This is a genomic window from Aeromonas sp. R7-1 (genome assembly GCF_040908115.1).
GTDB classification, from domain to species: Bacteria; Pseudomonadota; Gammaproteobacteria; order Enterobacterales; family Aeromonadaceae; genus Aeromonas; species Aeromonas caviae.
Genome location: NZ_JBFODD010000049.1, coordinates 55,980 through 113,162, shown reverse-complemented (window position 1 = coordinate 113,162; position 57,183 = coordinate 55,980). Strand labels below are relative to the sequence as shown.

Sequence of the window (57,183 nt, the reverse complement as noted above, 5' to 3'; positions counted from 1 at the left end):
AGATTCTTGGACCCGGTGCTGATCACCACCCGCTTGCCGGATTCCAGCGCAGGCACCAGATAGGCATAGGTTTTGCCAGTGCCCGTTCCAGCCTCCACCAGCAAGCGGCCACCTTGCTTGATGGCGCGCGACACCGCCTCGGCCATCTCCAGTTGCGGGGCACGGGCCTTGAAGCCGTCGATATGGCGGGCCAGGGGGCCGTCTGGCTTGAACAGGGTCTGGATGATGGTCAAAGGCATGTCCCGCTGCAAAAGCGGGCATTATGCCAAAAGCGCGGAAAAAGCGGGACTGATAATGCGTTCAGACGAAGAGATCAATCCGGTGGTCCGGATCCGGTTTGTGATCATCATCCTGCACCGCTGGTTGATCAGGCTTTGGCGGCTGCTCTCTCTGCTGGTGATGCTGGCCACCGCCGCCATTGTCGGTGCCTATCTTGCGCAGCTGATGTTTCTGGCTGATCTGGGTCACCTCCCGCTTGATGTCATCCGGGCTCGGTGTCGAGGGTGCGCGGGGCAGGATGGGAAATAACAGGTCCTGGCTGGGCATGATGTCGCCTCCTTTGGCATCTCATTGTCTAGTTATCGACCAGAAAACCGTTTTCTCAACTTTAATCGTCCTGATCACATTTTTCGGTTGCATTTTCTGTCAAGGCAGGTAGTTTAAATCGGGCGTCAACAACGGCATCTGATTTGTAAAGGATTGATTACATCATGAAGTTCACCACCCTGAAGACTCATCATCACCATCATCATCCCGAATAGTCTTTCAGGAGGTTGACTGCTGGAAGACACTTAACTGGTGACTTCCAAAAGGACCGCAAGATTCATGAACCCTCGGAAGCACATACTTCCGAGGGTTTTTTCGTTTTTGACTAGAAGGAAATCGAGCAATGGAAACACAACGTCTGCGCATCGCCATGCAAAAATCCGGTCGTCTGAGCCAGGATTCCCAGGCCCTCTTCAAGAGCTGCGGCCTCAAGATCAACCTGCGGGAACAGCGCCTCATCGCCCATGTCGAGAACATGCCCATCGACATTCTGCGAGTGCGTGATGACGACATCCCGGGTCTGGTGATGGAAGGGGTGGTCGATCTTGGCATCATCGGCGAGAACGTTCTCGAAGAGGTGCAGCTCATCCGCGCAGCCCAGGGGCAGCCCTTTGCGGTGAAGACCCTCAAGCAGCTCGACTTCGGCGGCTGCCGCCTCTCTCTGGCGGTGCCGGACGATGTCAACTACACAGGACCCGAGAGCCTGGCCGGCAAACGCATCGCCACCTCCTATCCCGGTCTGCTCAAGCGCTTCTTCGACGAGAAGGGCCTGGGCTTCAAGAGCGTGATGCTGGGCGGCTCGGTGGAAGTGGCCCCCCGCGCGGGTCTGGCCGATGCCATCTGCGATCTGGTCTCCACCGGCGCAACCCTGGAAGCCAACGGCCTGAAAGAGGTCGAGGTGATCTACCGCTCCAAGGCCGTCCTGGTGCAGGCCCCCAACCCCCTGAACGATGCCAAGCAGAAACTCATCGACAAGCTGCTGCCCCGCATCCAGGGGATGCAGCAGGCGCGCGAAAGCAAATACATCATGCTGCACGCCCCCAAAGACAAGCTCGATGCCATCACCGATCTGCTGCCGGGGGCGGAGCGTCCCACCATCATGCAGCTCGCCGGTGACACCAACCAGGTGGCCCTGCACGTCGTCTCCAGCGAAACCCTGTTCTGGGAGACCATGGAACAGCTCAAGGCCCTGGGTGCCAGCTCCATCCTGGTGCTGCCCATTGAAAAGATGATGGAATAAGCCGAGATGATGGAATAAGGAAGACACATCATGCAGACCCTGATCTGGAAGACCCTCTCCCCCGCCCGGCAAGCCGAGGTCCTGACCCGACCCGCCCTTGGCGACGAAGCCGACATCGGTACCGTGGTGCGAGACATCATTGCCGCGGTACGCAGCCGGGGCGATGAGGCCCTGCGCGAGCTGAGCCAGCGTTTCGAACGCACGCCCCGCGAACAGCTTCGGGTGAGCGACGCGGAAGTGGATGCCGCCTGCGCTCGACTCGGTGATGACATCAAGGGTGCCATCGAGGCCGCCATCGCCAATATCCGTACCTTCCACGCCGCCCAGGTGCAGCCCGTCGTGCGCGTCGAGACCCAGCCCGGGGTACTGTGCGAGCTGCGCACCCAACCCATCAGCCGGGTCGGTCTTTATGTCCCGGGAGGCAGCGCGCCGCTCCCCTCCACCGTGATGATGCTGGCCATTCCGGCCGCCATAGCCGGTTGTCGTGAAGTGGTGCTCTGCACCCCGTCTCCGGCGAGCGACGAGATCCTGTTTGCCGCCCGCGCCTGTGGCGTTCGCCAGGTGTTCGCCATCGGCGGCGCTCAGGCCATCGCGGCCATGGCCTATGGCACGCAGACCATCCCCAAGGTGGACAAGATCTTCGGCCCGGGCAACGCCTATGTGACCGAAGCCAAGGGCCAGGTTTCCCGTGACTGGCGGGGCGCCGCCATCGACATGCCCGCCGGCCCCTCCGAGGTGCTGGTGATCGCAGACGAGAGCGCCAACCCGGCCTTCGTGGCATCGGATCTGCTCTCCCAGGCCGAGCACGGCCCCGACAGCCAGGTGGTGCTGGTCACCACCTCTGCTCCCCTGGCCGATGCCATCGGCAGCGAGCTCCAGGCGCAACTCGCCGAGCTCAGCCGCCGCGACATCGCCGAGCAAGCCCTGAAGGCAAGCCTGGTGATCCTCTGCGACAACCTGGAGGAGGCCTGCGCCATCTCCAACGCCTATGCACCGGAACACCTCATCGTGCAGACCCGGGCCCCCCGGGATCTGCTGGACAAGCTCGAGAACGCGGGCTCCATCTTCCTCGGGGCATGGACACCGGAGTCAGTCGGTGATTACGCCAGCGGCACCAACCACACCCTGCCCACCTACGGCTATGCCCGCACTTGCTCGAGCCTGGGGCTTGCCGACTATCAGCGCCGCTACACGGTTCAGGAGCTCACTGCAGACGGCATTCGCGGCCTTGGCCCCATCGTCCAGCGCATCGCCCAGGCCGAGGGACTCGATGCCCACAAGCATGCCGTCACCCTCAGGTTGAACGCCCTGGCCGCCGAGCCCCAACAAACAGCACAGCAGAAGGATTTGTCATGAGCATCGTCAATCTGGCCCGTCGCGTTGTACGGGCTCTCACTCCCTACCAGTCCGCGCGCCGCATCGGCGGCCAGGGCCACGTCTGGCTCAATGCCAATGAGGCCCCCCTGGCCTATCCCTTCACCGTCGAGGGGAGTCGCCTCAACCGCTATCCCGAGTGCCAGCCGGCCGAGGTGGTAAACGGCTATGCCGCCTACGCCGGGATCAATCCGGATCAGGTGCTGGTGAGCCGCGGTGCCGACGAGGCCATAGAGCTCTTGATCCGCACCTTCTGCGAGGCAGGGGAAGATCAGATCCTCATCTGCCCCCCCACCTACGGCATGTACGCCATCAGCGCCGAGACCTGTGGCGTGGGGATTGTCGAGCAGCCCTTGACCGCCAGCCGTCAGCCGGACTGGCCCGCCATCGCCGATCGCCTCTCTGACGTGAAGCTGGTGTTCCTCTGCTCCCCCAACAATCCCACCGGGGATCTGGTGGGCCGCAAGGGACTCGTCGCCCTGCTGGAGAAGGCCCGGGACCGCGCCATCATCATCGTGGACGAGGCCTACATCGAGTTCTGCCCGGAGGCCTCCGTGGTGGACCTGCTCGCCCAATACCCGAACCTGGTGGTGACCCGCACCCTCTCCAAGGCCTTCGCCCTGGCAGGGATCCGCTGCGGCTTTACTTTGGGGGATCCCGAGGTGATTGCCATGCTGGCCAAGGTGATCGCGCCCTACCCCATTCCCGACCCCATCGCCCAGATTGCCGCCCAGGCGCTATCTCCCATGGGGCTGGAACTGATGCAGGAGCGGGTGCTAGAACTCAACAAGCAAAAGGCGCTCATCAAGGCGGAGCTGCTTCGTCTGTCCTGCGTCAAGGAAGTGTTCGAGGACAAGGGCAACTTCGTGCTGGTGCGCTTCAAAGATGGCGCCGCCGTGTTCGCCGCCATGAAGGCCGCCGGCATCATCTTGCGTGATTTCTCCAGCAAGCCAGGCCTTGACAACAGCATCCGCATCACCATCGGCTATCAGGGCGAAATGGACGCCGTGCTGGCGGTATTGCGTGACCTGCCCCCACCCTCTCTGTAAGACAAGCAAGGATGTAGCGATGAAAACCCCGTTTTTGTTTATCGACCGTGACGGCACCCTGATCGAGGAGCCGGTCACCGACAAGCAGGTGGACAGCCTTGCGAAGCTGCGCTTCGAGCCCATGGTGATACCTGTGCTGCGTGAGCTCCAGGCCGCCGGCTACGTGCTGGTGATGGTGACCAACCAGGATGGGCTCGGCACCGCCAGCCTGCCCCTTGAACACTTCCAGCCGCCTCACGACCTGATGATGCACCTCTTCGAATCCCAGGGCGTCACCTGGGAGCAAGTGCTGATCTGTCCCCACTTCCCCACCGACGGTTGCAGCTGCCGCAAGCCTCACCTTGGGCTGGTGAAGGAGTATCTCGCCTCGGGCCGCATCGACTTTGCCAACTCCTTCGTGATTGGCGACAGACAGACCGACATCCAGCTTGCCGAGAACATGGGCATCCGCGGCATACGCTACCACCCGCAAGATCACGGCTGGACTGCCATTCGTGATCAGCTGCTCTCCAAGGGGCGCGTGGCCGAGGTGGAGCGCTACACCAAGGAGACCCGCATCCAGGTGGCGGTGGATCTCGACAAGAGCGGTGGCAACCAGATCGCCACCGGCATCGGCTTCTTCGATCACATGCTGGATCAGATAGCGACCCACGCGGGCTTTCGCCTCAAGCTCAAAGTGAGCGGCGATCTGCACATCGACGATCACCACACGGTGGAAGATGTGGGATTGGCGCTGGGTCAAGCCCTGCGCCAGGCCCTTGGCAACAAGCGCGGCATCGGCCGCTTCGGCTTCGTGCTGGCGATGGACGAGGTGCAGGCGGTGATCGACGGGCGTCCCCGCCAGGAGGCTGACAACACCTCGCTGACCGAGCTGGACGTGGCCACGGCGCTGGATCTGAGCGGCCGTCCCTACTTCGTGTTCGACTGCCCGAGCGGCTTTGGTCGCGACAGCGTGGGAGAGATGGCCACCGAGATGGTGCCCCACTTCTTCCGCTCCCTCTCTGACGCCATGGCCATCACCTTGCAGATGAAGGTGGGCAGCGGCAACACCCACCACCAGGTGGAGGCGCTGTTCAAAGGCTTTGGCCGCGCCCTGCGCCAGGCCATTCGCGTGGAAGGGAGCGAGCTTCCCTCCAGCAAGGGGGTGCTGTGATGGGGAAACAGAACCTGGTCATCATCGACACCGGCTGCGCGAACCTCGCCTCGGTGCGCATGGCGTTCGAGCGCCTCGGCGTGCAGCCCAGGGTGAGCTGCAAGGCCGCCGACATCGAGCAGGCGGACAAGCTGATCCTGCCCGGCGTCGGCACCGCCATCGCCGCCATGAAGAACCTCAATGAGCGGGAACTGGTGCCCCTCATTCGCGCCGCCAAGCAGCCGCTGCTCGGTTTTTGCCTCGGCATGCAGATGCTGGCACAGGCCTCGGAAGAGAACATGAGCGCCGATGGCAGCGAAGGAGCGCTCATCGACTGCCTCGGCATCGTGCCTGGCAGGATCCGCCTGATGGAGGTGGGCAACCTGCGCCTGCCCCACATGGGCTGGAACCAGATTGAACACGACGAGACCCACCCGCTACTCAAAGGCATCCCCAGCGGCAGCTACTTCTACTTTGTCCACTCCTATGCGCTGGAGGTGACCGACGCGACCCTGGCGACCTGCGACTACGGCCTGCCCTTTACCGCCATCGTCGGGCGGGACAACTTCTTTGGCGCCCAATTCCACCCGGAGCGATCCGGACCGGCCGGTGCCCGCCTACTGCAAAACTTTCTGGAGCTATGACAGGCATGATTATTCCCGCAATCGACCTCATCAACGGTCAGGTCGTGCGCCTCTACCAGGGCGACTACGGCCAGAAAACCGCCTACAGCGACAACCCGCAGGCCCGCTTCGATGACTATGTCAGCCAGGGGGCGGCGCAGCTGCACCTGGTTGATCTGGACGGCGCCAAGGATGCCAAGGCCCGCCAGTTAGCCCTCATCGCCCAGTTGCTGTCCGCCACCGAGGCACCGGTGCAGGTCGGCGGCGGCGTGCGCAGCGAACAGGACGTGGCCGACTTGCTGGCGGCCGGCGCCAGCCGGGTGGTGATCGGTTCCACCGCCGTCAAATCCCCGGATCTGGTGGCCAGCTGGATGGAGAAATATGGCCCCGAGCGCATCGTGCTGGCCCTGGATGTCAACATCGATGAACAGGGCAATCGCCACATCGCGGTGGCTGGCTGGCAGGAGAACAGCGGCATCTCCATCGAGGCGCTGATCGAGCGCTTCCTCCCCGCCGGGCTCAGACACGTGCTCTGCACCGACATCAGCCGGGACGGTACCCTGGCGGGCACCAACGTCGAACTCTACCGGGATCTCTGTGCCCGCTACCCGAGTGTCGGCTTCCAGGCCTCCGGCGGTATCGGCGGTCTGGCGGATATCGAGGCGCTCAAGGGAACCGGCGTCAAGGGGATCATCCTCGGCCGTGCCCTGCTGGAGGGCAAGTTTGACGTGGCAGAAGCCATTCGCTGCTGGGGTGACGGCCGCGCTGCGTGACGCGCCCCTTTCCGGCATCAGACAGCCTGCCCATCCGGGCAGGCCTCTTTCTCCCCGATGGGGGCGAACCTTATGATTTGGCAGCAATTGGCTCTATACTCGACCTCACAGGGATAGCGTCATGGAAGACATATGTTGACACCTCACAACGCCACCATCCTGATCGTCGACGACTCACCCGAAAATCTGATGGTACTGACCGAATTGCTTTCGCCTCATTACCGCGTGCTGGCTGCACAGAGCGGGGAAAAATGCCTGCGCATCGTCAGCGCGGATCCAAAGCCTGACCTCATCCTGCTGGATGTGATGATGCCCGGCATGGATGGCTATGAAGTGCTCAAGCAGTTGCGTCAGTCCCCGATCAGCAACCGTATTCCCGTCGTTCTGCTCACCGCCCTCGCCGACCCCCAGAGCGAGGAGTTCGGCCTCTCCCTCGGCGCCGCCGATTACATCACCAAGCCCATCAAGCCGGTGGTCGTTCAGGCCCGGGTACGTACCCAGCTGGAGGCCAAGCAGGCCCGTGACGGCCTGCAAAACCAGAATGCGGCGCTGGAAGCCGAGGTCGCGCGGCGAATGGCGGAAAACGACCTGATCCAGCAGGTCTCCATCCGCGCCCTCGCCCATCTGGCGGAGATCCGCGACCCCGAAACCGGCAACCATATCCTGCGCACCCAGGGCTATGTGCGTCTGCTGGCGAGCGCCCTGGCTGATCACCCCCGTTTCGCCGATACCCTGACCCCGGGTTACATCGACCTGCTGAGCCGCTCCGCACCGCTTCATGATATCGGCAAGGTGGGCATTCCCGACCACATCCTGCTCAAACCGGGCAAGCTGACCCCGGAGGAGTGGCAGATCATGCGCACCCACGCCAAGCTCGGCAGCGATGCCATCGAGGAGGCCGAACAGGACATGGAGCAGCCCCTGGCCTTCCTCACCCTGGCCAAGGAGATCGCCCACTGGCACCACGAGAAGTGGGATGGCAGCGGCTACCCGGACGGCTTGCAAGGGGACGCCATCCCCCTCTCGGCTCGCCTGATGGCGCTGGCAGACGTGTTTGACGCCCTCATCTGCGCCAGGGTCTACAAGCCGGCCATGAGCTACGACGAGGCGCGCGCCCTCATCCTCTCCGGCAGCGGCCACCATTTCGATCCCGATGTCGTGACCGCCTTCGATCGCCATTTCGACGCGTTCGTCACCATTGCCGAACGCTACCAGGATGGCAGCGAGGCCGTGGATGGCTGAGGCTCCTCTGACCCGGGCACATGTGCTCAACGTCGTGCTCACCTATGCCGCCGTGGCAAGCCTGTGGATCCTGCTCTCCGACAAGGCGGTGGAGTGGCTGTTCAGCACCCCTGCCCAGTTCGCCATGGCTAGCACCATCAAGGGCTGGATCTTCATCCTCATCACGGCCCTCATGCTCTATGCCATGCTGCGTCGTCGCATTGACACCACCGGCAGCACACCTGTCTTTACGCGGCGTCAATGGATCCCCTTCCTGTTGCTCAACGGGCTCATTTTGGCCCTGACCGCCATGGCCATCGCCCGCAACATCGAACTGGCACGCAACAAGGAGGTGGCTCGTCTCGAAGCCATCGCCGATCTCAAGAGCCAGCGCGTCACCGAGTGGCTCGGTACCCACGAGGAGGATATTCACCAGCTCATAAAGGGTCTGGGCAGTACTGATTTCTATCGTCCCGGACAAGCACCATCCTCACCCGAAGCGATCACGCCACCACTGGCAAGGCTGCTCGAATTCATCTCGGTACGCGGATTTCACGGTGCGGCCGTGTTCAATCCTGCCGGGCAACCCCTGTGGCATACCCCGGGTGGCGACACCATGAATGCCACGTTGCGTGACGCCCTGCCACGGCTCGAGCAGGGCAACGTCATGCGTCTTGGTCCCTATCTCGATGATCGCGGTCACGCCAGGCTGGATTTTCTGGTCAATCTGGAGGTCGCTGCAGGACCTGCCCCCGTGCTGGTGATGCAGATAAGCGCAAATCGCTGGCTCGATCAGATCCTGGGGGCCTGGCCCGTCCCAGACAGCAGCGGAGAAGCCATTCTGTTTCGCCAGCAGGGGGATCAGGTCCACTATCTGAGTAGCCTGCGCTATCGCCCGGAACCGGCTCTCACCCTGCACTATCCCGTCACCCACCCCACCCTGCTGGCAGCCCAGTATTTGCGGCTCACCGAACGCGGTACGCCCCAGGTACTCTATGGCCGGGACTATCGGGACAGCGAGGTCTTCGGGGTTGTCTATCCGGTCATGAACACGGATTGGTACCTGCTGGCCAAGATCGACAAGGCGGAACTCTATCAGGCCACCTTCAAGGAGAGCGTCTGGATCGGTCTCATCGGCCTGCTGGTGCTCTTTGTCACCAACGCCGGCATCATCCTGCTGCGCCAGCACACCCGGCTGCAGATGGCCGAGCAGCTCCAGCACTCCCAGTCCCAGCGGCTGGAGGCGTTGCAACTGCTCTCCGCCATTGCCGACAGCTCGGAAGACGCCATCTTCGCCAAGAACAAGGAGGGCAGATACATCCTCTTCAACCGGGCCGCCAGCCAGTTTGTCGGCAAGCCGGTTGACGAGGTGCTGGGCCAGGATGATCTGACGCTCTTCCCGCCGCAGCAGGCGCAGATGCTGATGGCATCCGGGCGCCAGGTCATAGAGCGCAACCGGGTGCAGACCGAGGAGGAGTACCTGACCCTGCCCGATGGCGAGCATGTGTTTCTCGCAACCAAAGGACCCTTGCAAGACAGCGAGGGGCAGGTGATCGGGATCTTCGGCATCTCTCGGGACATCACGGACTTCAAACGTGCCGAGGCCGACTTGCGAGAGCGGGAGGGGCTGTTCCGTGCCCTGGTGGAGCAATCCCTTGCCGGGATCTACATCATCCAGCAGGGTCGGCTCTGCTACATCAACCCCTGTTTTGCCCGACTGTTTGGCTATGACACCCCGGGGGCGCTGATCGCCGTTGGCCAGTTGCACGCCCTTGCCGCTCCCAAGGACAGCACCAGGGTCGCCGAGCTGGTGCGCGCGTGCGAGCAGGACGCGCGCGATATCCACACCCGCTTCAGTGCCCTGCATCAGCACGGGGAGTCCCTAGAGGTCGAGCTGTACGGGCGGCGCGTCGATTACCTCGGCCAGCCCGCCATCATCGGCATTCTGCTCGATGTCACCGAACGGGAGCAGGTTGAACAGGCCCTGACCCGCCAGGCCAGCGAGCTGCGCCAGCAGAACCATGAGCTGGAGCGGTTCAACAAGGTGATGGTGGACAGGGAGCTCGCCATGCTGGCCCTCAAGCACCAGATCAACGGGCTCTCCCGTCAGCTCGGAGTGCCGCCCCCCTATCCCCAGGCCCCCATGCCACCGGAGGATCTCCCATGATGAGCTGGTCACCCCTGTGGCATGTGCGCCCCTCTACCCAGCGCTGGGGGATCTCCCTGCTGGCCGTGCTGCTGCCCGTTCTGATGTTGCAAATCCGGGTCCAGCTGCCCATTGCCTTTGGCGAGCGACCGCTGCTGGTTCTCTTCATGTTGCCCATCATCGTTTGCGCCCTGTTGGGGGGCTTGTTGCCAGGTCTGCTCTGCACCCTGATCACCGCCCTGGTCACCAGCTATTTCATGCTCCCCCCCATTTATTCACTGAGTGTCGAGGCAGGCCAAGATCTGGTGCAATGGTGCCTGCTCATCGCCAACGGTCTGCTCATCAGCGTGCTCAGTGCCGCCTTTCATCGCGCCCGGGCCAGAGAGGTCCTGCGCTGGCAGGAGCTGATGAACACCCAGAACCAGTTGCAGCAGAGCGAGAACCGCTTCCAGGTCACCTTCGAACAGGCGGCGGTCGGCATCGCCCTGGTCTCACCCGATGGACACTGGCTGCGTGTCAATCAGCGGCTGTGCCACATCCTGGGCTACCGGGCCGACGAACTCACCGGGATGACGTTCCAGCAGTTGACCCACCCGGACGATCTCTACCTCGATGAGGCCCATGTGGCCCGGGTGCTGGCGGGGACCATCCCCCACTACACCCTGGAGAAGCGCTACCTGCACAAGGGGGGAGAGATCATCTGGACCACTCTGACGGTGGCCCTGGTGCGCGACGCCGAAGGCAATCCCGACTACTTCATCTCCATCATCGAGGACAACCGGCAGAACAAGGAGACCGAGGAGGCGCTGCGCCGCAACGAAGCCATACTGCGCGAGTCCCAGCGTCTCGCCAAGATAGGGAACTGGCGCTGGCGCGTGGCCGATGATAGCCACTTCTGGTCACCGGAGATCTATCGCATCTATGGCCGGGATCCCGCCCTCCCCCCCGCCGTCTATCCCGAGGTCAGAAAATACTTCACCCAGGAGGGGTGGCACACGGTGGCCCAGGCCGTCGAGCGCTGCAGGCTGGACGGGCAGCCCTACGAGTGCGATGCCGAAGTGATCACGGAGCAGGGGGAGACTGCCTGGGTCATTGCCCGCGGGGCGGCGCTCAGGGACAGGGATGGCACCATACTCGAGCTCTACGGCACCGTGCAGGACATCACGGAGCGCAAGCTCGCGGAGCAGCGCCTGCAACACAATCAGCAGATGGCGCTCGATACCCAGCGCCGTGCTCGCCTCGCAGCCCTGAACCTGATGGACGACGCCATCAGTGCACGGGTGCGCGCCGAAACCGTCAGCAGCGCCCTGCGCGAGAGCGAACAGCGCCTGCTGATGGCCCAGGAAGGGGCCCATGTCGGCATCTGGGAATGGGACATGGTCAGCAACCGCCTCTTCTTCTCGCCGGAATGCGCCCGCCTCTATGGCCGCAGTGCCGAGGCGCTCGGCGAGCTGGCCGCCTGGCAAGCCTGCCTGCATCCGGATGACAGGCCCCGCATCGAGCAGTTGCTGGCAGAGCGGGCGGTCAGCGGCGCCCCCGTCGAGCTGGAGTTCAGGATCCTGCTGCCAGATGGCGGCATCCGCTGGCTGGTGAGCAAAGGGAGCGTCTATCGGGACGCCCAGCAGCAGCCCGTGCGCCTCCTTGGCATCCATCTGGACATCACCCAGAGCAAGCTGGCCGAGCAGCAGTTGCGCCAGTTGTCCCTGGCCCTCGAACAGAGCCCTGACGGCGTCTTCATCACCGACACCCGGGCGCGCATCGAGTACGTCAACCCCGCTTTCCTCGCCGCCAGCGGTTACCAGCAGCACGAAGTGATAGGCCGGACCCCGTCCCTGCTGCGCTCTGGCCTCACCCCGGATGCCAGCTATGTCGCCCTGTGGGATGCCATCAACCACGGCCAGCGCTGGCATGGCGAATTCATCAACCAGCGCAAGGATGGCTCCCACTACCAGGTGCTGGCCACGGTGTCGCCGATCCGCCAGGAGAGCGGTGAAATCACCCACTACGTCACGGTCCAGGCCGACATCACCGAGAAGAAGCAGCTCGGCGAGGAGCTGGACCAGTATCGCTACCACCTGGAGGAGATGGTCAACGAGCGCACCCGGCAGCTGGCTCAGGCCCACCAGCGGGCCGAAAGCGCCAACCACGCCAAGAGCGCCTTCCTTGCCAACATGAGCCACGAGATCCGCACCCCCATGAACGCCATCCTGGGGCTCACCTATCTGCTCAAGCGCGACACCCGGGATCCCACCGACCTCGAACGGCTGACCAAGATAGACACTGCCGCCCAGCACCTGCTCAGCATCCTCAACGACATCCTGGATCTCTCCAAGATCGATGCGGGCAAGATGACGCTGGATCTGACCGATTTCTCCCTCACCGCCATGCTGGACAACGTCCGCACCCTGATGAGCGACCAGGCCAGGGCCAAGGGGCTCACCATAGTGACGGACATCGGCGATACACCCGCCTGGGTGCACGGTGACATCACCCGCCTGCGCCAGGCCCTGCTCAACTATGCGACCAACGCCATCAAGTTCACCGAGCAGGGAACCGTCACCCTGCGCGTCAGGCTGGCCCGCCCCCTCACCACCGGCTACCTGCTGCGCTTCGAGGTGGAAGACACCGGCATCGGCATCACCCCTGCGCAGCGCGAGAAGCTGTTCCAGGCGTTCGAACAGGCGGATGTCTCCACCACTCGCAGATATGGCGGCACTGGCCTTGGCCTTGCAATCACCAGCCGGATCGCCGCCCTGATGGGGGGTGAGGTCGGAGTCACCAGCGAGCCAGGCCAGGGAAGCTGCTTCTGGTTTACCGCCAGGCTGTTCAAGGCAAAGGAGGACGCCCCTTCCCGGACCCCGTCCGAGCAGGGGAACCAACAGGCCTTCAGCTTCCCTCGCCACGCCCGAGTCCTGCTGGTGGAAGACAACGCCATCAACCGGGAAGTGGTGCTCGAGCTCCTGTGCCACAGCGGCCTCGTCATCGAGACGGCCGTCAACGGCCAGGAGGCCCTGACCCGCGTCAGCCAGCACCCCTTCGACCTCATCCTGATGGACATACAGATGCCGGTGATGGATGGCTACAGCGCCACCCGCGCCATCCGGGCCCTGCCCGGCATGGACAGGCTGCCCATCCTGGCGCTCACCGCCAGCGCCTTCGAGGAGGACAGAAAGGCGAGCGCATCGGCCGGCATGAACGATTTCATTGCCAAGCCCGTCACCCCCGCCAAGCTGTTTGACGCCCTGCAGCGCTGGTTGCCCCAGAGCAAGGTCCCCGAGCTTGCCCCTGACGACAGCACTCGCCATCCCGTGACTGGCCCCCTTGCCCGCTTGCAGGCACACCCGGGTCTGGATCTCGACCAGGGGCTGGCGGCCCTCAACGGCAATCAGGAGAAATACCTGGCCCTGCTTCGCTACTTCATCCATGAGCATGGCCAGGACATGGCCCGACTGCACCGCCACTTGCAGGCCGGGGAGCACAACGGTGCAACCCGCATGGTCCACAGCCTGCGCGGCGTGGCGAGCACCCTGGGGGCACATGAGCTGTCGCGCCACTGCCTGGCCCTGGAGCAGGCCATCGCGGACGGCAACACTGAGCCCACCGGACTCATGTCATCCATCGATGAAGAGATCGCCGCCCTTTGCGCTCTACTCGGGGACGATCTCGCCGCCCCGACCACCGATCTGGTGCCTCTGGGGGATCAGTGGCGCCAGCAACTGCTGGGCCAGATGGAAGCTCTGCTGGTGCAAAGCGACACCGCCGTGATCCCCCTCTACGAGCAGTATGCCGGTCCCCTTCGCCTCATGCTGGGGTCTCGCAGCGACACCCTGACCAGGCAACTGAAGGCGTTTGATTTTGATGCCGCCCTGCTCACCCTGCGCCAGCATATGGCAACGGACGAGACCCACCCGGACGATCGGGCTCCCCTCCCCGAGGCGCCAGCCTGCCATCCGGGGCAGGTGAAGGGCGACAAAGGGTTGAATCACTGAATAAAGTCATGCATATAGTGGGGTGCCCAGAGGCGACGAGACGGCCTGCCGGGCCTGTCGTTTCTCCCTTCATGGGCCCCCGTTCAAGGCATGCCAACCGTGTTCACGTCCGCCGCCCGGGCCAACGCCGGCGGCAGAACGACGTTTCTTTAACCGTGCTTTACATGGAGCAATGAGCATGTTGTCAAAGCGTATTATCCCCTGCCTCGACGTCAAAGATGGCGTGGTGGTCAAGGGCGTGCAGTTTCGCAACCACGAGGTGATGGGCGGCATTGTCGACCTCGCCCGCCGCTACGCCGCCGAGGGCGCCGATGAGCTGGTCTTCTATGACATCACCGCCTCGAGCGACGAACGGGTAGTGGACAAGAGCTGGGTAAGCCGGGTAGCGGAAGTCATCGACATCCCCTTCTGCGTCGCCGGTGGCATCAAGAGCGTGGAGGATGCCCGCCAGATCCTGGAATTCGGGGCCGACAAGGTCTCCATCAACTCCCCCGCCCTGGCCGATCCCACCCTGATCACCCGGCTCGCCGAGCGCTTCGGCGTGCAGTGCGTGGTGGTGGGTATCGACTCCTACTTCGATGCCGCCTTAGGTCAATATCAGGTCAAACAGTTTACCGGCGACGAGAGCCGCACCCGCACCACCACCTGGACCACCCTGGAGTGGGTACAGGAAGTGCAGCGCCGGGGCGCGGGGGAGATAGTGCTCAACGTGATGAACCAGGACGGCATGCGTCAGGGGTACGACCTTGAGCAGCTCAAGCTGGTGCGCGCCGTGTGCAAGGTGCCCCTCATCGCCTCCGGCGGCGCCGGAGCCATGGCGCACTTTCGCGATGCCTTTACCCTGGCCGACGTGGACGGGGCGCTGGCCGCCTCCGTGTTCCACAAGGGCCTCATTCCCATTCCCGAATTGAAACGCTGGCTGAAAAACGAAGGAGTCGCCATCCGTGAATAATCAAGCAGTAGACAATGCATTGCCGCTGGCCGAGCGCCTGGACTGGGCCAAGTGTGAGGGCATGATCCCCGCCATCGTCCAGCATTCCCTCAGCGGCGAAGTGCTGATGCAGGGCTTTATGACCAAGGAAGCTCTGGAGAAGACCCAGACCACCGGCCAGGTCACCTTCTTCAGCCGCAGCAAGCAGCGCCTGTGGACCAAGGGCGAGAGCTCGGGCCATGTGCTCAAGCTCGTCGCCATCACCACCGACTGTGATCAGGACTCCCTGCTCATTGCCGCCGACCCGGTCGGCCCCACCTGCCATCTGGGCAACCCCTCCTGCTTCGACGGCCACCCCGTGCCGCCGCTCGGCTTCCTGGCCGAGCTCGAGCAGATCCTGGCATCACGCAAAGGGGCAGATCCCGCCACCAGCTACACCGCCAGCCTCTATGGCAAAGGCACCAAGCGCATCGCCCAGAAGGTGGGTGAAGAGGGGGTGGAAGTGGCCCTGGCCGCCATGGCGAAAGACAGGGAAGAGCTCATCAACGAATCCGCTGACCTGCTCTACCACCTGACCGTCTTGCTGCAAAACGAAGGCTTGGGTTTGAAGGATGTGGTGCAGCGCCTGCATGAGCGCCACACCAAGTAATTATTGAATTCTGTTCAACAAAACGGGCCCTGTGGGCCCGTTTCATTTCATGATTGCCCCCTCGCCGGGGGATGGCAGGCCCCGCGCCGCCCTCAGCCGATACGGGTCCAGAAGCTCATGTTGACCGAGTCATGGTCAAGCAGGGTCAGGTACTCCCCTGCCACGTCGTTGTGCAGCCACTGCTGGCAATAGGCTTCCACCAGCGACTGGCTGGGGGCCATCACCACGTCCGCATAGAGGCCCTCGGCGCCGCGCAGCAGGCAGTGCATGATGAGCCCGGATTGCTGGACAAGAAACTCGGACTCGACCCGCCGTGACAGGGCGAGCAAATCCGCCTCCGTCACCCCTTCCCTGAGCCTGAAGGTGGCAAATTCGACGCCCCCTGCCTCTTGCATGTCACCCTTGATGATCATCTCGTTTTCTCCGTTGTGGATGGTCTGGAGAACCCAGCATAACGAAGGGCTACTGACAGCCTTGTGTCAGTCCTGAATGACTTTTTCGGCGCCACTGCCCCCAGGGAGGAACGCATCCGACTGGCGCAGGGCAAGGTAATCGGCCAGGGTCGCGCCAGGGGGCGCCCCTTCCCCCTGACGGCACGGCGCCAGGGTGTCGATGCGATCCACCCTGAAATCCCGGTAGGCCCGGCGCAGCGCACACCAGGCGCCGAGCGTCCAGCATCCGCCCCAGTAAAAGAGCCCGAGGGGAAAGAGCTGACGTTCCGTCCTGCTGGCGCTGGCATCCCGGTAGCCAATGTGCAGCCAGTGACCGGCCGTGATGGCGTCGTGCAACCTGTCCCAGCGAGCGTATGCAGGCTGCGCCGTGGAATAGTCAGGCACCCGCACCACGGGGACGCGAGGTGCCCGAGCCTCCTTGGCGGGCAGGGCCGCCTCAATCTTGGCGAGCAGGGCGCGGGCCGGATCGGCCATCCCCTTGCCCGTCAGCACCGCCACCAGGTTCACCCCGGTGATGAGGGCCTCCAGCTCGGCCGCACTCAGTTGCAACGGGGCCATTTCGAATCCCTCGCTCAGCCGATAGCCCAGCCCGGCTTCCCCGTAAACCGGAATGCCCGCCAAAGAGAGATCGTCGATATAGCGGTAGATGGTGCGCTCCGACACGCACAGGCGCGTCGCCAGCTCCCGGGCGGTCAGGGGTTGATGCGCCCGCAGCAGGTTGGTCAGTTGAAACAGTCGGTCCGATTTTCTCACAGGCATCCTCAAGCTGGCGGGACATGGCGGCCATGGTAAGCCGGGACGGGCTCAAAAGGCACGTCTTGTTGGCTGGCGACCGCTACCGGCGAGGCCCTGCTTCTTTGCATCGCGCAACACAAAACGGACCCGCAGGCCCGTTGATGGCGCGGCGCCTTTGTCGTCACGCCAACTGCTTGCGTAGCATGAATTTCTGCACCTTGCCGGTGGAGGTCTTGGGCAGCGGGGTGAAGATGATGCGCTTGGGGGCCTTGAAGTGGGCCATCTGCTCGCGGCAGAACCCGATGAGCTCGGCCTGGGTGAGCTCGCGCCCCTCCTTGAGCTTGACGAAGGCGCAGGGCACCTCCCCCCAGGTCTCGTCCGGCATGGCGATCACCGCGGCTTCTTCCACATCGGGGTGACGATAGAGCACGTCTTCCACCTCCAGGCTGGAGATGTTCTCCCCGCCGGAGATGATGATGTCCTTGGATCTGTCCTTGATCTCCACATAGCCGTCCGGGTGCCAGACCGCGAGATCCCCGCTTCGAAACCATCCCTGTGCCATCGCCTCCTCGCTCGCCGCCGGGTTCTTGAGGTAGCCCTTCATGACGATGTTGCCCCGCAGCACTATCTCTCCCAGGGTCTTGCCATCCATGGGGACCGGCTCGCCGCTGACGGGGTTGATGACCCGCATCTCTCCTTGCAGGGGGGAGGCCACCCCCTGGCGCGCCTTGAGACGGGAGAGGGTGGTGGCATCCTGCCCCTGCCAGTGTCTTTGCGGCTCGCACACCACGCAGGGGCCATAGGTTTCGGTGAGGCCATAGACATGGGTCACGGCGATCCCCATGGCCTCCATGCCGGCGATCACGGTGGCGGGCGGCGCAGCCCCCGCCGTCATCGCCTTGACGGGGTGGTCGAGTCCCTGCTTGAGGGCCGGATCGGCATTGTTGAGCATATTGAGCACGATGGGGGCGGCGCAGAAATGGCTCACCTTGTGTTCGCGCAGCGCCCCGTAGATGGCCGCCGCCTGCACGTGGCGCAGACAGACGCTCACCCCGGCGGTGGCCGCCAGGGTCCAGGGGAAGCACCAGCCGTTGCAGTGGAACATCGGCAGGGTCCAGAGGTAGACGGGGTGCTTGGGCAGCTCCCAGGAGAGGGCATTGTTGACCGCATTGAGGTGGGCGCCGCGATGGTGATAGACCACCCCCTTGGGGTTCCCCGTGGTGCCGGAGGTGTAGTTGAGGGAAATGGCCTGCCACTCGTCCGCCGGCAGCCAGCCGGGTTCGTCCCCGTCCCCCAGGGCGATGAACCCCTCGTAGTCGAGCTCGCCCACCAGCTCCCCTTCCCGGTAGAGGGGATCGTCGATGGCGATCACCAGGGGCTGGCTGTCAATGAGAGAGAGCGCCTTTCGCACCACGGCGCCGAACTCCCGGTCCACCAGCACCACCTTGATCTGGGCGTGCTGGAAGATGAAGCCCATGGCGTCCGCATCGAGCCGGGTGTTGATGGTGTTGAGCACAGCGCCGCTCATGGGTACCCCGAAGTGCGCCTCGAACATGGCCGGCACATTGGGGGCGACGATGGAAACGGTGTCCCCCTCGCCAATGCCGCGACGGCGCAGGGCCGAGGCGAGCTGGCGGCAGCGCCGCTCGGTCTGGGCCCAGCTCTGGCGCAGGGGCCCGTGGATCAGCGCCGGATAGTCGGGATAGACCCGGGCGGCCCGCCCCAGAAAGCTCAAGGGGGTCAGCGCCTCGAAATTGGCGGGCGTCTTGCCAAGGCCGGCGTCGTACATGTTCTGCTCTGTCATCGGATCCTTCCTCACAGGGACACAAAACGGGGTGGCTCTCGCGGTTCACCACGACCGGCATTGCGCCCTGATGCGGGGCCAGGATGCCGGCTGGAACCGGATGAAAGGGTATCAAGGGGGGCAGATCACAGGTATTAGCGAAACGTCTTAGGGCCCTCGGCCCTGCTCTCCCTGTCGCCAATCGCCGACGCTATTTTTGCGCGGTCACTTTTTGCGCAGTCAGCCCCTGTCGCGATACCGTGGCCCTTGCCTTGAGCCTGCGGCGCAAAATGCGAAGAATGATCCCAAGCCCTCAACGGGTATGCGTACGAGGAGAAGAGTGATGAACAAATCCATGTTGGCAGGTGTCGGGATCGGTGTGGCCTCTGCGCTGGCATTGTCGGCGGTCGCCAGCGGATCCCTGTTTTCATCAGAGCCCCAGTTTGCCGAGGTGCTGGCCAGCAAGCCGGTGACCGAGACCATCAAGACGCCGCGTCAGGAGTGCCGCAACGTCACCCTGACCCACCGCAAGCCGGTGCAGGACGAGCACAAGATCCTGGGTACCGTGGTTGGCGCAGCCCTGGGCGGCGTGGTCGGCCACCAGTTTGGCGGTGGCAGCGGCAAGAAGGTGGCCACCGCCGCCGGTGCCGTGGCAGGGGGTTATGCCGGGAATCAGGTGCAGGGAAACATGCAGGCGGGTGATACCTACACCACCACGGAGCAGCGCTGCAAGACGGTGCAGGAGAGCAGCACCCGCACCATCGGCTATGACGTCACCTACCGCCTCGCCGGCCAGGAAGGGGTGGTACGCATGGAGAAGCAACCCGGCCCCACCATTCCAGTCAAGGATGGCAAGCTGGTACTGAGCAACGCGCAGGGTTGATACTCCGTTAGGAGCGCCCTGCCATGAAAAAGGCCCACCATGACGGTGGGCCTTTTTCATCTTCGCAACCCAACCTGTCTGCAACAGGTCTTCCCAACAAACGTCTTCCCAACTAAGAAAGGGGCCCGCAGGCCCCTTTTTATATTTAGACGTCATCCTCAGTGGCGACCGAAGGGCCACCAGGACTTGTCGTTGTCCAGAATGTCGACCCGGGTCTGCTGCAAGGCGCCGGGCTGGCCCCCTTCCACCCGATCGAGGCCCACCCTGAACTGCTCGGTGGGCTCCACAAACCAGTCATCGATGATCAGCACCTTGACCGACTTGCTGCCCCCCTCGCCCGCGGCCCAGCTCACGGTCTGGCTGAACCAGGGCAGGAAATCCAGCCCCCAGCGCGCCGTGACCCCGTCAAGGGCCACCCGGGCCCGGGCCGGCTTGCTGAGATCGCCGCTTCGCACCAGGGGGATCTCGGCAAACCACTGCCCCTCGTTCACCGTGATACTGGCCTGAGCCAGCGAGATGGTGGACGGCGCCAGCTTGTCCTTGATGGTCACCAGGGTCTGGTGCTGAGCCCCCAGGGTCGCGCCACTCGGGTCAAACAGCTCCAGGGTAAAGGTCTCGTCCCCCTCGTGCAGGGTGTCGCTTTTCACCGGGATGCTGATGGTCTGGGGCTCGCTCTGGCCAGCTGCCCAGTGCAGGGTACCGGTGAGGGGTGCCACGTCGCTTGCGTCCGCGCTGCCATGGACGATGCGATAACTCACGCTCGCCTCCCCGTGGCTGCCATCGCTGCGACTGACACTCAGGGACAAGGTATTCCCCTCCTCCACGTTCGCAGCGGCGCTCTCGAGGCTCAATACCCCGGCGGGCGGCAGCGGATACTGGATGGCTACCAGCACGGGATCGTGATCCGAGGCGCTGAAGGGCCCTTCGGATTTCGCCAACTGGCCGCTGTACTTGCTGCCGTACTCGAAGAAGTTGCTCTCCGCGGAGTTGATGTGCCAATCCTCGATGCCGATCACCTTGGCCGCGAGGCTCGGGTTTGCCAGGGCGTGATCCAGGTTGCCAAGCTCCCCTTCGTAGCTGTAGGAGTAGGTGTCGGTGCCATGGAAGCGGGTGTTGAGGTTCACAAACCCATACCCCTTGCCAAGGGCGCTGCCGCTCTCCTCGAAGGGTTGGCCCGCCAGGGTGGTGAAGGAGGCGCTCATGATCTGGCGCGATTGGGCGGCCGGGTCATAGTCAGTCAGCACCCGGATGGGATCTTCCATGCCATAGGCGTTCATGTCACCGATAAGCAGCAGATCCCCGGCCAGATCCTTGAGGTGCTCCCCCAGCACCTTGGCGGCGGAGACCCGCAGCGCGTTGCAGTGGCCCTGGCCATCCAGCGGATCGGCAGTGGCGTAGTCGGGGTAATCCTCGAAACAGGCGGAGCCCTTGGACTTGAGGTGGTTGACCACCAGGGTCAGCGGCGCATCCCCCTTGGGCGAGCTGAAACGCTGCACCAGCGACTCGCGCATCCCCTGGTTGATGGCTACCGGCTTGCCGCTGGCGTCCACCGCCTCGGCCTGCTGCACCGGCAGCGCGATAAGGCTGGCGGCCCCTTGCGGGCTCACGCTGGCGGGTCGGTAGATGAGCCCCACCGTGATGGCGTCGGTGCCAATGGGCTTGCCATCCGGCGAGGCAATCCAGCGGTAGTGATCCGCCTCGTCCGGCAGGGCCGCGTTCAAGGCCGCCACCAGGTTGGCGATGGCGGAGTTGTCGCCGTAGCCGTTGTTCTCGATCTCCATCAGCCCCACCACGTCGGCATTGAGGCGGGTGATGGCGCTGACGATCTTGGTGCGCTGCAGCTCGAACTCCGCCACCGTCAAGGCGCCCCGGTTGCTGCCGGTGGGGTTGGCATCCCCGCCCACCACAGTGGTGAAGAAGTTGAGCACGTTGAAGCTCGCGACCCGCAGATCCCCCGCCTCGGCAAGTTCGGGGGTTTCCACCCGATCCCAGCCGCTGTGATCAATCTGGCTCGCGTCGATGCGATTGCTGGCCACCAGCCTGAACAGGTTGTAGGAGTAACCAAGGGCCCCCTCCAGCCCGTTGAGCTTGTCGCCGATGCGCAGGTAACCGTCCTCGGCGTTGAAGCCGGGGAACCAGGGCAGCACGCCATCCGGCGCCTTGGCGTCGGTCTCCACCACCAGCTGGTTCTGCTGGTTGCGAAGGGCCCAGTCGCTCGCCTCCTGGCTCATGGCGGCAAATTTCTGGGTCGACTTGATGAGCGGCGCGCCATAAGAGAGCACCAGGTTGTTGCGCTTGCCGTCGTAATCGAAGCTGAAGTTGCGGGTCACCACCAGGCTGGAGCCGGGCACCAGCCGTACCTGCATCCCCTCGTGACGCTCCAGCAGCTGGCTCAGGCTCTCGCCCGCCACCGGCAGCAGATCCACTGCCGCCGGCACTGCCCCAGCGGGCCGAGTCACCACCAGATCGTCTGCGTTGATCTGGGTCTGGTTGAAATACTCCTTCACCTTGCCCGAGACGCACACCTCGGCCCCCGGCACGACGGCAGCGTTGGCCTTGGTGCTGTAGACGAAGAGGCCGTCGGAGGTGGCCGGGTCCCCGTCCCCCTGCTCGTCCTGAATGAAGAAGCCCTTGTAGAGGCCGCTCACTACCTGAGTTACCACACCGCGAGTGGCATAGGCCTGTTCCGATTCAAACTTGCCGGCCGGCACCAGGGGGCTGCTGGTACCGGGGCCCTGAATGGCGGGCACCGGCACCAGGTTGTCCACCGGGCAGACGAAGGCGGGCGGCTGGGTACCATCGCAGGGACCATCGCCGCTGCAACCCAGGCCGCTGGCGTCATCTTTCGGGGCCGCCACGTATTCCTGCGCCGGATCAAAAGGCGACGTCGCATCAGTGCGGCCGATGCTGACGGTGGCCTTGCGGCGCAGGGTCATGTCCAGGGTCGAGACATTGCCCGACACCCAGGCCGTGCCCGGATCCACCCCTACCTGGCCGAAGCTGTCGATTATCTCGCTGCCGCGATAGAGCACCAGGGCGTCGTCACCGTTGAACACCAGGTTGCCGCTGGTCTGGGTCGTCTTGGCCAGGATCTCGGCATTGGCAGAGGGGTTGGCCAGCACCAGGGTGGCGCCCGGGGCGAGGGTGCCTTGCAGCGCCAGGCTGTTGGTGGGGGCATCGGTGATGGGTTTGCCGTTGGCGTAGAGGGCCAGCCGGTATTGGGAGAGATCGACGGCGTCGCTGCCGAGGTTGCTCAGCTCCACCGCCTTGTTGTTGCCCGAGCCTTCCAGGTATTCGGTGATGAGCAGTTGCGCCTGTGCCTGTCCAGCGAGGGCCAGCCCGACGGCCAGCGCCACCAGAGAGTGTCTTCCTGACATGGTCAGTTTCCTTTTTTATTTGCAGATCATGTTATTGGCGCCCCGCACAAGGCGGGCCGCAGCACCTTGGATGCAGCCATCAACGGGAGGCATGTCAGCCCCCGGCCGAAACTGCGCGCCCACTCTGCCCCGTCGGCGCCGGGGCTGCTGCGAGCTGGCTAACAATGCCAACAAAATGTTGCGCCAAGGTGACGGGCAATACCCGAATGGGCAGTGTCTGCCATCGCTGCGCAAGAAGTTGTCGCCCCCCAGCCCCTGCTGGCTGCCTCCGTCAGGATCGACATCGGCTCCGGGGCAGACGGGTGAGCATTACGCAGGCCTCTGCCCGGTACCATTTCGTGAACAGCGCCACTCACAGACTCCGAATCATGGGCAAATCCATGGGCGCCATACCGGGCGCCCCCCCTTCGTGGCCCGAGAAGGCAGAAAACCGGGGGATGGGACTCTCTCCTGGTGCTCTTGTGGAACCGGTTCCAGTAATGACAGAAATAACAAGAGAGGGGATGACACAAACGTTTGTTGCTTTTGCGCTCGCGAATGGCAATAGTTCTCACTTTCTTTTTTGACCGTCTCTATTCTCGAGGTGCTACAAGATGTTTCGTCACCCCCTGGCAAAGTTGCTGCTGCTCGGCCAGCTCGTCCTGGTGAGCTGGATGGCGCAGGCCGCCCCCCCCGTTGAAGTGGAAGATGTGATGGGCCGCAAGGTCTCCCTCAGCCTTCCGGCAAACCGCATCGTGCTCGGTTTCTATCCCGAAGATTACCTGGCGGTGGCCGGTGAAGGCGGGGCCGAACGCCTGGTGGGCATGTCCCTGGGCTGGTTCATGAAGTCCCGTCCCGCCATCTGGTCTCTCTACGTGGCCAGCCAGCCACAACTGGCCAAGGTCCCGGACCTTGGCAACGTGCAGGATCAGAGTTTCTCCATCGAGAAGACCCTGGCGGTCAAGCCCGACCTGGTGATCCTGGCGAAGTGGCAATATGAAGCTCTGGCCGCGGACCTGCCACGCCTCGAGCAGGCGGGGATCCCGGTGGTGGTCATCGACTACAACGCCCAGACCCTGGCACAGCACATGGCGAGCACCCTGCTGCTTGGCAAGCTGACCGGCCAGGAGGCCCGCGCCCGGAAGATGGCCGACGAGTACAAGGCCAAGATTGACACCATCACCTCCCGCATTGCCGCCGCGAAGCGCACGCCGCCCCGGGTCTACATCGAGCTGGGTGACAAGGGCCCGGCCGAGTACAGCTACACCTATGGCAAGGACATGTGGGGCGCCATGGCCCTGCTGGCCGGTGGCGACAACGTGGCCGCCCCCTTCGTCGATCGCTGGGGCCCCATCCACCCGGAACAACTGCTGGCGAGCAAGCCCGAGGTGATCCTGATGGCGGGCTACGAGAGCGTGAGCAGTGCTGTCGCCATGCAGGTGGGCCAGGATGTGTCGGCAGAGACCGTGCGCCAGCGTCTGCAAGGCTTTGCCGCCCGTCCGGGCTGGAGCGAGCTGCCTGCGGTGAAGGAGGGTCGCCTCTACGCGGTCTATCACGGCGCCACCCGCAGCATCATGGATGCCGCCCTCATCGAGTTCATGGCCAAGGCCCTCTATCCGGATCTCTTCCAGGATCTCGATCCCCTGGCCACCTATCAGGCGTTCTATCAGCACTATCTGCCCATCCGTCCCCAGGGCACCTTCATGCTGGGCATCAAGCAGGATGACGCAAGCTAACCCCGGCAATTCGGGTGTGGCCCACCTCGGCCACGCCCTCTTCAGCAACCCTCTTGGATTGTGTGGGCGCCTCTTGCGGCGCCCGTTTCAGGATTGACATCATGAATGATTTGGCTGCCCTGCAGCAGACCCTCGCCCGGCAGCGGCAACGGGAGCGCCGTCGCTGGCACTGGCTCCTGCTGCTCGCCCTGGTCCTGTGCATTACCCTGGTGCTCGACATCGCCACCGGCCCCTCCCTGCTGGCCCTGCACGACGTGATCGATGCCTTGGTTTCCCCCGCCCAGGCCGATCCCATGACCCGCACCATCGTCCACGACATGCGCCTGCCCATCGCCCTCATGGCCCTGGTGGTCGGCGCCTCTCTCGGCCTTGGCGGCGTGCAGATGCAGACCCTGCTGGACAACCCCCTCGCCAGCCCCTATACCCTCGGGCTCGCGGCGGCGGCGGGCCTTGGCGCGGCGCTGGCCCTCTACACCGGCGGCCTCGGACTTCCTCCCCTGGTGGCCATCCCGGCCGGTGCCTTCATTGTGTGCATGTTTGCCGCCTGCCTGCTGTTTGGTCTGGCCATGATGCGCCATGTCAGCAGCCAGACCCTGATCCTGGCGGGCATCGCCCTGCTGTTCCTGTTCCAGTCCCTGCTCTCCCTGCTGCAGTTCCTCTCCTCCCCCGAGCTCAACCAGCAGATCCTGTTCTGGCTGTTTGGCAGCCTGATGCGCACCACCTGGGACTCCCTGATCATCACCGCCGTCGTCACCCTGATCTGCACCCTGCTCATCTACCGGGATGCCTGGGCCCTCACCAGCCTGCGCCTCGGGGAAGCCCGCGCCCGCAGCCTCGGGGTCAACGTCGACAGACTGCGCATGAAGACCCTGGTGCTGGTCGCCCTGCTCACCGCCACCGCCACCAGCTTCGTCGGCGTGATCGGCTTCGTCGGCCTGGTGGCCCCCCATATCGCCCGCATGCTGGTGGGGGAAGATCAGCGCTTTTTGATCCCCCTCTCCGCCCTGTGCGGCGCCTGCATGCTCTCGGCGGCCTCGGTGCTCTCCAAGTCCATCATTCCGGGGGCCCTGTTCCCCATCGGCATCGTCACTGCGCTCATTGGCGTGCCCTTCTTCATCTGGTTGATCCTCGGCAGGGGGCGTAAACGTGCTTGAAATATCCCGACTCTCCCTCTCCCTCGGCCAGCAGACCTTGCTGCGGGATCTCAGCCTCACTCTGCATCCGGGTCAGGTCCATGTGATCATCGGCCCGAACGGGACCGGCAAGACCTCCTTGATGCGCACCCTCTTTGGTGAACTGACCCCGGACAGTGGCGACATTCGTCTCGGGGACCAGAGTGCCCGCCAGATGACGCAGGCCAGGTGGCGCCAGCAGTTTGGCTACATGCCCCAGAACATCCAGCTGGAGCTGGATCTCAGCGTTATCGAAGTGGTGGTGCTGGGGCGCCTCGACAGCCTCTCCATGCGTCTGGCGGACGAGGACATCCTGGCGGCCGGCCGCGCCCTGCAGGCCCTTGGCATCGCCCATCTGGCGGATCGCCCCCTCTACTCCCTGAGCGGCGGCCAGCGGCAGATGGTGCTGTTCGCCCAGGTGCTGCTGCGCGATCCCCGCATCATGATGCTGGACGAGCCGGTCAGCGCCCTGGACCTTCATCACCAGATGCAACTGATGGAGCACCTGTGCCAGCAGACCCGGGAGCAGCAGTGGATCACCCTGGTGGTGCTGCACGATCTCAACCTGGCGGCCCAGTTTGCCGATCAGCTGATCGTGCTGGCAGGGGGCGACTTGCAAGCCTTCGGCCCCCCCGCCCAGGTGCTCGACGCTCCCCTCATAGAGCGCCTCTATCAGGTGCCGGTGCAGATAAGCCACGATCAGCGCGGCATTCCCTTCCTCAGAACCGTGCGCAGATCATGATGGCGAGCCTACCCATGGCAGCGCCCTCGGCCTGGCCCGCAGCCGGCCCCGAGGTGACTGCAAGATGAACGGCGCCTCCTACTGGCGGGACTGGCAGGGCATGAGCCCGGCCGCCCGCCTGCTCATCACCAATGGGCTCGCCTTCAACCTCGGCTTCTACATGATGATGCCCTTCCTCGCCCAGCACATGGGCAGCGGACTCGGCTTGGCCGGCTGGGCCTGCGGCCTCGTCATGGGGATGCGGGTCTTCAGCCAGCAGGGGCTCTTCCTGTTGGGCGGCACCCTTGGGGATCGCATCGGCTACCATCCCGCCATCGTCTGGGGCTGCCTGGTACGATCCTTGGGCTTCGTGCTGCTGGGCTGGGCCGAGTCCCTGCCCATCCTGCTGCTGGCCGCCGCCCTCACCGGCTTTGCGGGGGCTCTGTTCACCCCCTGCGCCCAGGCCTACCTTGCCAGCGAATGCCACAACCCGAGCCAGCGTCAGCGCGCCTTCGCCCTGCACAATCTGGCCAGCGAGGCGGGCATGCTGCTCGGCCCCCTGGTCGGCCTCACCTTGACCCAACAGAGCTATGCCCTGACGGGGATCCTGGCGGCGAGCCTCTTCGCTCTGCTCGGAGTGCTGCAATACCGGGGGCTGCCCAAACGCCCGGTGAGCAACCAGAGCCCCCGTGGCGCCATCTTGCGCCAATGGGGGGAGATAGTGCGCCAGCGCCCCTTCATGGGGTTCACCCTGCTGGCAGGCAGCTACCAGATCCTGTTCCACCAGCTCTATCTCGCCCTCCCCGCCCATATCCAGAGCCTGCCGGACGCCACCCACCTGCTCGGCGGCGTCTTCACCCTCTCGGCGGTGATCGGCGTTCTGCTCCAGCTCCCGGCCTCCCGCCTGGTGGAGCGCCGCCTGGGAGTACCGCTCGCCATGGGACTGGGGATAGGCATGATGGGCCTGAGCTATCTCGCCCTGCCCCTGCTGGCACCCTGGCCGACGGCAGGCGTGTTGACGCAGGTGGCCCTGCTTTCCCTGGGCTCCATCCTCTGCTTCCCACTGTTCGCCGCCCAACTGCCCCGCTACGCTCCCCCTGAGCAGCTCGGCAGCTACTACGGCTTCTATGCCAGCGCCGGTGGCTGCATGGCGCTCTTTGGCAACCTGCTCATCGGCTTTATGCTGGGGGATGCGGGCAGCCGCCCCGCCACCGCCATCTGGTGGCTGCTGGCCCTCGCCGGGCTGCTGGCGGGAGTTGGCCTTTATTCCCAGCTGCGCAAGGATGGCCATCCCCATCACTAAACAGGGCGGCCAAGGCCGCCCTGTTTTATTCCCTTTTCTCCCCCTTCAACTCTCTGCCTTATCCGGCTAAACCGGCTTCAAAACCTTGTCAGATACGCGAGCAAGCTCGGCTGTACTCGATGAGCAAAACAACATCGGACATGCACGATAGCAATAAAAAGGACGCCATCGGGCGTCCTTGAAGAGGAAGACAGTGCCGGGTCAACTCCCCAGATGCAGCGCCAACCAGACTGCCAGCGGGATCACCAGCACCGAGAGCGCATTGCCGCCGAGCACAATACTGGCCACCTTGTCGGGCTGGCACTGATACTGCTCGCACAGCATGTAGTTGAGCACCGCCGGGGGCAGCGCCACCGACAGCATCAGGAGTGGTATCCAGTCAGGTTCGAGGGGCAGCAGCCAGACGGCGAGCCCCAGGGAGAGGCCCCCCGCCAGCAGGTAGAGCAGGTTGCACTTGATGGCCAGCCCCAGGTGATCCAGCTCCCCTTCCATCAGCCGGATGCCTAAGGCAAACAGCATCAGGGGCACCGCTATCTGGCCGAGCAGAGCGGCGCTGGTCACCAGGTATTCCGGCAGCGGGATATGCAGGTTGGCCACCAGCAGCCCGGCGAAGGCGGCCCAGAGCACGGGGCTTCTCAGCCAGAGCCAGCGGGAGCTGCTGGCCGAGAGGATGAACATGCCCACCGAGAAGTGGAGCAGGTTGGAGAGCACAAAGAGGATGACGATGGCGCCGAGCTGCTGCTCGCCAAAGGCGAGCACCATCAGCGGAATGCCGAGGTTGCCGGTGTTGCGAAACATGGCGGGCAGGATCAGTGCGGCCCGCTCTATCTCCTTGAGTTTGAGCAGGGAGAGCAGCAAGCCGGGCAGCAGGATGACCAGGGCACCGGCCCCCACAAGGGGCAGGTGCGCCGCGAGATCCAGGGGGTATTTCACCAGGGCCGAGAAGACCAGTGCCGGGGTAAAGAGCTCGATATTGGCCCGGTTGACATAACCCAGGGCCCCGCCCGGTCGCAGCCGCCCATAGAGGGCGCCAAGGCCCACCACCGCAAACACGGGAATGACGATATTGAGCAGGGCGCTGAACATGGGTATCCCGTTTACAGTTCGCGGGCCGGGCGTCCCATCAGCACCACGGGGTCCAGCGTCACCTCCTGGCTGCCGTTGCTGACCCAGAGCTGGCCGTCGGAGATGGTACAGGTGAGCTGCATGGTGCGCTCCACCATGGCCGCCAGGGGCAGGGTCTGGCTGTCGGAGAGTTCGATGACGCTCAGGTTGTCGTGCAGACCGAGCTTGCCCTGGTTCTGCTTCCACCAGACGCTGGTGCCACGACCGCCATAAAGGTAGAGCACCACCTGGCGAGAGCGGTTACATGCCTTCTTGAGGCGGCGCTCGTCCGGCTGACCCAGCTCAATCCAGAGTTCAATCTCGTCGGAGTAGTTCTTGCACCAGAGCTCGGGCTCGTCGTCGGCAGAGAGCCCCTTGGTGAACTCCAGCCGCTCGGCGGCATGCCAGGCGAAGGCCGCGAGGCGGATCATCATGCGCTCGTCGGTCTCGGAGGGGTGACGGGCCAGGGTGAGGGAGAAGTCCTGATAGAGATTGCGATCCATGTCAGACAAGCTGATCTGGGCCTTGAAGATGGTTGCCTTGAGCGCCATAGAAGTCGTGAATACCTGATAAAAGAGAAGGGGGCGGACATGCCGGGCGTCAGTGTAATCAAAATGGCCGCCGGGTTCGACCGTCTTGCGCTCCCTTTACCCCATCAGGGGCGGGCAAGTGCTTCAGAAGACACAAAAAACAAATGCCAGTCGTGAGACTGGCATTTGGCGGCATGAACGAGAGTGACTCACTTCTCGGCGGACTTGACCCCGAAGGCATTGAGCAGCAGGCAGCAGGTCACTGCCACTGCCACGAACCCGCTCAGGAAGATAAAGGGCATGGCCCCATACCCCAATACAGTCCAGATGGTGTGTTCAAGCAGACTCATAGTGTGTCCTTCATCCAGTGAAATGGGTGTCCCTTTCGTGACGGGGTCGCCCCCGTTCCTGATAAGACTATTTGACCTCAACCCGCGCCTGAGTCCTATGCCACCAAAGTAATAAATGGGGCACCAGTTTGCGCCAGATCAAGGTTTTACCCCTCCCCGCCCCGTTTTTCTTCGCCCCTCGCCCCAAACCGGAAAGGTACGCCCAACAAAAAGCGAGGCGACCTTGGGGTCGCCTCGCTAGATGCATGCCGTCGAGAGCCATCAGTAGAAGGTCTGCTGCTCCGCCGCCATCGCTTTCAGCCGCGCACAGGGGGCGAAGCGGTCGCCAAAGCGCTTCTGATGGTGCTCAAGACGCCCCACCAGATAGTCGATGCCGAGGCTGTCCATGTAGCGGAACGGACCGCCCAGGAAGGGAGGGAAGCCGATACCGAAGATGGCGCCGATGTCGCCGTCCCGGGCCGAGGCCACCACGCCGCCATCCAGGGCCATGGCCGCTTCGTTGAGCATCAGCAGCACGCAGCGCTCGGCGATCTCCTGCCTGGCCAGCTTGGCCTGGGGCTTGACGCCAAGCACGTCGTAGACGCTCGCGTCCACCGTCTTCTTGCCCTCCTTGCCGGTGAGCTTGTTGCGCGGGGCCGCCTTGCCATAGAGATAGAAGCCCTTGCCGTTCTTGCGCCCCTTGCGATCGTCCTCCAGCAGCTTGTCAAAGGCCTTGGGCGCCTGGAACTGCTCGCCACCCAGCTCTTTTTCGAGGATGGGGGAGATCTTGGCCCCCACGTCGATCCCCACCTCGTCCAGCAGGGTGATGGGGCCGACCGGGAAACCGAAGTCGAGCAGAGCGCCGTCCAGTACCTCCACCGGCTCCCCTTCCAGCACCAGGCGCGCCGCCTCGTTCATGTAGGGCGCCAGGATGCGGTTGACGTAGAAGCCCGCCTCGTCCTTCACCACGATGGGGGTCTTGCCCTGGGCCCGGGCGAAGGCCAGGGTGGTGGCCACCGTCTCGGCGCTGGTACCCGCGTGGGGAATGATCTCGGCGAGCGGCATCTTGTCCACCGGGCTGAAGTAGTGCAGCCCCACCACCCGCTCCGGATGCGTCGCCGCCGAGGCGATCTGGTGGATGGGCAGGGAGGAGGTGTTGGAGGCAAACACGGTGTGCTCGCCGCACTCGCGCTCCACGTCCTGCACCATCTGGTGCTTGAGGTTGATGTCCTCGAACACCGCTTCCACCACCATGTCCACCCGGTGGAAACCGGAATAGTCCAGGGTGCCGGTGAGCAGGCTCATCTGTTTTTCCAGCTCGCTGCGCAGCAGTTGGCGACGCTTGAGCTTCCTCGCGAGGAGGTCGTAGCTGTAACGCATGGCATTGCCGATGCCGGCGCTCGCCACATCCTTGATCCGCACCGGTACCCCCGCCTTGGTGGCGGTGACGAAGGCGATGCCCCCCCCCATCAGGCCGCCCCCCAGCACGGCGGCATGACCCACCTTGCGCGGCTCGGCCCCCTGATAGCTCACCTCTTTTTTCATCTCAGTGGTGGCGAAGAAGAGGGAGCGCAGAGCGGCGGATTCCGGCGTCATCACCAGCTCGCCGAAGTGGCGGGCCTCGGCCTGCAGGCCGGCCTGCATCCCCTCCTCCACGCCGATGCGCACCACCTCGATGATGCGCTCCGGCGCCGGGTAGTTGCCCCGGGTCTTGGCCTTGACCCCCTTGCGGGCCTGATCGAACAGCACCTTGCGACCAAATTTGTTGGTCTCCAGCACCTTGCCCTGCAGATCCCGTTTCAGGTGGTGGCGCGGCTTGCCCTTCTTGGCAAGCTTGATGGCGGCCTCCAGCAAAATGGACGGGGGCACCATGTCATCCACCAGCCCGAGCTTCCTGGCCTGTTTGGCCCGCACCTGCTTGCCGGTCAGCATCAGATCCAGTGCCTTGGCCACCCCGATGAGGCGCGGCAGTCGCTGGGTACCGCCGGAGCCCGGCAGCAGGCCGAGCTGCACTTCCGGCAGGCCCAGCACGGTTTTACCGTGATCGGTCACCACCCGGCCATGACAGGCGAGCGCCAGCTCCAGCCCGCCGCCAAGGCAGGGGCCGTGAATGGCGGCGATCACCGGGATCCCCAGGGACTCGATCTCGGCGAACACGTCCTGTCCGGCCCGGGACAGCGCTTCGGCATCCTGGGCGCTGGTGCAGGCCGCCAGCATGGCGATGTCGGCCCCGGCGACGAAGGAGTCCTTCTTGCCGGAGACGATCACCAGGCCGATCAGATCCCCGTTCCCTTTTACCTCGGCCAGCAGAGTGCGGATCTCGTCCGCAAAGGAGGCCTTCAGGGTGTTCATGCTCTCACCGGGCACATCCATGGTGAGGATGCCGATGCCGTCTTTACGAATATCCAGAGAAAAAGTCTTGGCACTCATCATTCCACCTCCAGCACCATGGCCACACCCAGCCCACCCGCCGCACAGGCGGTGTTGAGCCCCAATCCCCCACCCCGGCGCCGCAGTTCATGCAGGGTCTGGGTGATCATGCGCGCCCCGGTGGCGGCAAAGGGGTGACCAAAGGCCAAAGAGCCGCCGAGCACGTTGAACTTCTCCATGTCCACCTCGCCGATGGCCTGATCCCGGCCCAGCTTGTCACGGGCAAATTCGGCGCTTGCAAACATCTTGAGGTTGGCGAGCGTCTGGGCGGCAAAGGCTTCGTGCATGTCGATGAGGGTCAGATCCCCAAGGGTGATGCCGGCACGGTCCAGCGCCAGCGGCGTGGCATAGGAGGGGCCCATCAGCATGTCCTGCCAGACATCGATGGCGGAAAACGCGAAGCTGCGGATGTAACCCAGCGGCTCCAGACCCAGCTCGCGGGCACGCCCTTCGCGCATCATCAGCACGGCGGCGGCGCCGTCGGTGAGCGGGGTGGCGTTGGCGGCCGTCACCGAACCGTGGGCCCGGTCAAAGACCGGTTTGAGCTTGGCGTAGCTCGCCAGATCGGAGCTTTCACGGATGTTGTTGTCCCGCTCCAGCGGCGACTTGTAGGGGGGCACGTGGGCGGTGAACACCTCACCACTCAATTTGCCCTGCGCCCAGGCTTCGGCCGCCAGGGTGTGGGAGCGGTGGGCCAGCGCATCTTGCGCCTCGCGGCTGATCTGGTGGGTCTTGGCCATCTGCTCGGCGGTCTGCCCCATGGAGAGACCGGTGGAGTACTCGGCCACGGCCGGGGGCACCGGCAGCAGGTCCTTCAGGCGCAGACGGCGCAGAATATTGAAACGCTGCTGGAGGTTGCGCGCCTTGTTGAGATCCACGAGGGCGCGGGCCAGAGACTTGCTGACTCCGATGGGCAGCACGGAAGAGGAGTCGGCACCGCCGGCGATGGCGATGTCCACCGTGCCGGCCATGATGGATTCGGTGACATTGGCCACCGCCTGGAAACTGGTGGCGCAGGCGCGCGACACGCTATAGGCATCGGTGCTGACGCTCATGCCGGTGCCGAGCACGATCTCCCGGGCGATGTTTGGCGCTTCCGGCATCTGCACCACCTGGCCGAACACCAGCTGGTCGATGAGCTTGGGGTCGAGATCGGTGCGGGCGAGCATCTCGCTCACCACCAGTTTGCCCAGATCCACCGCAGGCACGCCGTGAAAAGCGGTGGCCTGCTTGGCAAAGGGGGTGCGCAGACCCGCCACGACGGCTATCCGTTCGCCCTGGCGAGTCGTCAGTTTCAATGGCTGTTTCATCCTGGCTCCTTGGGTTAAAAAGGCAGAGGTCTGACCTCATTGCGCCACATCTTAACAATCCAATCACAACTTTCATACGGCTGATTGAAACTAAATTGTCCCCATCTTGCCACCCTCCCTCGCCCTTGTGAGCCAACTGGGGTATAAAAAGATCAACTTCCATAAAAACAACGGGTTTATCGCATGGCAGCGGCCGAGTTCAGAGCACTTGGAGACTATCTGGGCAGCCAGATCCTGGGACAGGGCCCCCTCATCGAGGGGCTGCTGATCGCCCTGTTATGTGAAGGACATGTGCTGATCGAGGGGGCCCCCGGTCTTGCCAAGACCCGGGCGGTCAAGGCGCTGGCCGGGGCCGTGGAGGGGCGCTTTGCCCGTATCCAGTTCACCCCGGATCTGCTCCCTGCCGATCTCACCGGCAGCGAGGTCTTCCATCCCCAGGATGCGAGTTTCGTGTTTCAACCCGGCCCCCTGTTCAACCATCTGGTGCTGGCGGACGAGATCAACCGGGCGCCGGCCAAGGTGCAGTCCGCCCTGCTGGAGGCCATGGCCGAGCACCAGATCACCGTGGGCAAGAAGAGCTGGCGCCTGCCCTCCCTCTTCATGGTTGCCGCCACCCAGAACCCCATCGAGCAGGAAGGGACCTATCCCCTGCCGGAGGCCCAGCTCGATCGCTTCTTGCTCAAGCTGCTGGTGGATTACCCCAGCCCCGCCATGGAGCTGGCCATCCTCCAGCTCAACGCCCGCGGCGACGCCCTGCCGACGCCGCCGGTCACCCTGAGCCAGTCCGACTTGCTGGAAGCCCGCACCGCCGTTCAGGGGGTACAGATGCAGGGGCGCCTCGAGCACTATCTGGTGCAACTGGTGTGCGCCACCCGCCCCGGCAGCGGCCTGTGCCCCGAGCTAGACCCCCTGGTCGCGGTGGGGGCCAGCCCCAGAGCCAGCATCGGCCTCGCAAGAGCCGCACGGGCCCGGGCCTGGCTCGCCGGGCGCGACTTCGTGCTGCCCGAAGACATCCAGCAACTGGCGCCAGCCGTGCTGCGCCACCGCCTCATCCCGAGTTATCAGGCGCTGGCGGACAACCTCGATAGCGAGGCGCTCATCACCCTGCTGCTGGATGCCATTCCATGCCCCTGAGCCGGCCCCCACAGGCAGCCCTATCGCCATGACCCCCGTCGCCGAGCCCCGGGATCACCCCGACATCACCCTCACCCTCGAGCGGCTGCTGGCGGTGCGCCTCTGGACGCGCCAGGGCGAGCGTGCCCGCATTCATCAGGCGCCCCAGGGGCGTATCGGACGCCAGCCCGGGCTCCATTTCAGGGAGCTTCGCCTCTATCAGGCCGGTGATGAGGTGCGTCACATCGACTGGCGGGTCACCGCCCGCCTCGGCCGCCCCCACACCCGCCTCTACGGGGAAGAGCAGGATCAGGCCCACTGGTTGCTGCTGGATCTCTCACCTGCCATGTACTTTGGCTCCCGCGCCCAGCTCAAGGCCCGCCTTGGCTGCGAGCTGGCCGCAGCCCTGTTCTGGCAGGGGGAGAAACAGGCCAATACCTTGATCTGCCAGGGCGCAGTCCCCCACACAGAGCACCAGCGCGGCTCTCTCATGCCTCTGCTGGAAGCGCTCTGCCGCCATTACGAGGCAGGGCTGGATCGCGCCCCCCAGCCTAGGACGCTGGCCCAGACCCTGGCACGACTCACCCTGCCCCACGGGGCCAGATTGACCCTGATAAGCCATCACCAGGCACCGGACCAGGCACTCTGCCAGCAGTTGCAACGCCTTCGCCCGCGCCACGACATCCACTACTGGCAGATCCGCGATCCCCTGGAAGCCGCCCTGCCCGAGCAGGGGCAGCTGGCAGTGCAGGCAGGCAGACACAGCGGTTGGCTCGCGGGAGAAGACCTCCGCTTTCGCGCCCGCTATCAGAAGGCGGCCGACGAACAGGCCGAGGCCTGTCGCCAGCAGTTGCTGCCCCTGGTGACGCGCCTCTATCGCCTCGACAACGGCGCCACCCTGCAACGCCAGTGGCAGGAGGGCGGATGCCGTCTGTTTTGAGGGGGGAGCAGGGCGTGCCCGCACCGGATGCATATCGCCAGCCCTCGTCCAGCGAGTCCTTGCAAGCCATCCGTGCCGAGCTGCGTGACATCCACCAAGGCCCCGCTCTCGAGCCTGCACAGGATCCTCGCCTGATGGCCCTCGGGGGGCTGCTGATCGCGGCGATCGCAGCTTGCTTGATCGCCATGACGGCCCTCACCCTGTTGCGCCAGCGCCGCTGGGCGCACCGGATAGACTGGCAGGCAGACGATCTCGTCCCTAGGCTGCAGGATGCCCTGCGAGAAGCGGCCATGGCCCGCTGGCCCGAGGCGGCCCCCCTGCAAGGGGAGGCCTGGCTCGCCTGGCTGGACAGCAAGGGGGGGAGCGATTTTTCCCGGTTTGCCGCCCAGTGGCCGCTCTGGCTCTATGGGGGCAGCGTGCCCGATGAGGCGCAGCGCAAAAGATTGCGCCTCGCCTATCTCGCCTGGGGGCGACGCTGCGTCAGCGCGCCGCGATTCCCGGCAAGCAAGCGAGGGGCCCCTTCCCCGGAGGGTACGCGATGATCCTCGCCTGGCCCTGGTTTTCCCTCGCCCTCGCCCTGCCGCTGCTGGTGCGCTTCGGCCTGCCTCCCATGAAGGGGCGCAAGGGAGGAAACCGGCTCGTTCATGGAGGTTTTCCCCTGCTCCAGCCCCAGACGGGGCAGCCCTTGTGGCGTATGATGCTCTGCTGGTGCGCCCTGGTACTGGCCCTGTGCCGCCCCCAGTGGCAGGAGCCCCCGATCATTCACTACCAGAGCAGCCGGGACCTCATCCTGGCGGTGGATCTCTCCGACAGCATGCGCACCCAGGACATGCTGGATGACGGAGAGCAAACGGACAGGCTTGCCGCGGTGCGCCAGCAGATAAGCAACCTTGTCGCCTCCCGCCCGGGGGATCGCATCGCCCTCGTCGTCTTTGCCGATCACGCCTATCTGCTCTCCCCCCTCACCCAGGAGACCGGGGCTCTGCTCACCCTGGCCAGGGAGCTCGATTTCGATCTGGTGGGGCGCACCACGGCCCTGGGGGAAGCCATCCTGCTGGCACGCCAGCACGCCGACCCCACCCGCCCCACCGCCCTGCTGCTGGTGACGGACGGCCGCAATACCTCGGGCAATGCGGATCCCCTGACCGAGGCCAGGCTCGCCGCCAAAGCCGGCATCCGTCTCTATACCCTGGGGGTGGGCGCCGACCCCGACACCTTCGCCGCGCCCGCAGGGGACGCCGATCCCAGTGCCGAACTGGATGAAGCCCTGTTGCAGCAGCTGGCGACGCTGGGAGGAGGCCGCTATTTTCGCGCCCGCAACCGGGGCGATCTCGCCGCCATCAACCAGGCCATCGACACCCTGGAGCCCCTCGCCCGGCCCCAGATCCTCTCTCGGCCCCACCAGGAGCTCTACCCCTGGCCACTGGCCCTGGCCTGGCTGCTGCTCTGCTGGCCAGCCCGCTGGCACATCCCCCTGTCACACAGGCCATCCCATGAGTAGGCAGGTCATGACGGTGGCACCATGGAGCTGATCTTGCTGCGCCCCCTCTGGTTGCTGGCCCTGCTCCCCTGGCTGTGGCAGGGGTGGCGCCGCCGCCGCGATCCCGGCTTGCTCTCCCCGGCCATGCAGGCCTATCTGCTGCCGAGCCGCCATCGGGCCATCCCCTGGCGCTGGCTTGCCTGTCTGCCGGTGATCCTGGCGCTCTCGGGCCCCGCCCTGCGCCAGCAGAGTCTCCCCATGCCGAGCCCGGCCCTCGATATCTGGCTGCTGGATCTCTCCGACTCCATGCTGGCACAGGATCTGGCGCCGGACCGGGCAACCCGGGTGAGGCTGGGATTGCAGGGGATGCTGGCCGACATAGCGCGGCAGGACGCGGCCCATCCCATCGCCCTCATTCTGTTTGCCGGAGATGCCTACCTCGCCATGCCTCCCACCCGGGATCATCAGGCCATCGCCCTGCTGCTGCCAGACCTGCGCCCGGCCATCATGCCTGTCCAGGGCAGCGCCCCCGAGCGCGCCGTGGCCCTGGCCCTCACCCTGATCCCGCCGGGCCAGTCCGCCCGTCTGCTGCTCGTGACCGACGGCCTCTCCGGGACAGCGGGCGATCGCATCGCCGCCCTCTGGCCCTGCCTTAATGACCTGTTCTGCAAGGCAGGCTCGGCCCCGCGGCTCGACATCCTGCTGGCCAGCGGGGGCAAGGAGACCCGGCAGCCCGGCGTGGCTGCCGAGCGCTGGCAGCTCGGCAGCCCGATCGGCCACACCTTGCCGGCGCCCGACGAGGAGGCCATGACCGCCCTTGCCGCCAGTACCGGAGGCAGGCTGGCCTGGCTTGATTCCGGCCTGCCCCGCTTTGCCCCCCTGCCCATGGGCCAGACCCTGACGCAGGGGCAATCCCGGGATCTCGGCCCCTGGCTGCTCATCCCCTTGCTCCCCCTGGCGCTGCTGGCACGGATCGGCGCCCACTGGCTGCTGGTGATCCTCGTCATTGGCTTCGCGCCCCCTTCCCTGCAGGCGGCCTCCCGACAAGATGAAGCAGGCTGGCAGGCTTATCGCCAGGGACACTATCGGGAAGCGGCCAACGCCTTCCAGGATCCGGTCTGGCAAGGCAACGCCTGGTATAGAGCCGGGGATTACGCCAGGGCCGTCGCCGCCTATGGCAGGGCAAACAGCGCCACCGCCCACTACAACAGGGGCAATGCCCTGGTCTGGCTCGGGGATCTTGCCGCCGCGGAGCAGGCCTATCTGAGCGCCCTTCGCCTTGAACCTGGGCACGGGGATGCCTTGCACAACCTGGCCCTGCTGCGGGCCAACCCGCCGCAGTCGGCGCCCTCGGCAAATGCCCCGGAGCAGGCCGACACTCCCGACCCCGCCCGCGCCTCAGAGGCTCCCCGCCCCCCGGCGCCCCCCGTGCTGCTGCTGGAGCAGCGTCTTCGCAAGGAGGCCCTGCGCCGCCCCCTGATCAAGGTGGAGGAGCCCTGGTGATCCTCGTACTGCGCTTGCTCTCCCCCCGGATCGGCTGCTGGCTGCTGCTCGCCCTGTGCGCCATGCGGGTGCAGGCCGCCCCTGTCGAGGCCGAGCTTTTGCCGGGGGCGAGCGAGCGCGACTGGCTGCTCGTCATCGAGGCCGACGGGCTGCACCGCGATGAGGATCTCAACCTGCAACCGCTGCTGCGCCAGTTTGCGGTCGGGCGGGTCAGCATCCAGCGGGTCAGTGCCCAGAGCCGCAGCCTGACCCGCTGGCAGATCCCCCTGCACCTGCTCGATACCAGCCCGCACCAGGTGCCCTCCCTGCCCCTTGGCGCCGATCTCACCCCCTCCCTGGCGGTACCGACACGTTCCCTGGACGGCACCCTGATGCCGGCACAAGACCCGGTATTCTCTCCGGTCGAGCTGCAGACCCGGGTGCTCCATGAGGGGAATCTCTACCCCGGCCAGCCCTTCATCTATGAGCTGACCCTCTGGCTGCCTGCCAACCTGGAGGCCCCCAACCTCGGCGAGCCCATCACCCCGGCCTTTACCATTCGCCGCCTCGGCGAGGATCGCTGGGACTCTCCCGCCAGCCCCGGCCTGCCCGGGCGTCTCACGCGAAAATGGCTGCTGCAGGCCAAAGGGCCCGGGTTCCATCCCGTCGAATCCCCCCGCTTTCAGGGGCGGTTGCCGCACCAGGATGCGGCCGGTGCGACCGCGCCGGGCAACGCGGGGGATCTGCTGTCCGCCAGGGCGGCGACCCTCTTCATCAAGGTGGACAAGGCCCCCCTGGAGCCGGTGGCGAGCAGCCTGGTGTTGCGCCAGCAGTTCAGCCCGGCCCAGGCCAAGGTGGGTGAGCCGGTGATCCGCACCCTCACCCTGGTGATGGAAGGGGGGGATGGCAACCGCCTGCCCCCCTTGCCGGCCCCGCCCCTGCCCGCCGGCCTCTCCATGAAGCCGGACGGCGAGCAGCAACAGGAGCGATTCGTGGCCGAGGGGGCGCTTCGCTTCGAGCGCCAGTGGCGCCAGGCCCTGACCGCCGACGAGGCGGGGCGCTATGTGCTGCCCCCCCAGACCCTGCGCTGGTTCAACACCCAGAGCGGCCGCATCGAGGAGGTGCGCCTGCCCGCACATTCTCTGGTGTTCACGGCAAGGGAGAGCGCCACTCCCGCCTCCCCCGCACCAGGGATCCAGTATCTCTATTGGGTGCTCCTGGCCATCCTGCTGCGGGCATTCATGCGCCGCTGGCCGCGCTGGCGCGCTTTCTATCGCCTGCAACGGGCCCTCGCAACGGGCTCTCCTGACGAGGCCAGGGAAACCCTGCTGACCTGGGCCGTCCTGCGCTGGGACACCCCCTGCCTGCATCTGGCCAGGCTGCCCTGTCACCGCGACCCCGCCATGGGGGCGCTGCTGGACGACCTGGATCGGGCCTGTTTTTCCCCCAAGCGAGTCCCTGGCGAACACCTGCCCAGGCAGGCGCTCGCCAGGGAGTTGTGCACCAGGGAGAGCTTTGCGATAGCCTATGGTCTTCGAATACTGGCGTGGATGCGTGCATGATGCGCCCCTCATGAAACAGGACACCCCTTTATGGCGTTAGGTTTTTTCAGAAGAAAAAGGGCCGACACGGGAAAGGATCCCTGCACTTCTCCGGTCTATGGGGAGATGGCTGACAAACAAACCAAGTACGAAGCCCTGGTGCACGCCCTGCACGGGGACATCTACCGCTACGCCTACTGGCTGTGCCGGGATCCGCAAATCGCCGAGGATCTGGTGCAGGAGACTTTCCTGCGCGCCTGGAAGGCGATAGATACCCTGCTGGACGACAAGGCTGCCAAGGCGTGGCTCATCACCATATTGCGGCGGGAGAATGCCCGCCGCTTTGAGCGAAAGCAGTTCGATCTCGTCGACCTCGACGAGCACCCCCTGCGGGATCAGGGTGTCCTGCCAAGCGAGCAGGAGATGGAGCACGAATGGCTCAGGCGCCACATCGCGCGCCTGCCTGCCGAGTATCAGGAGCCGCTGCTGCTGCAGGTTCTGGGGGGATTCAGCGGGGAGGAGATCGCCGAGCAACTCGGCCTGAACAAGAACACCGTCATGACAAGGCTGTTTCGCGCCCGCAACCAGATAAAAGAGGCCATGGAGTCTGCGAAACAACAGAGAGGACACACCAATGGATGAGCTTGAATTTCGCCGCCGGGCCATCACTCACCCCTCGGACAGGGATCCCGCCTTCCTGAAAGCCGCCGAGGCGTCACCGGCCAATCGCAAGCATCTGGACGAGATGCAGCAGCTCGAGCGCCAGGTGCGCAGCACTCTGGAAGTGGACGTACCGGCCGGTCTTGCGGAGCGGATCCTGCTCAGGCAGGCGATGGCAGCCGAAGAGGAGCAGGTGGTCCCGCTGCCCGTCACTCCTGCACGCACGCAATGGCGCGCTCTGGCCATCGCGGCCTCGGTCGCCTTCCTGCTCGGCATGAGCACCCGCTGGATCAGCTGGCCTGTGGCACCGGACACCCTGTCGCTGGCTCAAGTCGCCATGTCCCACGTTTATGGGGAAGAGCCCTTCATTCATGCGGTGGATGAGCGGGTCAGCCTGCACACCATCAACGCGAAAATGGAGAAATATGGCGCCACCCTGAGCGAGATGCCGGGCATGAAGGTAACCTATGTCAACCACTGCGCCTTCTACCAGGGACCGGCCCTGCACATGGTGCTGCAGGGCAAGATGGGACCGGTCACCCTGTTCCTCGTCCCCAAGCATCTGCCACTGACGATCCAGTCCGATTTTGCAGACGGGACCCTCAAGGGGGAGATACTGCCGCTCAAGGGGGCCAACATGGTGCTCATCGGAGACATGCAGGAGCCCCTCGCCCCGGTTGCCCGCCAGCTTGAGTCACGCCTGCACTGGTCCATTTAACAGACCTTGACCCAGGCTGACTCGTCCTCCGCCTCAGCCACATCACAGGCAGACATCCTCATTGTCTGCCTGTTCATCCCCACATCCCCGCATGTTCCCGCCCATTGCCCGCGCGAAGTCACATTTTTACCATTTATTTTAAATGACGCAAACGGCACCATTTGTGCTTTATTTATCCAATAATAGATAAATCAGCCTAATAAAACGGCAAGTTAAAACAAATGATTAACACAATGGAAACTTTTATGTATTCTGCTGTCACTGGTCTGATTTCTTACCTCCTACCAGATCCATAGAATCACGCCAGCAATGAATGGGAAGAAGCTGACATAACAACAGATCATGTCGTCAATAGCCGCCAAAGAGCCGCGATGTCGACAGAAAATCTGCTTACAAAGAGAGAACACTATGACAACTGCCTTTTTCAAGAAAAGCCTGATCGCTGCGGCCGTGACCCTGGCCAGCACCCAGACCTTCGCCGCCGCGTTCCAGCTGAACGAGCACTCGGCCTCCGGTCTGGGTCGCGCCTACGCAGGTGAAGCAGCCATCGCCGACAACGCGGCCGTGCTGTCCCGCAACCCGGCGGCCATGACCACCTTCGACAAGATGGCACTGTCTGTATCCGGCACCTATATCAAGCCCGACGTGGATGTGGCTGGCGACATCTATGCCGGCCCCACCAAGCTGGCTCCGTCCAGCGAGAGCGACATCGCCCCCGATGCCTTCGTGCCGGCCACCTACTTCATCCAGCCCCTGAATGATCAGTGGGCCTGGGGGATCGGCCTCTTCTCCAACTACGGCCTCTCCACCGAATATTCCAAGACCTTCGCGGCCGGTGCCGGCGCCGGTGACACCGAGCTCCTGACCTTCAACATCAACCCCAACATCGCCTATCGCATCAACTCCAGCTTCAGCGTCGGTGCCGGCATCAATGCCGTCTACGCCGCCGCCGAGCTGAACCGTTATGCCGGTGCGCTTTCCGCCGCCATTCCGGGCGCCAACTCCGATACCCGTCTGGCTCACCTGAAGGGCGACACCTGGGGCTTTGGCTGGAACGTCGGCACCCTGTACGAGATCAACGACAACAACCGTCTCGCCCTGACCTACCGCTCCCAGGTGGACTTGAGCTTTGACGGCGACTTCCAGGGCGCCACCTCCGGCAACCGCGTCGTCGATGGCAACCTGAAGCTGGATCTGCCGGCCCAGGCCGAGTTCGCAGGCTACCACCGCCTGAACCAGCAATTCGCTGTCCACTACTCCGTGAACTGGACCGACTGGAGCGCCTTCCAGGAGCTCAAGGCCACCAGCAGCAACTGCGCCGGCGGCGTGTGCCTGCAAAAAGACGAGAAGTTCAAGGACTCTGCCCGTTACGCCCTGGGTGGTACTTGGTACGTCAACCCGTCCTGGGAAGCCCGTATCGGCTTCGCCTACGACAACAGCCCCATCGAGCCGGAATACCGCAGCCTGAGCATTCCTGACTCCGACCGTATCTGGTACAGCGCCGGTGCCACCTACCACATCAATCCGGACATGAGCCTCGACTTCGGCATGGCCTATCTGGACGGCAAGGAAGTGGACGTGAACGAAGGCCTGCGCAACCACAGCGATGCGCTGCGCTGGAAGGGCACCTCCCATGGCAACGCCCTGCTGGCTTCCGCCCAGTTCAACATGAAATTCTGATTTTCATGTCATCATCGAGAGCGCCTCTGGGCGCTCTTTTTTTATCCAACTTCGCCATCTGAGCGCACAGCTGTAGTAAACAACTGTACTCTTTTCTTTTTTTATCAAACTGTTATGGGTATTCCTTTCAGCATTTAATCCCGTTTTGCACCACGCTCCTCTCTCCCCGTTGCCTTGCTGGTCATACCATATAAAATCCCGGCCCCAACCGAATAACAGAATGAACACCCAGTTCATCCCGAGGAAAGACCATGCATCCGACGTTCAAACCCTCCCTTATTGCCCTCTTGCTGCTGTCGAGCCAGGTGCAGGCTGCCGGCTTCCAGCTCGCGGAGCAATCCGCCACCGGCATGGGGCGTGCCTTCGCGGGTGAGGCCGCCATCGCCGACAATGCCAGCGTGCTCTCCCGCAATGCCGCCGCCATGACCCGATTCGATACCCTGGCCTTCTCCGGCGGCGTCATCCACGTGCACCCCGACGTCAACATAGAGGGCACCACCCGGGTGCCTACCCCCCAGGGGCCGGTCAGTCTGGATGCCGGAGCCCACGACATTGCGGGTGACGCCTGGGTACCCAACGCCTATCTCATCGTGCCCCTCAACGAGCAATGGCGCCTCGGGCTTGCCGCCACCTCCTATTACGGACTCGGGGTCAAGATGCCGGACAACTACAACGCCGGTCACTTCGGCAACGTCTCCGACATCAAGACCATGGATCTGGGGGCCTCCCTGGCCTATCGCATCAACAACATCTGGTCCGTCGGGGCAGGTCTTTCCGCCATTCAGGGGGAAGGGGAAGTGGGCGGCACTTTCCCCTCCAACAACCAGATAGCCAAGCACCTGAAAGGGGATGGCTGGGCCATGGGCTGGAACCTGGGCACCCTGCTTGAGTTGTCGCAGGCAACCCGCATCGGTCTCTCCTATCGCCACGACGTGACCCTGACCCTCTCCGGTGACGCCATCGGCATCGATCAGAAGGGCCAGCCCTTCACCGATACCGGCAGCCTGGATCTGCCCCTGCCCGCCACCGCCGAGCTGGCTCTGTTCCATCAACTCACCCCGGCCCTGGCGCTGCATTCGAGCATCAACTGGACCAACTGGAGCAAGTTCGTGCAGCTCGAATCCGAGCTCGACCACCACGGCACCATGCACATCAAGGAGGAGCACTGGGAAGACAGTTGGCGCTATGCCCTGGGGATGACTTACCAGCTGGCCCCCCAGTGGCAACTGCGCTCCGGTATCGCCTACGACCGCAGCCCGGTCCCGGCGGATCGCCGCACCATCTCCATCCCCGACTCGGATCGGGTCTGGTACAGCGCTGGCGTGGGCTACCAGATTGACCGCCACCTCTCGCTGGATCTGGGGCTGACCCTGATCGACGGCAAAAAGGTGGACGTGAGCGAAACCATGCAGCTCAGGCCCGGCATCCCCCAGACCACCTCCACCTTCAATGGCACCTCGGAAGGGGATGCCTGGCTCGCCGGCCTGCAGCTCAACTACCTGTTCTGACACCCCGGGTTTCCTGACAAATAGTATGCCAGTTGTTGACCTTCCCGACCGGTCGGCACTGGCATAGTGATCCGCTTCACCATAGAATCAAGCCTGTAACCATGGTGGAGAGATGCATGTATTCCTATGTAGCAAGGCAGCCCATTCTGGATCGGGAGTTGAACACCCAAGCCTATGAGCTGCTGTTTCGCGACAGCCTGGACAATGTATTTCCCTCCGTCTCCGCACAGCAGGCTACTTCCAGGCTGGTTGCCGAGCAGTTCTTGCAGCAGAACATCGATCAGCTCATCGGAGATCACCCCTGCTACATCAATTTCCCCCACTCCCTGTTGCTGGATGGATTGGCCGAGTGCCTCCCCCGTGACAAGGTGGTGATCGAGATCCTGGAGGATGCCGAGCCCGACGATGCGTTGCTGGAGAAAGTGATCCAGCTCTATGGGCTGGGCTATCGGTTGGCGCTGGATGACTTCACCATGGTCTCAGACTGGGACAGGTTCCTCCCCTACATCCATATCATCAAGTTCGACCTGCGCAGCACGCCGCAACCCTGCATCGAGCACTTCATGGCGAATCATCGCCACCTGCCCCTCACCTATCTGGCCGAGAAAGTCGAGGATCAGGCCGAGTTCGAGCGGATGAAGCAGCTCGGCGTTACCCTGTTCCAGGGATTTTTCTTCAGCCGCCCCCAGATGGTGCAACAGCCCACCATACCACCGGCCCAGCTGGTAGTGATGCAACTGCTCGAGGTGGTCAATCAGACCGAACCGGATCTGGACAAGATTGAGCAACTGCTCAATCAGGATCTCACCCTCTCTCTCAAGCTGCTGCGCTACATCAACCACCTCAAGCGCTTCCCACAACCCATCGCCTCGTTTCGCCAGGTCGCAAGCTCCCTGGGGCACGCCCAGCTCAAGCGCTTCGTCGCCCTGATCGCCGCCACCAGTGCGGGGAGTGAAAAGAGCGCCGAACTCCACCAGATGTCCCTCATCAGAGCCCGGTTCTGCGAACTGCTGGCCCAGACCCATGCGCCCGCAGAGCAGGCACAGCAAGCCTTTGTCACCGGCCTCTTCTCCCTGCTGGACGTGCTCATGGGAGAACCGCTGGATCAGCTGCTCGGCTCCATTCCCCTGACCGATGACATTCGTGCCGCCCTGCTCACCCGCAAGGGCAAGCTCGGGTTCTACCTGGCGTTCTGTGAAGATTTCGAGAAAGCCGACTGGCAGCGGGTCGCCGCCAACACCGTCCGGCTCGGCCTCAACGAAGAGAAAGTCAGCCACCTCTATCTGAGCGCCACCGCCTGGGTCAACCAGCAGCTTCAGGCCATGGAAGAGCAACCGGTCCACTCCCGCCAGACATGACAACGTCCCTCTTGAAGGGACGTTGTCATGTCATCAACCCGCAGCAATCTCACCCACGCATTCAGCCTGCCTCGATGGCGATGGCCGTTGCCTCCCCTCCCCCGATGCACAGGCTCGCCACCCCTCGTCTGAGCCCGCGGGCACGCAGGGCATGGATCAGGGTCACCAAAATGCGGGCGCCACTGGCGCCAAGAGGGTGCCCCAGCGCACAGGCCCCGCCGTTCACGTTCAACTTGTGATGGGGGATGCCGCACCCTGCCATGGCCAGCATGCTCACCATGGCGAATGCCTCGTTCACCTCGAACAGGTCCACCTCCTCCACCGACCAGCCCACCCGTGCCAGCAACTTGTCGATGGCGCCGACGGGGGCACTGGTAAACTCCGCCGGCAAGGCCGCGTGACTCTGGTAACCCACTACCCTGGCCAGCACCGGCAATCCGAGCCGGGCAGCGCTCTCGCCCCGCATCAGCACCAGAGCTGCCGCCCCGTCCGAGATGGAACTTGCATTGGCCGCCGTGATGGTGCCGTGCTTGCTGAAGGCCGGCTTGAGGCCGGGGATCTTGTCGGGCCTGGCCTTGCCCGGTTGCTCATCCTCGGCCAGCAGCAGGGTGTGGTCAGCGGTCATGACGGGAGCCAGTTCCGCGGCAAAGGCACCGCTGCGCTGCGCCGTCAGCGCCCGCTCCAGGGAGGCGATGGCAAAGGCATCCATGTCGGCCCGGGTCAGTCCGCTGCGATCGGCACTCAACTGGGCGTAATGACCCATCAGATGGCCTTGGTAGGCATCCTGCAAACCGTCCAGGAACATGTGATCGAGCACGCTCTGGTGCCCCATGCGAAAACCGCTGCGCGCCTTGTCCAGCAGATAGGGGGCGCGGCTCATGCTCTCCATGCCCCCCGCCACCACGACCTCGGCCTCCCCCAGGCGCAGGCTGTCCGCCGCCAGCATCACCGCCTTCATGCCGGAGCCGCATACCTTGTTGATGGTGGTGCAGGGCACGCTGTCCGGCATCCCCCCCTTGAGCGCCGCCTGGCGGGCTGGCGCCTGGCCGACCCCTGCGCTCAGCACGTTGCCCATATAGACCTCATTGACCTGCTCCCCCGTCATCCCGGCCTGCGCCAGCGCGGCGCGGATGGCGCAGGCGCCAAGCTCGGGGGCACCGAGCCCGCTCAAGGCCCCCTGGAAGGCCCCCATGGGGGTACGTTTGGCCGCCACAATCACGATATCCATCGATAGCACTCTCCTTGTTACATCGGGATAACATATGCCGTGGCCGCGACGGGAACAAGACTTGCGGGGAAGTTGACGTTTGGGTAAGGTGCCAGCCTGTATTGACAACCAGATGGCAGCCAAGACAGCCCCATGACCAAATCCAGGGACGACACCCGCACCTTCAGCATCAGCGAACTGGCTCGCGAGTTCGATGTGACCACCCGCAGCATCCGCTTCTACGAGGATCAGGGCCTGCTCAACCCCACCCGCCAGGGACAGCACAGGATCTACAGCCGTCAGGACAGGGTGCGGCTCAAGCTGACCCTGCGTGGCAAGCGTCTGGGCTTCAGCCTCGCAGAGATCCGGGAGCTGTTCGATCTCTACGATGCGGACAAGAGCAGCCGCTCCCAGTTGCAGACCATGCTGGGGCTGGTGGCCGACAAGCGGGAGACCCTGCAGCAGCAGCTGGAAGATATCCAGATGGTCCTGTTGGAGCTGGAGGCGGCCGAGCAGCGCTGCCGCCAGGCCCTGGCACACCTCTCCCCCTGAGTCACGCAGACGGGCGAGGCAAGCGGGGAACACCGCCAGCAAATAGACACAAATGAAAGAGGGAGGCTTGAAGCCTCCCTCTTGTCATGCACGGTGGACGACCCGATATCAGGCCTCCTTGCTCCAGCGGTTCGGATCGTAATCCGGGCTGTAGCGGTCGACGATGATGGCGCAGGCCGCATCACCGGTGATGTTGAGCGCGGTCCGGATCATGTCGAACAGACGATCCAGCGCGAACAGCAGCGGCAGACCCTCGATGGGGATCCCGGCCGCCAGCAGCACGGCAACCACCAGGAAGCTCGGGCCCGGTACACCGGCCTGACCGATGGCACCCAGGGTGGAGGTGACGATGATCGCCGCCCAGGCCCCCATGGAAAGATCGATGTTGTAGACCTGGGCGAAGAAGATGGCGACCAGGCCGTAATAGATGGCGTTGCCGCTCATGTTGATGGTGGCGCCCAGCGGCAGCACGAAGGAAGCGGTGGCGTTGGTCACCTTCAGATCGCGCTCGCAGGTCTCCATGTTGACCGGCAGGGTCGCCATGGAAGAGGCGGTGGAGAAGGCCACGATCTGCGGCTTCTTCATCGCGGAGAAGTACTTGCGTACCGGCGTGTTGGAGAAGAACGCGATCAGCAGCGGATAGACCACGAAGCCGAAGATGAGGATGGCGGCGACATAGACGACGAACAGCTTGAGCACCAGAGTCAGCACGTCAAATCCGTAGGTGCCGATGGCGTCGGCCATCAGGCCGAAGACGCCGATGGGGGCGATCAGCATCACCTTGTTGATCATCCAGACGAAGGCGTCCACCAGGGTGTTGAGCCCGTCCACCAGCGGCTTGGCGCGCTCGCGGGGCTGCTTGGCCAGGGCGATGCCGAGGAACATGCAGAACACCAGGATCTGCAGGATGTTGGCCTCGTTCAAGGCGCTGAACACGTTGGTCGGGATCATGCCAAGCAGGGTGGCCACCGCATCGGGCAGTGCACCCTTGTCGGCGTAGTCGCCGGAGAACATGGCCGCGGTGGCGCCAAAGTCAACGCCCACACCGGGTTTGAACACCTGACCCATCACCAGCGCCAGGAACACCGCCAGTGCGGAGGTGCCGAGGAAGAAGGCGAGCGTGGTGACGCCAATCTTGCCAGCAGCGGGACTGGCCCCCAGGTTGGCGGCCCCGGACAGGATGGCCACCGCCACCAGCGGGATCACCAGCATCTTGATCAGCTGGATAAACAGGGTGCCGAGCGGCGCAAACACCGTGGCTTGCTCTCCCATGAGCGCCCCGACCAGCGCGCCCAGCACCATGGCCACCACTACCTGGAAGCCGATGTTTTTGATTAATCCTTTTGTTAACACAGAATGTTCCTTTATTTAGCAATTACTCACACTTTTACAGCGTAAATGACCACCCAGAGCGTCAAATCCTCTCCATTGCTCTGGCGGTGCGCTTTATCTCATATTTGCTCCCCGTTTTACATCAGAATCCGTTAACGAAATGCATTGATAACTTTATGAGAAAGTAAAGCCTCAAAAGAGACACGGCTGTTTTTGCTCCTTTTACCATGACAACATCCAAAACAGTGTGCTACGTTGGCTCTGCAAACGTGCATACAGGGAAGAAAAGATGCTGAAAGTTAACGAATATTTTGACGGAAATGTTAAATCCATCGGTTTCGAGCAAAAAGGCGAGAAAGCTACCGTTGGTGTGATGGAAGCGGGCGAGTACCTGTTCAATACCGCCGCCCCGGAGCGCATGACGGTGATCAAGGGCGCCCTCACCATCCAGCTGGCCGACGAAGATGAGTGGCACACCTACCAGCAGGGGGAATCCTTCGACGTGGCCGGTCACTCCTCCTTCAAGCTGGAAGTGAAGATCGCCTCCGCCTATCTGTGCGAGTTCCTCGACTGATGTATCACGGGCGCCATGGGATGCCGAGCGGCTCCCCCATGGCGCGTCTCTCCCGCGCCCATTTCCCTACCGCCATCACACCCCGCTATCTCTCCCCTTTTCAACGACTACAAAAAATTTACAATGTTTAGACGAAATCCATAATTGGAGTACGTCATGATCAGTGTCTTCGACATGTTTTCCATCGGGATAGGCCCCTCCTCCTCCCATACCGTGGGACCGATGCGGGCCGCCTGCGCCTTCATCCAGACCCTCAAAGCGAACGCACTCCTCTCCCGTACCGGACGCGTCGTCGTCGAGTGCTACGGCTCACTGGGCCAGACCGGCAAGGGGCACGGCACCGGCAAGGCCATCATCCTGGGACTGGCCGGATTTGAACCCGAATCCGTGGACATCGAGGCCATTCCCGCCTTCCTCGCCCAGGTAGAGCAGACCCAGACCCTCTGCCTGGGCGGTGAGCAACCCAGCGAATTTCCCCGCATCGGCGCCATCCTCTTCAACCGGCGCAAGACCCTTCCCGCCCACTCCAACGGCATGACATTGCGCGCCTATGAGGGTGACACCCTTGTGTTCGAGCAGACCTACTACTCCATCGGGGGCGGTTTCATCATCGAGGAGAGTCACTTCGCCAACGCCCGGGAAGAGGCGGCCCGCTTCGATGCCGCCCACCCCATCCCCTATCCCTTCGAGAGCGGCGCCGAACTGCTGGCCCAGTGCCAGGAGAGCGGCCTCTCCATCTCGGGGCTGATGCTGGCCAACGAGAAGGTGTTTCGCTCGGAAGCGGAGATCAAGGCCGGGCTTCGCAAGATCTGGCAGGCGATGCAGGGGTGTGTGGAGCGTGGCTGCAAGAGCGAGGGGGTGCTGCCAGGCGGTCTCAAGGTCAAGCGCCGGGCTCCCGCCCTCTATCGCCAGCTCTGTGGCGAGACCAATTTCAACAAGGATCCGCTGATGGTGATGGAGTGGGTGGATCTCTTTGCGCTGGCCGTCAACGAGGAGAACGCCGCCGGAGGCCGCGTGGTGACGGCGCCGACCAACGGCGCCGCCGGCATCATCCCCGCCGTGTTGCACTATTACGATCGCTTCGTGCGCAAGGTGGATGACGAGCTGCTGATGCAGTACTTCCTCACTGCCGCCGCCATCGGCATCCTCTACAAGAAGAATGCCTCCCTCTCGGGGGCCGAGGTCGGCTGTCAGGGCGAGGTCGGCGTGGCCTGCTCCATGGCCGCTGGTGCCCTGGCCGAGCTGCTGGGTGCCAGCCCCGCCATCGTCGAGAACGCCGCCGAGATCGGCATGGAGCACAACCTGGGCTTGACCTGCGATCCCGTCGGTGGCCTGGTGCAGGTGCCCTGCATCGAGCGCAACGCCATGGGCGCGGTCAAGGCGATCAATGCCGCCCGCCTCGCCCTGCGCGGCACCGGCGAGCACAAGGTGTCGCTGGACAAGGTGATCAGAACCATGTGGGAAACCGGCAACGACATGAAGACCAAGTACAAGGAGACCGCCCGGGGCGGCCTTGCCGTCAACATCACCGAGTGTTAAGCCTCTGTGATAAAGCCGCATATGGCACTCGAATACCCGGCATCGCCGGGTATTTTTTTGCAAAACGTTTGTCTGGCGCTTAACAAAATGGATAACCATCAAAATAAATTTTATACTCGCGCCACGAATTCAACAAAAATAGATCTGTTTCAACTTTTTTTAGGCATTGAACCGTTACACTGTGGTTATCCGGTTCCCTGGCCTTTGTGACGACAGACCCGTCCCATGGATCCCTTTTCTGCGAGTGGGCATGGCGCCCCCTTCTACCCTGAGGTAATTGTTACATGATCAGCGTTTTTGATATCTTCAAAATCGGTGTTGGCCCCTCCTCTTCCCACACTGTCGGCCCCATGAAGGCAGCCAAACAGTTCGTGGATGAACTGCGTGCTGGCGGCAAGATCCGTGACATCACCCGGATCCAGGTCGATGTCTATGGCTCACTCTCCTGGACCGGCAAAGGCCACCACACGGATACCGCCATCATCATGGGTCTGGCGGGCAACCTGCCGGAGAACGTCGACATCGACGCCATCCCCGAATTCATCTCCCGCGTGGAGCAGACCGGTCGTCTGCCCATCGGCCTGCACTGCCACACTGTCAGCTTCCCCAAGGGCGCCATGATCTTCCATGACGAGGCCCTGCCCCTGCACGAAAACGGCATGAGGCTGACCGCCTTCATCGAAGATGAGGCCGTCTACAGCAAGACCTACTACTCCATCGGCGGTGGCTTCATCGTCGACGAAGAGAACTTTGGCAAGGGTGACAGCGGCGACATGTCCGTCAGCTATCCCTTCAAGAGTGCCGCCGAGCTCATCGCCCACTGCAGCCAGAGCGGTCTCTCCATCTCCGCCCTGATGATGGAAAACGAGAAGTGCTTCAACACCCCGGAAGAGATCTACAAGAAGCTTGGCAAGATCTGGACCACCATGCGGGAAGGGATCGAGCGCGGCTGCCGCACCGAGGGCGTCCTCTCCGGCCCGCTGCGCGTACCGCGCCGCGCCGCGCCGCTCTACCGCCAGCTGACCACCAACGAGAACCTCTCCAACGATCCCATGAACATCGTGGACTGGGTCAACATGTTCGCCCTGGCGGTGAGTGAAGAGAACGCCGCCGGTGGCCGCGTCGTCACTGCGCCGACCAACGGTGCCGCCGGCATCATCCCGGCGGTGCTGGCCTACTACGACAAGTTCATCCAGCCGGTAGGCCGCGACGAGTACACCCGCTTCTATCTGGCCGCTGCCGCCGTCGGCATGCTCTACAAGATGAACGCGTCCATCTCCGGGGCCGAAGTGGGCTGCCAGGGTGAAGTGGGCGTCTCCTGCTCCATGGCCGCCGCCGGCCTGACCGAGCTGATGGGCGGCAGCCCTGAGCACGTCTGTGAAGCCGCCGAGATCGGCATGGAACACAACCTGGGTCTGACCTGCGACCCGGTGGCCGGCCAGGTACAGGTACCCTGCATCGAGCGCAACGCCATCGCCGCCATGAAGGCGGTCAACGCCTCCCGCATGGCCCTGCGTCGCACCTCCAAGCCGCGCGTGTCGCTGGACAAGGTGATCGAGACCATGTACATCACCGGCAAGGACATGGACTCCAAGTACCGCGAGACCTCCCGCGGTGGCCTGGCCATCAAGGTGATGCAGGTTGCCTGCGACTAACGCCGAGTCGCGATGACATGAAAAAAGCGGGATATATTCCCGCTTTTTTTTTGGTCGCGATTTAAAGGGCAGCGTTCGTGGATAAAGGGAGGCCGACAAGGGATAAAAAGAGACGGGCATATCACCTCCACCCGTTCGCCGTGACAGGATAACGGGGGAGAGCTATTTCACGATGCGATCGGCCAGGGTGCCGACGGCCACCACGAAATAGGGGGAGCGATTCCAGTGACGCAGTACCCGGTAATTGTCATAGGCAAGGTAGCTTCGCCCGTGAATATCGTCGGGGCGGATGAGGGAGGCCTGCATGTCGACCGCAGGCAGAGGTGAGCCGTCCTGCTGGCGAACCCCGAGGGCCTGCCAGGTCGCCAGGGACTTGCGGGTCTCAAGCCCCAGCAGCGCCGGATCGAGCGCCTCGGGCACCCTCACCCGCCGTCCCCAGGTCTGGTCTTCACGCCAGCCGTTCTGGCTCAGATAATTGGCAGCCGATCCAAATACATCCGCCAGATTGCCCCAGAGATCCTTCTTGCCGTCCCCGTCCTGATCCACCGCGTATCGCAGGAATGACGAGGGCATGAACTGCACCTGTCCCATGGCCCCCGCCCAGGATCCCTTGAAGTTGGCGGGGTTCACATGTCCCTGCTCCAGAATGCGCAGGGCATCGAACAACTCGCCTTTGAAGAAGGCTTCACGGCGACCGTCCCAGGCCAGGGTCGAGAGAGAAGAGATAAGGGGATAATGGCCGGTTATTTTGCCGAAATTGGTTTCAATTCCCCACAAGGCAACAATAAAGCGGGGTTGAACCCCATATTCCCGGCCTATTTTTGTGAGCAGCGGCAAATGCTGGCGATATAAGGTTTGGGCTTGCTTGACTTTCCATTCCGGCACCGCCCGGGGAATATATGTGTCCAGGGTCAGTTTGAATTCCGGCTGATTTTTGTCGTGCCTGATGGCAGCATCGACAAGATGTACATCCGCAAAGGCCGCACTCACCGTCTCGGGCAACATGCCCGCCGCCAGCGCCTGCTCTTTGAGGCTCGCCACGTACTGGTCAAAATCGGGGCCGGCCTGCACCGGCGATCCCGACAGGGCGCCTGACAACAGCAGTGCCAGCCGCCCCGCCCTCATCGTGCGTCCTTTAATTGCGCCTTGTGCTGCTCCAGCAGGTTTTCCGGTGGCGGTGGCACCTGCAGATAAAAGCCCTGGCTCTTCAGGGCGGCCATCACCCGCTCCGTGGAGGCCAGCCCCAGGGGCTTGGCCGGGTCCAGTTTGGTCATCAGGACCAGTTCGGGACGCCCGAAGGTACTCATCAGCACCTCGGGAACGCGGGAAAAGTCCTCTCTTCGTTCAATAAAGAGATAGGTCTCGGCTTTTTTGCGACTTTTATAGACTGCACACAACATGGAAATTGATATAATCCGACGGGTTTATTGCCTCTGGTGGTGGCAAACTATAACATCAGGAATTGAATAACAATAACGTATTACCGTCTCGGTTCGGGGAAGATTCATGGTTGAACGCGATAACGAATTGAAAGGGACCACCTTCACTATTTCTGTGTTGCATCTCAGCGATGGCAATCCGGCCCGGATCCGACAACTGCTGGAGGCCAAGGTCGCGCAGGCCCCCCAGTTTTTTAATTGTGCCCCCCTCGTCCTCAATGTGGAACGTCTCGAGGCGATCCCCGATTTCGAACAACTCAGGGAGCTGGTCGAGTCGGAAGACTTCGTGCTGGTCGGGATCACGGGGGCGCGGGACGAGGCGATGAAGACGGCCGCCAAGGCGGCAGGCCTCGCCGTCATGGTGTCAGGCAAGAGCCGCAAGGCAGAACCTGAGCCGACGCCGCCAGTACCTGAGTCCAAGCCAGTGGAGGCCGCACCGGTTCCCCCGGTGCCAGCGCCCGTGGAGGCAAGCAAGGTCCACGTGGGCCCGGTGCGCTCCGGTCAGCAGATCTATGCAGCCGGCACCTCGCTGGTGGTGCTGGGCTCGGTGAGCCCTGGCGCCGAAGTCATCGCCGATGACAGCATCCATGTTTATGGTGCCCTGCGTGGCCGAGCCATCGCAGGGGCCAAGGGCAATCCCAAGGCCCGCATTTATTGCCAGCAATTGCAGGCCGAGCTGCTCTCCATCGCGGGCACCTTCCAGCTCAGCGATGCATTGCCTGCAGGCGTGATACAAGAGCCGGTCCATATCCGGCTCGACAATGAACAACTTCGTATAGACCGAATCAAATAGAGTTACAAGGAAGCGAGAATGGCGCGAATCATAGTCGTTACATCGGGCAAGGGTGGCGTTGGCAAGACGACAACCAGCGCGGCACTGAGCACCGGTCTGGCCCAGCGTGGCCACAAGACCGTGGTCATCGATTTTGACATTGGTCTGAGAAACCTGGACCTCATCATGGGTTGCGAGCGGCGCGTGGTCTATGACTTCGTCAACGTCATCAACGGGGAAGCCAACCTCAACCAGGCCCTCATCAAGGACAAGCGTTGCGAAAACCTGTTCATCCTGCCCGCCTCCCAGACCCGGGACAAGGATGCCCTGACCCGTGAAGGGGTGGAGAAGATCCTGGATCAGCTGGCGGAGATGCAGTTTGACTACATCGTCTGCGACTCCCCCGCCGGTATCGAATCCGGCGCCCTGATGGCGCTCTATTTCGCCGACGAGGCCATCGTCACCACCAACCCGGAAGTCTCTTCCGTGCGTGACTCGGATCGCATCCTCGGTATCCTGGCCTCCAAGTCCCGCCGTGCCGAGCGCGGTGAGGATCCCATCAAGGAGCACCTGCTGCTGACCCGCTACTGCCCGACCCGCGTCAACCGCGGCGACATGCTGAGCGTGCAGGACGTACAGGAGATCCTGGCCATCAAACTGCTCGGGGTGATCCCGGAGTCCCAGGCGGTGCTGCGCGCCTCCAACTCCGGCGAGCCGGTCATTCTGGACAAGGAGTCCGATGCCGGTCAGGCCTACGAGGACGCCGTCGCCCGTCTGCTGGGTGACACCAAGGATTTCCGTTTTCTGGAAGAAGAGAAGAAGGGCTTCTTTAGCCGACTGTTCGGGAGTTAAGCATGTCATTATTGGATTATTTTCGTTCCAACAAGAAACAGAACACCGCACAACTGGCCAAAGAGCGGTTGCAGATCATCGTGGCTCACGAGCGTTCATCCAGAGGGGGGCCGGATTACCTGCCCCAGCTCAAGCAGGACATCCTCGACGTGATCCGCAAATACGTGCAGATCGACCCGGACAAGATCACCGTCCAGCTTGATCAGAAGAGTGACGAGTTGTCGGTGCTGGAGCTCAACATCACCTTCGCCGACGACCAGAAGAAGGGATGAGCTGACGCACCATGCGCGACCCCTTCCCCCAATGAAGACCGGATCCTTTCCCAGGATCCGGTTTTTTAATGCCTGGCGTCCCGGCATCTCGCCAAGGGCATCAGGGCCAGCTAGAATACCGCGCACCCCGAGGCGCTGCCGACGGACTTTCCCTCCCCCCTTATCTGGAACACGGCTCTTATGTCTTTGAATGACGAAATGCACAGCGTCGAGGAACTGCTCGACACCGCCCTCGAACTCTTCATGGAGCTGGCCTCCGACAACCTGCCCGAGCAGGAGATCGTCCGCTTCAATCAGGAGTTCAACGACCGCGGCCTGCTGGCGGAGACCGATCCCGCCGACGACTGGGCGGCCGACGTGGGATTTGAGGTGAGCGACGCCGACTATGCCGAGATCTGGGTCGGCCTTGGCAACGAACAAGAAGAGTACGAGCACCTGTTTGCCCGCATGCTGCTCTCCCGCCGCGTCGACGAGAAGTTCTGCCACATCGAATGGCTGCCCCAATAATTCCGGATCCCGATGATCCTGGCCACTATGACTGGGACGGCGGGCCCGCGCCCGTGAGGCCTTCACGCAGACGGCGACTGCTGGGCTGGCTCGGCAAGCTGCTGCTGGCCGCCTTTGCGAGCACCATCGTCTCGGTCGCGCTGCTGCGCTTCATCGACCCCCCCATGTGGACCTGGCGCCTCGAACGCGCCCTGTTTCCCCCTGCCAAGGTGGCCGAGGTGAAGCACGACTGGGTGCCGCTTGAGCAGATTTCCCGGGAGCTGCAACTGGCGGTGATCGCCGCCGAGGATCAGCGCTTTGCCGAACATCACGGCTTTGACATGGACGCCATCAGCTCGGCCCTCAGGCACAACCAGCAAAGCGGGCGGGTGCGCGGTGCCAGCACCCTCAGCCAGCAGACCGCCAAAAACCTCTTCATGTGGAGCGATCGCAGCTTCCTGCGCAAGGGGATAGAGGCCTGGTTCACCCTGTTGATGGAGCTGGGC

The 57,183-nt window shown here is 63.6% G+C and carries 51 protein-coding genes and 1 other annotated feature (2 of these 52 running past the window's edge); of the genes, 36 read left to right on the top strand and 15 right to left on the bottom strand.

Translation table 11 applies throughout. The features are described from left to right. Together AB5Y51_RS13475 and AB5Y51_RS13470 are read right to left on the bottom strand one after the other, a co-directional pair. Positions 1-239, bottom strand: partial view of an ATP-dependent DNA helicase gene (locus AB5Y51_RS13475; protein WP_368178584.1) — the 5' portion only. It extends 1,681 nt beyond the left edge of the window; the window shows 239 of its 1,920 coding nt (coding positions 1-239); it begins with the start codon at positions 237-239; its stop codon lies beyond the left edge, outside the window. Positions 240-300: 61 nt separating this feature from the next. Continuing rightward, positions 301-546 (bottom strand): hypothetical protein, encoded by a 246-nt coding sequence (locus AB5Y51_RS13470; RefSeq protein ID WP_010674695.1) that lies wholly within the window; start codon positions 544-546, stop codon positions 301-303. A gap of 190 nt (positions 547-736) precedes the next feature. Further along, positions 737-861 (top strand) — a sequence feature (His leader region). Positions 862-889: 28 nt separating this feature from the next. Between AB5Y51_RS13470 and hisG the strand changes: the two genes are divergently transcribed. From hisG to hisIE, 11 genes are all read left to right on the top strand, one after another. Continuing rightward, complete coding sequence (gene hisG, locus AB5Y51_RS13465; protein WP_010674694.1) at positions 890-1,786, top strand: ATP phosphoribosyltransferase; 897 nt, start codon at positions 890-892, stop codon at positions 1,784-1,786. 30 nt (positions 1,787-1,816) lie between these two features. After that, a complete protein-coding gene (hisD, locus tag AB5Y51_RS13460; RefSeq protein ID WP_368178583.1) occupies positions 1,817-3,142 on the top strand; it encodes a histidinol dehydrogenase in 1,326 nt (441 codons plus the stop codon). Continuing rightward, positions 3,139-4,209 carry a histidinol-phosphate transaminase gene (gene hisC / locus AB5Y51_RS13455; RefSeq protein WP_368178582.1) on the top strand — a complete coding sequence of 357 codons (1,071 nt, stop codon included), beginning with the start codon at positions 3,139-3,141 and terminating at the stop codon, positions 4,207-4,209. Before hisD ends, hisC begins: the two co-directional genes overlap by 4 nt. A 19-nt stretch (positions 4,210-4,228) precedes the next feature. Next, the gene (gene hisB / locus AB5Y51_RS13450; protein WP_041211397.1) at positions 4,229-5,362 is read left to right on the top strand and encodes a bifunctional histidinol-phosphatase/imidazoleglycerol-phosphate dehydratase HisB; all 1,134 of its coding nucleotides are present in this window, start codon (positions 4,229-4,231) and stop codon (positions 5,360-5,362) included. Continuing rightward, on the top strand, positions 5,362-5,985 hold the full coding sequence (gene hisH / locus AB5Y51_RS13445; protein ID WP_039039129.1) for an imidazole glycerol phosphate synthase subunit HisH: 624 nt from the start codon (positions 5,362-5,364) through the stop codon (positions 5,983-5,985). Before hisB ends, hisH begins: the two co-directional genes overlap by 1 nt. 5 nt (positions 5,986-5,990) lie before the next feature. Beyond that, on the top strand, positions 5,991-6,737 hold the full coding sequence (hisA, locus tag AB5Y51_RS13440; RefSeq protein ID WP_010674689.1) for a 1-(5-phosphoribosyl)-5-[(5-phosphoribosylamino)methylideneamino]imidazole-4-carboxamide isomerase: 747 nt from the start codon (positions 5,991-5,993) through the stop codon (positions 6,735-6,737). 132 nt (positions 6,738-6,869) lie between these two features. After that, positions 6,870-7,979, top strand: a complete 1,110-nt coding sequence (locus AB5Y51_RS13435) for a two-component system response regulator (RefSeq protein ID WP_368178581.1) — start codon at positions 6,870-6,872, stop codon at positions 7,977-7,979. Then, positions 7,972-10,125, top strand: coding sequence for a PAS domain S-box protein (locus AB5Y51_RS13430; protein WP_368178580.1), 2,154 nt, complete (start codon positions 7,972-7,974; stop codon positions 10,123-10,125). The genes AB5Y51_RS13435 and AB5Y51_RS13430 overlap by 8 nt, the downstream gene beginning before the upstream one ends. Next, positions 10,122-14,093, top strand: coding sequence for a PAS domain S-box protein (locus tag AB5Y51_RS13425; RefSeq protein WP_368178579.1), 3,972 nt, complete (start codon positions 10,122-10,124; stop codon positions 14,091-14,093). Before AB5Y51_RS13430 ends, AB5Y51_RS13425 begins: the two co-directional genes overlap by 4 nt. A gap of 178 nt (positions 14,094-14,271) precedes the next feature. Beyond that, positions 14,272-15,045 (top strand): imidazole glycerol phosphate synthase subunit HisF, encoded by a 774-nt coding sequence (gene hisF, locus AB5Y51_RS13420; RefSeq protein WP_010674684.1) that lies wholly within the window; start codon positions 14,272-14,274, stop codon positions 15,043-15,045. Continuing rightward, on the top strand, positions 15,038-15,673 hold the full coding sequence (gene hisIE / locus AB5Y51_RS13415; protein ID WP_266136891.1) for a bifunctional phosphoribosyl-AMP cyclohydrolase/phosphoribosyl-ATP diphosphatase HisIE: 636 nt from the start codon (positions 15,038-15,040) through the stop codon (positions 15,671-15,673). Before hisF ends, hisIE begins: the two co-directional genes overlap by 8 nt. A gap of 92 nt (positions 15,674-15,765) precedes the next feature. Here the strand turns inward: hisIE and AB5Y51_RS13410 are convergent, their stop codons facing one another. The 3 genes from AB5Y51_RS13410 to AB5Y51_RS13400 all read right to left on the bottom strand — a co-directional run bounded on the left by AB5Y51_RS13410 (position 15,766) and on the right by AB5Y51_RS13400 (position 18,664). Continuing rightward, positions 15,766-16,086: a hypothetical protein gene (locus AB5Y51_RS13410; RefSeq protein ID WP_368178578.1), complete on the bottom strand. Its 321-nt coding sequence runs from the start codon at positions 16,084-16,086 to the stop codon at positions 15,766-15,768. 66 nt (positions 16,087-16,152) lie between these two features. After that, complete coding sequence (locus AB5Y51_RS13405) at positions 16,153-16,851, bottom strand: helix-turn-helix transcriptional regulator (RefSeq protein ID WP_368178597.1); 699 nt, start codon at positions 16,849-16,851, stop codon at positions 16,153-16,155. A 190-nt stretch (positions 16,852-17,041) separates the two neighbouring features. Beyond that, complete coding sequence (locus AB5Y51_RS13400) at positions 17,042-18,664, bottom strand: acyl-CoA synthetase (RefSeq protein ID WP_368178577.1); 1,623 nt, start codon at positions 18,662-18,664, stop codon at positions 17,042-17,044. Positions 18,665-18,986: 322 nt separating this feature from the next. Here AB5Y51_RS13400 and AB5Y51_RS13395 point away from each other — a divergent pair, with 322 nt between their 5' ends. After that, entirely contained in the window at positions 18,987-19,526 is a 540-nt protein-coding gene (locus AB5Y51_RS13395; RefSeq protein WP_010674678.1) for a glycine zipper 2TM domain-containing protein, read from the top strand. A 158-nt stretch (positions 19,527-19,684) separates the two neighbouring features. On the opposite strand, the gene AB5Y51_RS13390 is transcribed toward AB5Y51_RS13395, so the two are convergent. Then, positions 19,685-22,903, bottom strand: coding sequence for an ExeM/NucH family extracellular endonuclease (locus AB5Y51_RS13390; protein WP_368178576.1), 3,219 nt, complete (start codon positions 22,901-22,903; stop codon positions 19,685-19,687). A 593-nt stretch (positions 22,904-23,496) separates the two neighbouring features. Between AB5Y51_RS13390 and AB5Y51_RS13385 the strand changes: the two genes are divergently transcribed. The 4 genes from AB5Y51_RS13385 (at position 23,497) to AB5Y51_RS13370 (ending at position 27,814) form a co-directional block, all read left to right on the top strand. After that, positions 23,497-24,618 (top strand): ABC transporter substrate-binding protein, encoded by a 1,122-nt coding sequence (locus AB5Y51_RS13385; RefSeq protein ID WP_039039122.1) that lies wholly within the window; start codon positions 23,497-23,499, stop codon positions 24,616-24,618. A 101-nt stretch (positions 24,619-24,719) separates the two neighbouring features. Then, positions 24,720-25,772 (top strand): iron ABC transporter permease, encoded by a 1,053-nt coding sequence (locus AB5Y51_RS13380; protein WP_010674675.1) that lies wholly within the window; start codon positions 24,720-24,722, stop codon positions 25,770-25,772. Then, on the top strand, positions 25,765-26,532 hold the full coding sequence (locus AB5Y51_RS13375) for an ABC transporter ATP-binding protein (RefSeq protein WP_041215201.1): 768 nt from the start codon (positions 25,765-25,767) through the stop codon (positions 26,530-26,532). Before AB5Y51_RS13380 ends, AB5Y51_RS13375 begins: the two co-directional genes overlap by 8 nt. Before the next feature lie 64 nt (positions 26,533-26,596). After that, positions 26,597-27,814 carry an MFS transporter gene (locus tag AB5Y51_RS13370; protein WP_368178575.1) on the top strand — a complete coding sequence of 406 codons (1,218 nt, stop codon included), beginning with the start codon at positions 26,597-26,599 and terminating at the stop codon, positions 27,812-27,814. A 201-nt stretch (positions 27,815-28,015) separates the two neighbouring features. Here AB5Y51_RS13370 and AB5Y51_RS13365 read toward each other — a convergent pair whose 3' ends face one another. From AB5Y51_RS13365 to fadI, 5 genes are all read right to left on the bottom strand, one after another. Continuing rightward, positions 28,016-28,900 carry an AEC family transporter gene (locus AB5Y51_RS13365; RefSeq protein WP_319909140.1) on the bottom strand — a complete coding sequence of 295 codons (885 nt, stop codon included), beginning with the start codon at positions 28,898-28,900 and terminating at the stop codon, positions 28,016-28,018. 11 nt (positions 28,901-28,911) lie between these two features. Further along, positions 28,912-29,469 (bottom strand): YaeQ family protein, encoded by a 558-nt coding sequence (locus tag AB5Y51_RS13360; RefSeq protein WP_010674671.1) that lies wholly within the window; start codon positions 29,467-29,469, stop codon positions 28,912-28,914. Positions 29,470-29,657: 188 nt separating this feature from the next. After that, a complete protein-coding gene (locus tag AB5Y51_RS13355; protein ID WP_010674670.1) occupies positions 29,658-29,798 on the bottom strand; it encodes a TIGR02808 family protein in 141 nt (46 codons plus the stop codon). 261 nt (positions 29,799-30,059) lie between these two features. Continuing rightward, on the bottom strand, positions 30,060-32,207 hold the full coding sequence (gene fadJ, locus AB5Y51_RS13350) for a fatty acid oxidation complex subunit alpha FadJ (protein ID WP_368178574.1): 2,148 nt from the start codon (positions 32,205-32,207) through the stop codon (positions 30,060-30,062). After that, positions 32,207-33,517 (bottom strand): acetyl-CoA C-acyltransferase FadI, encoded by a 1,311-nt coding sequence (gene fadI, locus AB5Y51_RS13345; RefSeq protein WP_010674668.1) that lies wholly within the window; start codon positions 33,515-33,517, stop codon positions 32,207-32,209. Before fadI ends, fadJ begins: the two co-directional genes overlap by 1 nt. Before the next feature lie 183 nt (positions 33,518-33,700). Here fadI and AB5Y51_RS13340 point away from each other — a divergent pair, with 183 nt between their 5' ends. The 11 genes from AB5Y51_RS13340 (at position 33,701) to AB5Y51_RS13290 (ending at position 45,997) form a co-directional block, all read left to right on the top strand. Continuing rightward, entirely contained in the window at positions 33,701-34,651 is a 951-nt protein-coding gene (locus AB5Y51_RS13340) for a MoxR family ATPase (RefSeq protein ID WP_039039116.1), read from the top strand. Positions 34,652-34,679: 28 nt separating this feature from the next. Beyond that, positions 34,680-35,570, top strand: a complete 891-nt coding sequence (locus AB5Y51_RS13335; RefSeq protein ID WP_324026361.1) for a DUF58 domain-containing protein — start codon at positions 34,680-34,682, stop codon at positions 35,568-35,570. Further along, positions 35,555-36,112: a DUF4381 family protein gene (locus AB5Y51_RS13330; protein ID WP_223931090.1), complete on the top strand. Its 558-nt coding sequence runs from the start codon at positions 35,555-35,557 to the stop codon at positions 36,110-36,112. Before AB5Y51_RS13335 ends, AB5Y51_RS13330 begins: the two co-directional genes overlap by 16 nt. Continuing rightward, positions 36,109-37,071 carry a VWA domain-containing protein gene (locus tag AB5Y51_RS13325; RefSeq protein WP_324026363.1) on the top strand — a complete coding sequence of 321 codons (963 nt, stop codon included), beginning with the start codon at positions 36,109-36,111 and terminating at the stop codon, positions 37,069-37,071. Before AB5Y51_RS13330 ends, AB5Y51_RS13325 begins: the two co-directional genes overlap by 4 nt. A 21-nt stretch (positions 37,072-37,092) precedes the next feature. Next, the gene (locus AB5Y51_RS13320; protein WP_368178573.1) at positions 37,093-38,553 is read left to right on the top strand and encodes a tetratricopeptide repeat protein; all 1,461 of its coding nucleotides are present in this window, start codon (positions 37,093-37,095) and stop codon (positions 38,551-38,553) included. 62 nt (positions 38,554-38,615) lie between these two features. Beyond that, a complete protein-coding gene (locus AB5Y51_RS13315; RefSeq protein WP_368178596.1) occupies positions 38,616-40,094 on the top strand; it encodes a hypothetical protein in 1,479 nt (492 codons plus the stop codon). A 30-nt stretch (positions 40,095-40,124) separates the two neighbouring features. Continuing rightward, positions 40,125-40,715: a sigma-70 family RNA polymerase sigma factor gene (locus AB5Y51_RS13310; protein WP_029314498.1), complete on the top strand. Its 591-nt coding sequence runs from the start codon at positions 40,125-40,127 to the stop codon at positions 40,713-40,715. Further along, positions 40,708-41,451 carry a DUF3379 domain-containing protein gene (locus AB5Y51_RS13305; RefSeq protein WP_041215209.1) on the top strand — a complete coding sequence of 248 codons (744 nt, stop codon included), beginning with the start codon at positions 40,708-40,710 and terminating at the stop codon, positions 41,449-41,451. Before AB5Y51_RS13310 ends, AB5Y51_RS13305 begins: the two co-directional genes overlap by 8 nt. A gap of 408 nt (positions 41,452-41,859) precedes the next feature. After that, a complete protein-coding gene (locus AB5Y51_RS13300; protein ID WP_041211385.1) occupies positions 41,860-43,131 on the top strand; it encodes an outer membrane protein transport protein in 1,272 nt (423 codons plus the stop codon). Positions 43,132-43,382: 251 nt separating this feature from the next. After that, positions 43,383-44,639 (top strand): outer membrane protein transport protein, encoded by a 1,257-nt coding sequence (locus AB5Y51_RS13295; protein WP_109112699.1) that lies wholly within the window; start codon positions 43,383-43,385, stop codon positions 44,637-44,639. Between the two features lie 116 nt (positions 44,640-44,755). After that, complete coding sequence (locus AB5Y51_RS13290; protein ID WP_368178572.1) at positions 44,756-45,997, top strand: EAL and HDOD domain-containing protein; 1,242 nt, start codon at positions 44,756-44,758, stop codon at positions 45,995-45,997. A gap of 61 nt (positions 45,998-46,058) precedes the next feature. On the opposite strand, the gene AB5Y51_RS13285 is transcribed toward AB5Y51_RS13290, so the two are convergent. After that, complete coding sequence (locus AB5Y51_RS13285) at positions 46,059-47,225, bottom strand: acetyl-CoA C-acyltransferase (RefSeq protein ID WP_368178571.1); 1,167 nt, start codon at positions 47,223-47,225, stop codon at positions 46,059-46,061. A gap of 132 nt (positions 47,226-47,357) precedes the next feature. On the opposite strand from AB5Y51_RS13285, the gene AB5Y51_RS13280 reads away from it, so the two are divergent. Further along, positions 47,358-47,756 carry a MerR family DNA-binding transcriptional regulator gene (locus tag AB5Y51_RS13280; RefSeq protein WP_010674655.1) on the top strand — a complete coding sequence of 133 codons (399 nt, stop codon included), beginning with the start codon at positions 47,358-47,360 and terminating at the stop codon, positions 47,754-47,756. A gap of 108 nt (positions 47,757-47,864) precedes the next feature. Here the strand turns inward: AB5Y51_RS13280 and AB5Y51_RS13275 are convergent, their stop codons facing one another. Next, complete coding sequence (locus tag AB5Y51_RS13275) at positions 47,865-49,109, bottom strand: dicarboxylate/amino acid:cation symporter (protein ID WP_041215213.1); 1,245 nt, start codon at positions 49,107-49,109, stop codon at positions 47,865-47,867. Between the two features lie 268 nt (positions 49,110-49,377). Between AB5Y51_RS13275 and AB5Y51_RS13270 the strand changes: the two genes are divergently transcribed. The 3 genes from AB5Y51_RS13270 to AB5Y51_RS13260 all read left to right on the top strand — a co-directional run bounded on the left by AB5Y51_RS13270 (position 49,378) and on the right by AB5Y51_RS13260 (position 52,856). Next, the gene (locus AB5Y51_RS13270) at positions 49,378-49,662 is read left to right on the top strand and encodes a pyrimidine/purine nucleoside phosphorylase (protein ID WP_010674653.1); all 285 of its coding nucleotides are present in this window, start codon (positions 49,378-49,380) and stop codon (positions 49,660-49,662) included. Positions 49,663-49,818: 156 nt separating this feature from the next. Continuing rightward, a complete protein-coding gene (locus AB5Y51_RS13265; protein WP_010674652.1) occupies positions 49,819-51,201 on the top strand; it encodes an L-serine ammonia-lyase in 1,383 nt (460 codons plus the stop codon). Positions 51,202-51,485: 284 nt separating this feature from the next. Next, positions 51,486-52,856, top strand: coding sequence for an L-serine ammonia-lyase (locus AB5Y51_RS13260; RefSeq protein WP_319905277.1), 1,371 nt, complete (start codon positions 51,486-51,488; stop codon positions 52,854-52,856). A gap of 162 nt (positions 52,857-53,018) precedes the next feature. Here the strand turns inward: AB5Y51_RS13260 and AB5Y51_RS13255 are convergent, their stop codons facing one another. Then, on the bottom strand, positions 53,019-53,981 hold the full coding sequence (locus AB5Y51_RS13255) for a lytic transglycosylase domain-containing protein (RefSeq protein ID WP_368178570.1): 963 nt from the start codon (positions 53,979-53,981) through the stop codon (positions 53,019-53,021). Continuing rightward, positions 53,978-54,256: a YcgL domain-containing protein gene (locus tag AB5Y51_RS13250; RefSeq protein WP_039039102.1), complete on the bottom strand. Its 279-nt coding sequence runs from the start codon at positions 54,254-54,256 to the stop codon at positions 53,978-53,980. The genes AB5Y51_RS13255 and AB5Y51_RS13250 overlap by 4 nt, the downstream gene beginning before the upstream one ends. A gap of 106 nt (positions 54,257-54,362) precedes the next feature. On the opposite strand from AB5Y51_RS13250, the gene minC reads away from it, so the two are divergent. From minC to mtgA, 5 genes are all read left to right on the top strand, one after another. Continuing rightward, positions 54,363-55,088 (top strand): septum site-determining protein MinC, encoded by a 726-nt coding sequence (gene minC, locus AB5Y51_RS13245; RefSeq protein ID WP_042863824.1) that lies wholly within the window; start codon positions 54,363-54,365, stop codon positions 55,086-55,088. Positions 55,089-55,106: 18 nt separating this feature from the next. Further along, positions 55,107-55,919: a septum site-determining protein MinD gene (gene minD, locus AB5Y51_RS13240; RefSeq protein ID WP_010674647.1), complete on the top strand. Its 813-nt coding sequence runs from the start codon at positions 55,107-55,109 to the stop codon at positions 55,917-55,919. A gap of 2 nt (positions 55,920-55,921) precedes the next feature. After that, the gene (gene minE, locus AB5Y51_RS13235) at positions 55,922-56,191 is read left to right on the top strand and encodes a cell division topological specificity factor MinE (protein WP_010674646.1); all 270 of its coding nucleotides are present in this window, start codon (positions 55,922-55,924) and stop codon (positions 56,189-56,191) included. A gap of 180 nt (positions 56,192-56,371) precedes the next feature. After that, positions 56,372-56,698, top strand: coding sequence for an HI1450 family dsDNA-mimic protein (locus tag AB5Y51_RS13230; RefSeq protein ID WP_029314491.1), 327 nt, complete (start codon positions 56,372-56,374; stop codon positions 56,696-56,698). Between the two features lie 53 nt (positions 56,699-56,751). Then, positions 56,752-57,183 carry the 5' portion of a monofunctional biosynthetic peptidoglycan transglycosylase gene (gene mtgA / locus AB5Y51_RS13225; RefSeq protein WP_080767838.1) on the top strand. It continues 276 nt past the right edge of the window, so 432 of the gene's 708 nt are visible here — the first part of the coding sequence; its start codon is at positions 56,752-56,754; its stop codon lies beyond the right edge, outside the window.

Coding starts and splice junctions, on each gene's coding strand:
- AB5Y51_RS13470 (WP_010674695.1), bottom strand. CDS start 546: ATGCCCAGCCAGGACCTGTTATTTCCCATCCTGCCCCGCGCACCCTCG.
- hisG (WP_010674694.1), top strand. CDS start 890: ATGGAAACACAACGTCTGCGCATCGCCATGCAAAAATCCGGTCGTCTG.
- hisD (WP_368178583.1), top strand. CDS start 1,817: ATGCAGACCCTGATCTGGAAGACCCTCTCCCCCGCCCGGCAAGCCGAG.
- hisC (WP_368178582.1), top strand. CDS start 3,139: ATGAGCATCGTCAATCTGGCCCGTCGCGTTGTACGGGCTCTCACTCCC.
- hisB (WP_041211397.1), top strand. CDS start 4,229: ATGAAAACCCCGTTTTTGTTTATCGACCGTGACGGCACCCTGATCGAG.
- hisH (WP_039039129.1), top strand. CDS start 5,362: ATGGGGAAACAGAACCTGGTCATCATCGACACCGGCTGCGCGAACCTC.
- hisA (WP_010674689.1), top strand. CDS start 5,991: ATGATTATTCCCGCAATCGACCTCATCAACGGTCAGGTCGTGCGCCTC.
- AB5Y51_RS13435 (WP_368178581.1), top strand. CDS start 6,870: ATGTTGACACCTCACAACGCCACCATCCTGATCGTCGACGACTCACCC.
- AB5Y51_RS13430 (WP_368178580.1), top strand. CDS start 7,972: ATGGCTGAGGCTCCTCTGACCCGGGCACATGTGCTCAACGTCGTGCTC.
- AB5Y51_RS13425 (WP_368178579.1), top strand. CDS start 10,122: ATGATGAGCTGGTCACCCCTGTGGCATGTGCGCCCCTCTACCCAGCGC.
- hisF (WP_010674684.1), top strand. CDS start 14,272: ATGTTGTCAAAGCGTATTATCCCCTGCCTCGACGTCAAAGATGGCGTG.
- AB5Y51_RS13410 (WP_368178578.1), bottom strand. CDS start 16,086: ATGATCATCAAGGGTGACATGCAAGAGGCAGGGGGCGTCGAATTTGCC.
- AB5Y51_RS13400 (WP_368178577.1), bottom strand. CDS start 18,664: ATGACAGAGCAGAACATGTACGACGCCGGCCTTGGCAAGACGCCCGCC.
- AB5Y51_RS13395 (WP_010674678.1), top strand. CDS start 18,987: ATGAACAAATCCATGTTGGCAGGTGTCGGGATCGGTGTGGCCTCTGCG.
- AB5Y51_RS13390 (WP_368178576.1), bottom strand. CDS start 22,903: ATGTCAGGAAGACACTCTCTGGTGGCGCTGGCCGTCGGGCTGGCCCTC.
- AB5Y51_RS13385 (WP_039039122.1), top strand. CDS start 23,497: ATGTTTCGTCACCCCCTGGCAAAGTTGCTGCTGCTCGGCCAGCTCGTC.
- AB5Y51_RS13380 (WP_010674675.1), top strand. CDS start 24,720: ATGAATGATTTGGCTGCCCTGCAGCAGACCCTCGCCCGGCAGCGGCAA.
- AB5Y51_RS13370 (WP_368178575.1), top strand. CDS start 26,597: ATGAACGGCGCCTCCTACTGGCGGGACTGGCAGGGCATGAGCCCGGCC.
- AB5Y51_RS13365 (WP_319909140.1), bottom strand. CDS start 28,900: ATGTTCAGCGCCCTGCTCAATATCGTCATTCCCGTGTTTGCGGTGGTG.
- AB5Y51_RS13360 (WP_010674671.1), bottom strand. CDS start 29,469: ATGGCGCTCAAGGCAACCATCTTCAAGGCCCAGATCAGCTTGTCTGAC.
- AB5Y51_RS13355 (WP_010674670.1), bottom strand. CDS start 29,798: ATGAGTCTGCTTGAACACACCATCTGGACTGTATTGGGGTATGGGGCC.
- fadJ (WP_368178574.1), bottom strand. CDS start 32,207: ATGAGTGCCAAGACTTTTTCTCTGGATATTCGTAAAGACGGCATCGGC.
- fadI (WP_010674668.1), bottom strand. CDS start 33,517: ATGAAACAGCCATTGAAACTGACGACTCGCCAGGGCGAACGGATAGCC.
- AB5Y51_RS13340 (WP_039039116.1), top strand. CDS start 33,701: ATGGCAGCGGCCGAGTTCAGAGCACTTGGAGACTATCTGGGCAGCCAG.
- AB5Y51_RS13335 (WP_324026361.1), top strand. CDS start 34,680: ATGACCCCCGTCGCCGAGCCCCGGGATCACCCCGACATCACCCTCACC.
- AB5Y51_RS13330 (WP_223931090.1), top strand. CDS start 35,555: ATGCCGTCTGTTTTGAGGGGGGAGCAGGGCGTGCCCGCACCGGATGCA.
- AB5Y51_RS13325 (WP_324026363.1), top strand. CDS start 36,109: ATGATCCTCGCCTGGCCCTGGTTTTCCCTCGCCCTCGCCCTGCCGCTG.
- AB5Y51_RS13320 (WP_368178573.1), top strand. CDS start 37,093: ATGGAGCTGATCTTGCTGCGCCCCCTCTGGTTGCTGGCCCTGCTCCCC.
- AB5Y51_RS13315 (WP_368178596.1), top strand. CDS start 38,616: ATGCGGGTGCAGGCCGCCCCTGTCGAGGCCGAGCTTTTGCCGGGGGCG.
- AB5Y51_RS13310 (WP_029314498.1), top strand. CDS start 40,125: ATGGCGTTAGGTTTTTTCAGAAGAAAAAGGGCCGACACGGGAAAGGAT.
- AB5Y51_RS13305 (WP_041215209.1), top strand. CDS start 40,708: ATGGATGAGCTTGAATTTCGCCGCCGGGCCATCACTCACCCCTCGGAC.
- AB5Y51_RS13300 (WP_041211385.1), top strand. CDS start 41,860: ATGACAACTGCCTTTTTCAAGAAAAGCCTGATCGCTGCGGCCGTGACC.
- AB5Y51_RS13295 (WP_109112699.1), top strand. CDS start 43,383: ATGCATCCGACGTTCAAACCCTCCCTTATTGCCCTCTTGCTGCTGTCG.
- AB5Y51_RS13290 (WP_368178572.1), top strand. CDS start 44,756: ATGTATTCCTATGTAGCAAGGCAGCCCATTCTGGATCGGGAGTTGAAC.
- AB5Y51_RS13285 (WP_368178571.1), bottom strand. CDS start 47,225: ATGGATATCGTGATTGTGGCGGCCAAACGTACCCCCATGGGGGCCTTC.
- AB5Y51_RS13280 (WP_010674655.1), top strand. CDS start 47,358: ATGACCAAATCCAGGGACGACACCCGCACCTTCAGCATCAGCGAACTG.
- AB5Y51_RS13270 (WP_010674653.1), top strand. CDS start 49,378: ATGCTGAAAGTTAACGAATATTTTGACGGAAATGTTAAATCCATCGGT.
- AB5Y51_RS13265 (WP_010674652.1), top strand. CDS start 49,819: ATGATCAGTGTCTTCGACATGTTTTCCATCGGGATAGGCCCCTCCTCC.
- AB5Y51_RS13260 (WP_319905277.1), top strand. CDS start 51,486: ATGATCAGCGTTTTTGATATCTTCAAAATCGGTGTTGGCCCCTCCTCT.
- AB5Y51_RS13255 (WP_368178570.1), bottom strand. CDS start 53,981: ATGAGGGCGGGGCGGCTGGCACTGCTGTTGTCAGGCGCCCTGTCGGGA.
- AB5Y51_RS13250 (WP_039039102.1), bottom strand. CDS start 54,256: ATGTTGTGTGCAGTCTATAAAAGTCGCAAAAAAGCCGAGACCTATCTC.
- minC (WP_042863824.1), top strand. CDS start 54,363: ATGGTTGAACGCGATAACGAATTGAAAGGGACCACCTTCACTATTTCT.
- minD (WP_010674647.1), top strand. CDS start 55,107: ATGGCGCGAATCATAGTCGTTACATCGGGCAAGGGTGGCGTTGGCAAG.
- minE (WP_010674646.1), top strand. CDS start 55,922: ATGTCATTATTGGATTATTTTCGTTCCAACAAGAAACAGAACACCGCA.
- AB5Y51_RS13230 (WP_029314491.1), top strand. CDS start 56,372: ATGTCTTTGAATGACGAAATGCACAGCGTCGAGGAACTGCTCGACACC.